Consider the following 57,671-nt stretch of genomic DNA (forward strand, 5'->3'; position numbering starts at 1 on the left):
AACGATACAAAAGTATCGGATGCTGTGTATGATTCTACAACTAGAAAAGTTTCTTATACCTTATTAGATACTTTAGAAGAAGGTGAAAGCTTAACTATCGTATTTAATGCAGTTTATAATAATAAAGATGCACAAGCTGGGGATAAAATTATCAATAAGGCGTCAATCAACTATAATGGTACGAGTATATATAGTAATGATGCTGTGACGATATTAGATGGAAGCGCGTATCTAACTAAAATAGCTTCTGAAAATAAAAATCCATTAGCTGGGGCCGTTTTCAAAGTAGTAGATAGTAAGGGGCAGACTGTACTTGAAAATCTAGTATCTGATTCAAGTGGAAAAGTTAATACAGGTTTACTTCCGCCAGGTGATTATCAGTTTATCGAAACCCAAGCGCCAGAAAATTATGCGATCGATCCAACACCTGTTTCATTTACAGTCGTCTCTGGACAAGAAGTTCCTGTAGTGTTATCTAAAACCAATTCCTTAGATACAGGAGGAGTGGTTCTCACGAAAACGGATGATCAAAGCGGAGAAGGTCTAGCTGGCGCAGTCTTCGAGTTACAAGACAAAGAAGGGAAGAAACTGCAAAGTGGATTGACGACTGATGCAAGTGGGAAACTAGCAATCGATGAGTTAGCGCCAGGTGAATATCAGTTGGTAGAAACAAAAGCGCCAACCGGTTATGACCTAGACAAGAAACCAGTCAGCTTCACGATAGAAAAAGGGCAAACCGAAGCGGTAGAAGTAACGAAAACGAACCACTTAACTCCAGGAGGAGTGGTTCTCACGAAAACGGATGATCAAAGCGGAGAAGGTCTAGCTGGCGCAGTCTTCGAGTTACAAGATAAAGAAGGGAAGAAACTGCAAAGTGGATTGACGACTGATGCAAGTGGGAAACTATCAATCGATGAGTTAGCGCCAGGTGAATATCAGTTGGTAGAAACAAAAGCGCCAACCGGTTATGACCTAGACAAGAAACCAGTCAGCTTCACGATAGAAAAAGGGCAAACCGAAGCGGTAGAAGTAACGAAAACGAATACACGTAAAGCTAACAGTATTTTGCTAGAAAAAATAGACAGCCAATCTGGTGAAAAATTGGCTAATGCCTCATTTATGATTAAAGATCAAAAAGGGAAAATAGTTCAAAAAAATTTAAAAACTGATTCATCTGGACATCTATCAATTGAAGGTTTACCTGAAGGTAGTTACGAATTGATTGAGACGAAAGCACCAGAAGGTTATATTTTAGATGATCGTCCGATAGCTTTTAATATCTCAAAAAGAAACGAATCAGTTGAACTAACAAAAGAAAATGATCCGAAAAAAGTAAATCAAAAGACGGATGAAAGCTTTCCTAAAACTGGTGAACAAAGACAACCTTTACTCGTTTTATTTGGAGTGCTTATCCTCATTTTATTCTTTGGATTCCTAACGTATATAGTTATCAATAAAAAGAAAAAACGGTGAGTAATGAGAGAGACCAGAAAAATACTCTGGTCTCTTTATTTTGTGCTCCCCTAAATCTTAGAAGAGTAAATCAATATTTGGGATTTCAAATGGTGAATATTAGGCAAATAGTTTAAAAAAAAAGAATAGACTTCTACTTATTGGCTATATATTAGTTAAAGGAGAGAAGAACTAAAAATGTCAAAAATAAAAGTAATGTCTATATTTGGTACTCGGCCTGAAGCAATCAAGATGATTCCGTTAATAAAAAAATTAGAAAAAGATGCTCGCTTTACATCAATAGTCGTCATAACAGCACAACACCGTGAAATGTTAGATCAAGTATTGCAATATTTTAATATTGTACCGGATTATGACTTGGATGTCATGGAAAGTAATCAAACTTTGACAAGTATCACTACAAAAATATTAGAAAAGTTGACACCTATTTTGGTAACAGAAAAACCAGATATCGTCTTGGTACATGGGGATACTACGACAACTTATGCGAGTGCATTAGCTGCTTTTTATCAACAAATCAAAATTGGGCACGTAGAAGCTGGTCTTCGAACATGGAATAAACGTTCACCATATCCGGAGGAAGCAAATCGACAATTGACTGATATTCTAAGCGATCTTTACTTTGCGCCGACAGAAAGAAGTAAGGAAAATTTGGAAAAGGAAAACCACTCTCTTGATAGAATCTATATCACTGGAAATACAGCAATTGATACGATGAAATATACAATCAAGGAAAAATATAGTCATCCCTATCTACCAGAACTGAAAGAGAATAGAAAAATGATTGTAGTGACTATGCATCGAAGAGAAAACCTCGGAGAGCCAATGGAGAATGTGTGTCGGGCAATTCATAGGGTTGCTTCTTCCTATCCGAATATTGAATTTGTTTTTCCGATGCATCGCAATCCTAAGGTTAGAGAAAAAGTAGTAAAGATACTAGGTGATTTGCCTAACATTCATTTGATTGAACCGTTAGATGTCGTGGATTTTCATAATTTTATTGCCCGTAGTTATATGATCTTGACAGACTCGGGTGGGGTGCAAGAAGAAGCCCCATCATTGGGGGTACCAGTTCTAGTTTTACGTGACACGACAGAAAGACCAGAAGGCGTAGCTGCGAATACTCTTAAACTTGTCGGCACGAATGAAGAAAACGTGTATCGTGAAATAAAAAACTTGATCGAAAATGAAATTGATCATAAAAAAATGGCACAGGCGTCTAATCCTTATGGAGATGGAAGAGCAAGTGAACGAATCATAGAAGCAATTGCAAATGAGTTTCATCATTTAAATCAAGGCATCAGTGGAGATTTTTAAATTTAATAAAAAAAGGAGCAAAAATAATGTCAATGGTTAAACGAATCTTTCTTTCTATTTTAGCGGTCATGTTGATTGTCGTTATTGGGATTATTGGCTATGTCGGAAAAATCTATTTTGATGTGAAAGCAACAGCAAATGAATCCTATGAAGCAATCGAACGAACAGACGGTTCAAAAAATGACAGCTTAGATTATGAGTCTGGCGAACCTTTTTCTGTCTTATTGTTAGGAACGGATAGCGGTGATTTAGGTAGAACAGAGCAAGGGCGATCAGATACGATGATTGTTGCTACAGTCAATCCTAAAAAAGAAACAACCACATTAGTCAGCATTCCAAGAGATACTTATACAGAAATCGTAGGGCATGGTACAACGGATAAAATCAATCACGCCTATGCTTATGGGGGCGTTCCTATGTCACTATCAACTGTAGAAAATTTATTAAATGTTCCGATTGATTATTATGTTCAAATCGATTTAAAAGGCATGCAAGAATTAGTTGATGCTGTGGGCGGTGTTGACGTAAATAATGCCTTCAGTTTTAATTATGAAGGAACCGATTTCCCAATCGGAAAATTACACTTGGATGGCGAAAAGGCGCTCAAATATTCTCGGATGCGTTACGATGATCCTGATGGCGATTATGGTCGGCAAAAGAGACAACGACAAATTGTTACTGGTATTATAGACCAATTGAAATCAATAAAAACCTTGACGAATTATAAAGATTTCCTAGAAATAATTGGTGGAAATATGAAAACTGACGTACCGTGGAACATGATGCAAAGTATGGTTAAACAATACCGACCAGCACTGAAAAAAATAAAATCAGATCAACTAATGGGTACAGGTTTTACTGGAGATGGAGTGACAGGTGAACAAGGTATCTCTTACCAAAAAGTAGAAGAAAAAGAATTAACACGGATACAGAATGAATTAAAAGAACAATTAAAATAATGAGATGCACCTATTAAAAATAAGAAAAACAATGAAAGAAATCCAAAATTTGGATTTCTTTCATTGTTTTTTTGAACGTATAAAAAATAATAATTTGGTAAAATCTAACTTATAGACGTCCATTATATATTGTTTTTATAGGTACTGCCCGTTAGTGAAGTTTCAGGCAGTACCTGATTTTTGTTTATAGAGAGTAGCATATTGAGGTAGAGAGCAGACATTTTGAGGGTGAATAAAAATATCAGGATTTTCAAGGTTGTGTTTGTTATGAAAATATTAATATGCTGGAATTTTTAGAAATCAACTGAGTAAGACAACAAGATATTAAATTGGATTTTATTCTTGTATTGAGAATAATTATTTTGATATGCTTGAGTAAGAAGTTTACTTGAAAAGAGGCTATTGCTATTGAAGTGTAGAGCCACAAAATTAGGGAATCATTCATAAAAGTGACTCATCAAATTTTTATGGATTTTTCCGCTTATTTACAAAAAAATCACACGGATTCCGGTGTGAGCCTGACTTTAAGTTAATAAAAGTATTAGTTGTTTATTCTAGACTCAGCACTATCTGTTTAGGATAAGGGAATATAATGATCATGATATGAAATAGAAATATCTTCGTGAAGGTTGATAAAATCCGATGTTTTTTACTTGTTGTGACAATACTTATCCTTATTGAGTAGAAAAAAGACAAAGGAGTAAAAGTAAGCTCACGGTCACTATATTTGCTGAAACGAATTTATTTTTGACAACTCATAATGGATAAAAACACGAAGAAAAATATATTCAACTATGACTTTCATGCTTGATCTAGGTTTAGGTTTACGAGTGTAATCATGGTTGTCATATAGTGACCGAAGCTTATCAACTATCATATCAAGTTATTTCCAACAAAAATACTCATAAAATGGTTTTTAAAAAGTTACTATTAGTTATTAAAGACAGCAATACACAGAAAGAAAATACACTGGTTAAAAAGGGAATATTTACAATATAAAAGGACATGAGGTTATTTGGTGGAGGAAGCATAATAAAAGCCCTCAACACACAAAAAATAATTCGATCATTGATAACCAAATGATGTATCATTCCTTAGATGTAACATGACACATCGTTTAAATTGACTGATGATCATCCTATTTTATTTGTTGTCAGAAAGGAGAACCTACCTATGGACCTAACACAAAAACTCATCGATTTCACAGCTACCTTAAAAGACGTCCAAATCGATCATCCTTTTGCAAAATTTCCTGAGTATATCGTGTTGCGGCATCGATCGTCAGGTAAATGGTTTGGCTTGGTCGTTTCTATTGAAAAAGACAAATTGGGATTGGATGGGAAGGAAAAGTACCACTCCTCAATGTGAAAGCTGATCAAGAAATCATTTCGATTCTGAAAAAGAGTGAGGGGTATTATCCTGCCTATCATATGAATAAGAACCATTGGATCAGTGTGGCGCTGAATGGTGCAGTTGAAGAAAAACAAGTTGTCTACTTGCTGAAAGATAGTTATGAGTTGACGAAATAAATGAATTGAATCCCTCGCTTCATTACGAAAAACAATCCAACGATCACTTGGGTTGTTTTTTTGTTTACATAAAAATAGAGCGCTATCTTTTTGTTCTAAAAATATTAATAAAAAAATTACACAAAAAACAGATTAGCTTTAGAAAGAGAATAGGTCTGTTATGTATGATAGTAAACATAACAAGCGAAACATAACTAAAACAAATAGAAGAGGATGGTTTTTTATGATGAAAAAAGGAACAAAGTATAAAGGGTATCTTGTATTAGCTTTTTCAATCGGCCTTTTAGCAGGCTGTGGTTCAGGGACAAAAGAGTCGAATGAGGCTGAAATACCAAATGTGAAAAGCGAGAGAAAAGTGACTGTTGATGGAAAAGAAGGAACGGAACTAGTTATGGATGATGGAACGGTTGTTCAAATGTTTGATGAAGAAGTGTCGGAAAAAGAAGAGGAATGAGCTTTGGATAGAATTATATAAGCGCTTTTTTAATGACTGATCTTAATGAAGGAGTAGGTACATGAAGCAAAAAAAAAGAACAAAGTTCAACCGAAAATGGTATTTGCCAATAGCTGTCATCGTCGTTTTACTAGGGATTGGTGCGATCAGTCTGGTTGCAACCAGTGGCGGCACGAAAGAAAATAGTTCAGCAACAACGATTGAAGCACGCTCTGTTAAATCTCTCATCGATGAAGTAAAATCTGGAAACTTGATCTTAGCTGGGAAAGTCATGCCAAATAATAGTAATAAAATCAAAATCGATCCGGAACGTGGGTCAGTAAAAGAAATTTTGGTAAATGAAGGAGATGTCATTGAAAAAGGGCAACCTTTATTTACGTACCAAACAGATCAGCAGACAAAAGTGGCTGAAGCTGAAATGGATGTAGAAATCAAAGTGAGAGCGGTAGAACAAGCACGAGCGACTGCAAGTCAAAAATGGACGGCACATAATCAAAAAGTAGCAGAGCTCGGAAAAGCAAGACAGGATTATGCAAAAGAAAAATCGGAAGAGTTGCAAAGTACGATCAAAGCGTTAGAAGGAGAAGTCACAGGTTTACATGCAGAAGCTATTGCTGGCGACAATGAAGTGAAGAATGCAGAAACAGAATTAAGAAGGGCGCAATTACTTCTGGAAAACGAAAAAGGACGTTTGAATGAAGACACAGTGACAGCTGATCACTCAGGAAGAATCAAATCATTGAATCGCGACTTAGTCAATCAATCCAAAGAACGTCAAAAAGAAGAAAACTTTATGGAGATCCTTGATGATTCCAACTTGTATGTGGATGGTCAAGTCACTGAATTTGATCGTGAAAAGGTCGCTGTCGATCAGCGAGTAGAAATCATGGATCGTAAAAACCAAGAGAATACTTGGCAAGGAAGCATTGTGCAGGTGGCAAACTTAACGAATGAGGCAAAACAAGACGATCAAAAAGAAGAGAACCCTAATTTATCTAAGTTTCCTTATAAAGTTAAGATTGATCCAAAAGAAGAGATGCCATTGATTGGTTCGAATGTGTATGTCAATGTTTTACCGAAAGATTTTGTGGCTGGAAAAGTGATCATCAATCAAAGATACCTCATGGAAAAAGATGAAAAGTATTATGTCTGGAAAGTAGAAAATGATCGGATCAAAGAGCATGAAGTAAAGGTAAATCTGATGGAGGATGAACTCGCAGAAATAGTCGAAGGATTGACAGTTGAAGATCAGCTTGCTTTGCCACAAACAGGAATGGTCGAAGGAATGGAGGTTGGTGCGAGTGTTGACGCTTAACAACATCCATAAGTCTTATTGGCAAGGCGGAAAAGAGCTGCAAGTTCTTAAAGATATCTCTTTGCAGATCAATGAAGGCGAATTAGTTGCGATCATGGGGCCTTCAGGATCAGGAAAATCAACATTGATGAATATCATCGGTTGTTTGGACACGGCGACCTCAGGAGATTATATCGTTGAAGGAACTGACGTCAAAACGCTAGCTGACAATTCATTGGCTGATTTTCGCAATGCAAAAATCGGTTTTGTTTTCCAGAATTTCAATCTTATGCCAAAATTGTCCGTTTCGCAGAATGTGGAAATGCCTTTAACATATAAGAAAGTCAATAAAAAAGAGCGACGTAAGCGTGCGTTGGATATGTTGCAGCTCGTCGGTTTAGAGGATCGAAGTGAATTCAAACCGATGGAATTATCTGGAGGACAAAAACAGCGAGTGGCGATTGCGAGAGCTTTAGTCACCAATCCTAGTTTTGTTTTAGGCGATGAGCCGACAGGGGCACTTGATACAAAAACAAGTAGTCAAATCATGGAGCTATTCAAGCAATTCCATCAAGCGGGAAAGACGATTATTCTCATTACTCATGAGCCAGAAATCGCAGCGTTATGTCAACGAACGATTACTTTACGAGATGGTCAAATAATCAGCGACGAACAAAATGAAGTGAGGTGATCGGAAATGGAAGAAATCAGATTTGCCTTACAATCGATCTTTGCTCATAAAATGCGTTCGATATTGACCATGCTAGGTGTTATCATTGGGATTGCTGCCATTATTTCGATTTTCAGTATCATCGGAGGTAACACCGAAAAAATGAAACGAGAAATGATTGGTGGCAACAATAATACGATGAATATCCAATATGACAGAAAAAGTGCTTTCCAACAGAACCTTATGTCTGGTGGAATCCTGTCTGACAAGGAAGAGAAAAAACCGTTATATTTTCCATTTTTGGGTGAGGAGGTACTGAAGCAAATCAATGAAATACCAGAAGTCTTAGCGAGTGGTTTGTCCTATCAAAAAGATGGGAAAATCTATAGGAAAGCAAAAGGAACCGACGCCAAAGTTTCTGCTGTCACTTCATCTGTTGAGGAGTTAGAGCAATTAAACTTCATCAAAGGAGAAGGATTTGGTTCTCAAGCATTTAAAGAGAATCAACAAGTGATTTTTTTAGAAAATGAGCTATATGATGAACTGTTTCCGAATGAAGAAGGTATAGGACAGTTTGTCGAAGTGAATGGTGTTCCCTTTAAAGTTCAAGGTGTATTTAAATTAGATCCAAATAGTAGCAATATATTTAGTTTTGAAAAACGAGCTTATGTTCCTTTGCAGCAAGCACATAAACTATCTGATGAGTTGGATATTGTACCACTTGTCACGATCCAAACAAATCATACCGATCAATTACAAACTGCTTCGGAAAAAGCAGCAGAGATCCTTAACCAACAGATCCCACCATCCGATTATGAGTATGGGATAATGAATCTTAGCGAATTTGCCAGGGAATTGGAACGAATGAATCAATCAAGTTTTATTCTTTTAACTGGTATAGCAAGTATCTCTTTATTGGTCGGAGGGATCGGTGTGATGAATATCATGTTGGTTTCAGTTACAGAAAGAACGAAAGAAATTGGGATAAAGAAAGCCCTCGGTGCAAGAAGAAAAACTATTTTAAAACAGTTTTTAGTCGAAGCGGTCGTCCTGACTTTGATTGGTGGTGTGCTGGGTGTGCTGATTGGATTACTCAGTGGCTATGCCATTACTCAGTCGCTTGATTATCCTTATATCGTATCCGCACTTTCAATTGTCGGCAGTTTGATTTTCAGTTCAATGATGGGAATCATATTCGGTCTATTGCCGGCAATGAAAGCATCAAAATTAAACCCTATCGAGGCGCTTCGCTTTGAATAAGGAGAGGTACACATGGAGAAAATTCTAGTAGTTGAAGATGAATATATGATCAATCAAATCGTAACGGAATTTTTAAAAGAGCGAAAATATGAGGTCTGTTCAGTCAGGAGTGGCGAACAGGCATTGGAAGTTTTTGCTGAGGAAACATTTGACTTGATCCTATTGGACATTATGTTGCCTGGGATAAGGGGGACGGATGTTTTAAAGAAAATAAGAGAAACTTCGGATGTGCCCATCATCATGTTAACTGCGTTAGATGATGAATATACGCAATTACTCAGTTTCTCTCATTTGATCAGTGACTATGTGGTTAAACCTTTTTCACCGCTTATTTTGATCAAACGTATCGAAAATGTTTTTCGGTTGAATAAAGGAAATCCACATATAACTATCGGAGAGTATGCCATTGATTTAGATGGTGGTCTTGTAAAACATCAGACAGAAGAAATCCACTTAACCAGAAAAGAGTATGATATTTTAGTGGTTCTGATAAGGAATAAAGGGAAAATCGTCACGCGAGAACAATTGGTTTATCAAGTTTGGTCGTATGAATATCATTTGGAGAATCGCATATTAGATAATCATATTAAAAACATTCGAAAGAAAATGCCTCTATTATCGATAAAAACAATTAAAAATAGAGGTTATCAATTAGAGGTTTCACCATGAACATCATGCTGAAAAATTTTCTGTTTTCTGGGGTCATCATTTTTTTAGTCTCGATCATCTCATTGGTTGCTTTATATTTTACAATGCCTGTCTATTATGAGCGAATGAAGCTAAATGAAATAAACAAGGAATTCAATCAAGTGGCAAAGAGTATCGAGAACAAAGATTTATCTACCATACAAAAGGAGGTTGATCAATACTGGTTTGGAAGAGAACAAAATCTTGATCTCATGTTGATGGATAAGAATGGCAGAGTCATTGGTCCATTTTTTGATGTGAATCTTGATTATTCAGGAATAAACTATTTTTCTGATGAAATGAGTCTTTATCAAGAAATTACGGACAAAGAAGGTAATACTTATTATTTACTCGGTATGTATTCGTTGCAACCAGTCGCAGAAGCAAGTCAAGTTTTACTTCATTTATATCCATTTATCATCATCATCTCACTGATCATCGGTGGAATAGGTGCCTACTATTATAGTATTTATTCAACAAAAAAAATCAAAGAAATCTCCAAAGTGACAGAAAAGATGATCGATTTAGATGCGGATATTCGTTGTGATGTCAAAGGTACGGATGAAATCTCACTTTTAGCGCAAGATATCAATCAATTATATGCGTCTTTGATCCAAACGATTGATGTTTTAGAGCTTGAAGTAGCAAAAACGAAAGAATTAGAAAAAGCAAAATCAGAGTTCATGCAAGTTGCTTCGCATGAATTAAAAACACCCGTGGCGTCATTGATGGGGCTGATTGATGGCATGATCTATAATGTCGGTAAGTTCAAAGATAGAGAACGCTATTTAGAAGTTTGCAAAAATATTTTGCAAGAACAAACAGAAATGATCAATAATATTCTCTTTGCTTCGAGAAATCATTTGCCGTCAGATGATGTGGTCTATGAAGAAGTATCTATCAAAGAAATGATTGAACATAAATTAACTTCTTTTCGGATACTAGCTGAAGCAGAACAGAAAAAGCTAGTCGTTCACCTAAAAGAGCAGTCGATCATCGGGAATAAAAATGATCTTGATAAGATTTTAGATAATCTACTGAGTAATGCTTTCAAATACACAAAGCATGAAGGGGAAATCAGTCTGTTTTTCGATGGGAAACAATTATTGATTGAAAATGAGGTCAACCAGATACTGGATGCGGAGGAATTAAGTAAGATTTTCCAGCCGTTTTATCGACCAGATTATAGTCGAAGTCGTGATACTGGCGGTACTGGTCTCGGACTGTTTATCGTACAACAACTATTAGACAAGTATGGCTGGGAGTATTCATTTAAGCCATCAACTAATTCTAGCATGTGTTTTTCTGTCACTTTTGTGGAGAACAAAAGAAAGTAATAAGGTCATCCATACGTTTGGGACTATCAGTAGAGAAAAAAATCAGACTGCACAACTGCTATTTGCCAGGGACTTTATTTCTATATTTATACACACTCAATTGGAATTCACTAAACCACACCATACCATACTAGAACAAAGTAAAGAACAGAACGATTATTGAAATCACATGTTAATACACTCTTGTAGAAAGTTTAGTCCCTGGTGAGTAGCAGTTGTGCAATCTGGTTATTATAGAGAATAAAAGAAGTCAGGACTACCATTGTGTAGTCTTGACTTCTTTTACTATTGCTTGATTTTTCTTTCACGTACAAAATAGTAGAGCGCCATATACACTAAGAAAACGAAACCGATCATCAATGAAACCCTTGTTTCAGGATTGATGAACATAAAGATCAAAACGACTGCCAAAAAGCCTAATGACAGATAATTGGTATATGGAGAAAAAGGCATTTTGAACGGATGTGACGCCATTTCCAACTGATGACTCTTTCTAAATTTGATTTGACTGATCAAAATAACGATCCAAGGGACCATTCCTGGTAAGATACTGGAACTATAGACAAAAACAAATAGATCCTGTGTTTGAGAATAGACTAATGGCAACAAATAATTCAAAATCAACCCAATCAAAATACCAAATGAGATGGCTACTACTGGATAAAATGGAACGCCATGTCGGGTAAGTTTCAAGAATTTTTTAGACATTTTGCCGTTGATTGCTAAGGTATAAACCATTCGACTGGCACTGAAAATACCAGAATTACAACCAGATAAAGCTGCGGTGATCACAACAAAATTGATCAAACCAGCCGCAAATGTGATTCCAATTTTAGAAAATGTTTGAACAAACGGTGATCCTAGTTCGCTTAATTGGTTCCAAGGATAGATACTGACAATGATGAAGATTGCGCCAATGTAAAATATCAAAATACGCCCAATCGTTGACTGCACCGCTTCGACGATCGTTTTTTGCGGATCTTTCGCTTCACCTGCGGTCATTCCGATCAATTCGATTCCTTGATAAGAGGCAACGACGATCGATAGAGCAAAAAAGAAACCTTTTACGCCGCCTGTAAAGAAACCACCATTTTTCCATAAGTTTGAAATCCCGATTGCTTCGCCATGATTACCGAATCCGAAAAAAATAATTCCTAAACCAGCGATGATCATCAAAATGATCGTGACTACTTTAATAGTAGAAAACCAAAATTCTAATTCACCAAATGCTTTGACTGATACAAGATTTGCGAACATCAAAAAGAGGACGACAATGATCCCTGGTATGATTTGAGGCAAGTCTGGCCACCAGTAGTTCATATATTCCCCTACAGCGATCACTTCGCTGATACCGACCACGATAAACTGAAAAATGTTGCTCCAAGCGGTCAAATAGCCTGCGACGGGATGGATATATTCACTTGCATAATTAGCAAATGAACCAGTAGAGGGATCAAGATACAGCATTTCACCTAAGGCACGCATGATCAGATACAAAAAGAAGCCTGCTACAGCATAAGCAACCATTACAGAAGGCCCTGTCCAACGGATGGTGGATGAAGCACCCATGAACAGACCGACACCGATCGTCCCTCCTAGCGCGATCATTTGAATATGACGGGCGCTGAGACTCCGAGTTAATTTTTCTTCTTCCATACAAAAACCCCTTTTTTAAGTTGAGTGATAAAGTAAAAAATAAGTTCATTTTATAACTGAGAAAATAAATAACGAATATTACTTTAAGGCTCTTGTTTGTGATTTTACATAAAAATTTTTAAAATTGCGAGAAAAATCAAAAAAATCTTTCACAACACTTGTAAATCATTTTGATATTAGTTAAACTAAGATTAAATAAAAAGTTAGGTATGCCGAAAAAAAGGAGTGGCGAAAGGTGTCTAAAAATGAAATCTCCGTTAAAGATTTAACGGTTGCGTACCAAGGAAAGACAGTATTAAATAATGTATCAACAGTTATCCAAGCACAAAAATTTACCGGGATCATAGGACCGAATGGTGCCGGGAAATCTACTTTTATGAAGGCTTTATTGGAGCTAGTTCCTAAAGTTTCTGGTGAAATCACTTTTGACGATCGATCCATAAAAACGATCCGCAAAAAAATTGCCTATGTGGAACAACGAAGTGAGTTGGATCTTTCTTTTCCAATCGATGTGTTAGGAGTCGTTCTATTAGGAACCTATCCATCCTTGCGTTTGGGTCAACGACCTGGGAAAAAAGAAAAGGAACGAGCGAAGCAAGCTTTACGAAAAGTTGATATGGCGGACTATGAAGATCGTCAAATCAGTGAATTATCTGGTGGTCAATTACAGCGGATCTTTATCGCCCGAGCATTGGCTCAGGGCGCAGAATGGATCTTTTTAGATGAACCGTTTGTAGGGATCGATGCGGTCAGTGAAAGAAAAATCTTTGCTATTTTGAATGAACTGAAAAATGAAGGAAAAACTATTGTGATCGTCCATCATGATCTGCACAAAGTCGAAGCTTATTTTGATGAAGTGATTTTATTGAATCAAGCGCTGATCGCAGCTGGACCAGTTGGCGAAGTATTTACTTCAGAAAATCTACAGTTGGCTTATGGGGAGATCATTGGACAATTAGCTAAAGGGGTAATGGAAAAATGATTCAATCGTTTATTGAGGGGTTAATGGATTATCAGTTTCTACAATACGCATTGATCACATCGATGCTCGTAGGACTAGCTTCAGGTGTGATTGGCTCTTTTATTATTTTAAGAGGCATGTCGTTGATGGGGGATGCAATCTCTCATGCAGTACTACCTGGAGTGGCGATTTCTTATATGTTTGGTTTTAGTTATATTTTAGGAGCTACCGCATTTGGGATGTTGACAGCTGGAATCATTGGATTTGTCACACAACGGAGTCGCTTGAAAAATGATACAGCAATCGGGATCGTTTTTAGTTCTTTCTTTGCATTAGGGGTCATCTTGATTTCTTTTGCTCAAAGTGCGACGAATCTTTACCATATCTTATTTGGGAATGTCTTAGCAGTCAGAGAAAGTGATATGTTGATGACTGCGATCGTCAGTGGAATCGTGTTGCTGTTCGTGTTGATTTTCTATAAAGAATTGAAAATCACTTCGTTTGATCCGATGATGGCAAAAGCTTATGGCTTGAATACGACGCTTATCCACTATTTATTGATGTTCTTCTTAACACTGGTTGCCGTTGTGAGTTTACAGACAGTTGGGACGATTTTAGTCATCTCCATGTTGATCACACCAGCAGCAACCGCGTATCTATTGACCGATCGATTGGCAAAAATGATTTTTATCTCGGCGACAGTCGGTGTATTGAGTGCCATCATCGGTGTGTTTTACAGTTATAGTTACAATTGGCCATCAGGAGCAACAATCGTGTTGACCAGTGCAGTATTCTTTACGTTGGCCTTTTTATTTTCACCGACTAAAGGAATTGTTTTTTCAAGAAATAAACGAAAAAAGAATGCCGAGTCGTAAAAAAACTAACGATAGAAATGGAGTATATACATGAAAAACAAAATGAACATCTTATGGTTGATCGGAGCTGCTTTATTTATTTTTGCAGGTTGCGGCAGTTCGGCAGCAGAAGAGAACGAGGAAAAACTGACAGTTGTAGCAACGAATTCGATCATTGCCGATATGGCAAAAGAAGTCGGAAAAGATTTAACTACTGTCCATAGTATCGTCCCAGTTGGAACAGACCCCCATGAATATGAAGTATTGCCAGAAGATATCAAAAATGCAAGTGATGCCGATGTGATCTTATACAACGGGTTAAACTTAGAAACTGGTAATGGCTGGTTTGACAACTTGATGGATACAGCAAATAAAACAGAAAATGAAGATTATTTTGCAGTAAGTAAAGAAGTCGAACCTCTGTATTTATCAGGAGGAGAGTCAGAGACAGAAGCAGATCCACATGCTTGGTTAGATCTTTCAAACGGCATCAAATATGTGGAAGAAATCGCACGTATCTTTGCTGAAAAAGATCCGGATCATGCGGCACAATATGAAGAAAATGCCAATGCGTATATTGAAAAATTAAAAGAATTAGATCAACAAGCAAAAGAAAGCTTTAATTCGATCCCAGAAAATCAAAAGTTGTTAGTGACAAGTGAAGGTGCGTTTAAATACTTCTCACAAGCGTACGATCTACCAGCGGGCTATATTTGGGAAATCAACACGGAAAGCCAAGGAACACCTGAACAAATGCAATCGATCGTCAGTCAAGTTCGTGCATCAGATGTCCCAGTCTTATTTGTAGAAACAAGTGTTGACCCAAGAAGCATGGAGCGTGTGGCAAATGAAACAGGTCTTGAGATCTTTGACGAGCTATTCACTGATTCGATCGCTAAAGAAGGCGAAGATGGTGACTCTTATTATGACATGATGAAGTGGAATATCGAAAGAATCCACGAAGGTCTGTCGCAAGAAAAGAACTAAGTAATCATCAAAAGTCTTAATAAAAAAGTTAAAAAACAGAGAAAAGACGGTCCCTTGTCTTTTCTCTGTTTTTCTATCAAGAGAAATTCGTTCGTTTATTGTTTTATAGATACCAATTTTAGTGAAATTCCGTTATAGTTAAAAGAGAGGAAAGGAAGGTGAAGCTATGAATTTTACTAGCAAAGATAAACTTTTGATTGCAGAAGAAATAACAAAAAAGATCAAGCAACTAGAAAATAAGGAGAAAGACCAAGATCTCCAATTTCTTGAAGCAGAAATGGCTAAAGCGTTCATAGCAAGCCCAGAAGAATTGGAAGAGGAGACATATCCTGGAAAATGGTTGTTTGACGATTTTCAGCCATTAGATGAAGAAACTGGTATCGGCTATTTTGTTTTTCTTTCATCTGTCGGTTTTACGCCTGGCGTATTAGTCAAACAAAAGAATGAACTCAAGGTCCAAGCATGGCCTGCGCTGTTTTCTCTGATAGGAACAGAAGGGGTCATTCCCAAAATCCAATCCGCATTTTTCAAGAGTGCATTTATCGCAAATAGCAAACTAATGAATACGTATTATAATCGTTTAGTAGAAATCGCTCGTCCTGGAGAGATTCCGCAAACGTTCACTTACGGGCAACAAAAGAATCTATACGAAGACGTTGTTTATTCAAGGGATCTATCTGAGTTTTCGCCAAGAGAACAACTCCGTTTACATGAATTACTTCATACCAAACCAGTTTCATTGAACTTTTTCAATGCGTTAGATCAACGCCGGAAATGGGTGTCCGTGAATTTCTGGGAAGTGTTTGCGGCTAGAAATCGTTGGATGGAGGAAAGAAAAATCCCAGATCAACAAATCCAATTCGTTCAATTGAAAAGAGAACGATTATATTATGGTTTATATAGTCGTGTCTGATCGAGGGTGGAAAGAATGGCATTAACATTAAAAGAAGAAATCATTCAAGAAAGCAAGCGTATTGGGATCGATAAAATCGGGTTTACCACCGCAGAGCCTTTTGATCACTTGAAAGAATCGTTGGAGGAACAAAAAGCTGCTGGGCATACATCAGGATTTGAACATCCAAATATTGATGAGCGTTTATATCCAGAAATGACGTTTGATCGGCCAAAATCGATCATTGCAATTGCTTTAGCGTATCCTACAAAGATCCATGAAAAAATGCCTAGAGATGAGAAGCGTGGACAATTTGCCCGAGCCTCCTGGGGAATCGATTACCATGATATCTTACGTGACCGTTTGCAACAATTGATTTCATTTATCGAGTCACGAGCAACTCACTGGCAAAAAGAAGAAGAATGGCGCTTGGCTCCGCAAGTGGATACAGGAGAGTTGATCGATGTCGCTGTTGCGCAACGTGCCGGATTAGGGTTTATTGGTCGAAACGGGCTATTGATCACAGAGGAGTTTGGTTCGTTCGTCTATCTAGGAGAGATCGTGACAAACATCGACTTAGAGCCAGATACTCCTGGTGTCTTCGGGTGTGGTGAATGTACGCGTTGTGTCACTGCTTGTCCAACAGGGGCGCTTTTAGGTGATGGCAGGATGAACGCACAACGTTGTCTGTCTTATCAGACACAAACAAAAGGCATGATGCCAGAAGAGTATCGGAAAAAGATGAGTAACGTCATTTATGGTTGTGACATCTGTCAGTTAGTTTGTCCATATAATAGAGGAAAAGATTTTCATTTCCATCCAGAAATGGAACCGCAAGTGGAAGAAGTCTATCCAAAACTCACGCCTATGCTAACGATCTCCAATAAAGAATTCAAGCAACAATACGGGCATCTGGCTGGCTCATGGCGTGGTAGAAAACCACTTCAACGAAATGCGCTGATTGCTTTAGCCAATTTAGGCGAACGTGCTGCTTTGCCTCATATTGAAGAATGTCTCAGTGATGTCCGTCCGGTGATCCGCGGGACGGCAGCGTGGGCAATCGGTAAATTAGGAATCAAAGACCCTGAAAAATGGCAAGAAGTGTTGACGAATGCGTTGGAAAAAGAAACAGAAGAAGAAGCAATCCATGAAATGGATCAAGCAATCCAATTGTTACAAAAGAAAAAAAACGCTAAAAAATGACTTTTTTATTTCAAATGAATCATTTTCTCCAGTAATTGTTGTAACAATTACTGGTTTTTTTGTGTTAATTGCATCTATTTTTCGAAAAATGAGAAGAATTTCGCAAAAAAATCCAATAAATTAAAAAAAATATTTTCTGAATATTACAGAACACGTGTTTTATCAAAAATTCTAACAAAGTGACGAAAAACGATTACAACATTGATTTATAAGCTTTCTACGACTTTAGTCCTAGTTTTTCCAAAAAACAAATATTACAAATATTAAAAATATGACGATTTTGTCATGAATTGTCATAATTCTTTCACCTATGAAATATTTCTAAATGATAAAGTTAGTGACGTTGAAACAAATCAAAGAGAAAAAAGGAGCTTACTATGAATTCAATTAAAAAGATCGTTTTGGGGACAACTGTTGCCGCTGGAGCAACTGCAATGTTTGTAGGAACTACTGCTCATGCAGATGAAGTTTATACAGTGAAAGCTGGAGACTCATTATCTAAAATCTCACAAAAATTTGCAGGTGACAATTCACTGATCAAAGCAATTGCTGAACAAAATTCGATTGACGATATCAACCGTATTTTTGTTGGGGAAGAATTAACAATTCCAGCTGACGCTTCATCAGTAAAAACAACAGAAGTAGCACCAACAACAGAAAAAGTAGAAACTCCTGTAGTTACAGAAACACCAGCGCAAGAATATACATACGTTGCGCCTGTTGAAACAGTTGAAGTAGCACCTGCTACAGCTACTGTAACAACAAACAGCAACTCTGCGAAAGAATGGATTGCACAAAAAGAATCAGGTGGTTCATACACTGCAACAAACGGCCGCTACATCGGACGTTACCAATTAGATTCAGCATATTTGAACGGTGACTACTCACCAGCGAACCAAGAACGTGTTGTAGAAGAATACGTTGCTGGACGCTACGGTTCATGGGATGCTGCAAAAGCATTCTGGTTAGCAAACGGTTGGTACTAAGATAAAACCAAGTATGAAATCAAAAAGAGGACTACGCAAGTAGGTCTCTTTTTTTTGCTTTTCTTTTATATTCGTGAAAGATACGTGCCAATCGGTTTTTGATAATGCTCGCCTCGCCAAGTTCCTGTATTGAGATAGTCTGCGATCAAATAGCCGATATAAGGTCCGGTAGTCAAACCAGAAGAGCCTAAGCCGCTTGCAGCAATCAACGTTGGTTCTTCAGGCACAGGCGCAAAGAATGGCGCAAAATCAGAAGTGTACGCACGTGTGCCGACACGCATCGTGTGTGTCCATGTAGCAAGCTGATCAGAATCAGTCAAAAATGGTGCGGTATTTTGGATCAGTTGTTGATAAGCCGCTTCAGTTGGCGCGAGGTCCCATCTTGCATCATTTTCATGGGTGGCACCAACTAGTATTGTCCCATTATTGAATGGGATAAAATCGGCTTCACCTTCTAACATAGCGACAGGCCATTCTTGACTGTGTAAATAAGGCGTTTGAAAAACGATCAGTTGCCCTTTTTGGGGGCGAATATCTGCACAGATTCCGATCTCTTCAAGCAACGGTTTCAATGAAGGTCCAGGGGCTAAGATCACTCGGTCAAATGACTTGTGCCCAAAAGTACCAGACACGAGCCATTGGGTGGCTTTTTTGCGTAATTGGACACGTTCAGAGACAACTTGGACCCTTTTCTGTTCTAACCGTGCGGCAAGGTGAGACAGATAAGCGTGACCATCTAAACGGCCTCCGCCACTGACAAACAAGGAAGGAGTTGGTTTTAGCAAGGGAAGAGCCTTCGCTGTTTCCTCAGCACTCAATAGTGAAATATCACCAATTTCTGGTGCTTCCTTCTTTCGTTCTTCCGCAAGTGCGGCAAGGTCCTCCAAAGCTTCTTTTGTGCGAAAGATCAATGTACCTGATTGTTTATAGATAGAATCATCAAGTGCTAGATCTTGGATGAGCTTTGGGAAGAAAGCAGCGCCATCTTTTGCTAACTGATACCACTGTTTATTTCGTCTTTTGGAAAGCCAAGGCGAGATGATCCCAGCACTTGCCCGAGTTGCTTGTCCTTCTTTTGCATCGAACAAGGTAACCTCAAATTTAGAGGTATCTAAATAATTTGCTAATGTCATACCGATGATACCACCACCGATAACAGCGATTTTTTCCATAAAAAAACCTCCTTTACGTATCTACCATCTCATAGAATGTTAGAAGATACAATATTTTATCCGAGGATTTTATTCGCTTGAATACAAAATTTTGTGTTGAAAGCTAATCGTTGAAAAAAATGAGAGTGAGACAAAAATAAAATTCATTTTTGTTTCTAACATTAAAACCGAATAAACGGTGTTCCAGAAGCAACTCCTTCGGAAATAAGCCGAGAAACCCAAAAATTTGAAGAACGATTTTCGGGTTTCTCGGCTTATTTCTCGGAGCTGAACACTTCTGTCACAACCTCATTCGGAGTATCGTTCTAATTTTGTTCTTGCTTAGGCTTTTGCATCATGTAACGGATAAATAGGAGCAAGCTGATGATCAATAAGCAAAGTAGGACACCTAAAGCCACTTTTGAACCGAGTGTAGTTGCGGCTTCATAACTATTCGAACGATGGTCTTGGAAAAAGTTGATGATCACAGCAACTAGCGTAGTAGCGACAGCTCCGGAAAATTGTTGTAACGTATTGAATACAGCATTACCGTCTGATTGTAATTCCATTGATAAAGCATTCATCCCAGTTGTCATCATATTACTATAAGAAAGGCCGATACCGATCATATAGAAGAAGTGACAAGCAATCAAGAAGCCTAGTGATGCGTGGCCTAGTATCACGACAAGGACACTCCAACCCACCAATGAAAACAAGAGACCAATAAAAATCGGTTTTTTAGGTCCGTGTTGGTCGAGTAATTTCCCTGAGAAAGGAGATAAGAGAGCACCAATCGCTGCCCCTGGAAGCATCGCTAAACCTGCGACAAACGCATTGTTTCCTTGAACGATTTGGACAAAGTTCGGTAGGACAAAGGAAACACCAAGCAGTAAAAATTGATAAACTAAAAAACTAAATAAAAATAAGCGGAACGTGCGATTTTTAAAAATCTCTAGTCGGATCAAAGGGTGTGTGGCTTTTTTTGTTCGTTGATAGAAAAGCAAGAAGCCTAAAATAGCGATGACCAAGGACACCCAGCCAATCCAGTCTTTAAACATACTTAAAAACGTAAGGCTTCCACTAAACATCAGACAAACACCGAAGACACTAAGTAAATCTAGGCGACCAGTTTTCTCAACCGCAAATTTTGGAATCGCATATAAGCCGATCCCAAGTGAAAGGAGCAATACTGGCAATAGAAAGAGGAAAATATGACTCCATGAGAAGTTAGCAGTCAAAATCCCACCATATGTTGGACCGATCGCTGGAGCAATCGCAGTTGTCAAAGTACCGAGTCCCATCATCGTGCCTCTTTTTCCCATAGGGGCAAAAGTCAAAATGATATGAAACATCAAAGGCAAGGCGATCCCTGTCGCAGCCCCTTGGAGCACACGACCTAAGAGCAATAACAAGAAGGTAGGAGAAAAGTAATCGACCAACAAACCAGCAATAAATAGTAAATTAGAACTCAAGAAAAGTGTTCGGATACTAAAGTTTTTTGTCAGATAGGTCGAAAGGGGTACGATGATCGCAATCATCAACAAATAGATGGTCGTAACCCATTGTACCTGAGACGTACTGATTTGAAATTCTTGGATAAGTGTAGGGAAAGTCACGTTCATTGCGGTTTCAATCAAAACCCCAGAAAATGACATGATCCCTGTGGCAAGTACTGCCGGAACTAACTGTAGTTGTTTTTCTTTTTGCATGATTTTCACCTCTAATTTTCTCGTAAAAAAAGAGACAGATTTCTATTCTAAAATAGAAACCGCCTCTCTCTCGACACGCTAGGCGTGTTATCTGTACGATTTATCATTCGGCTTATTCTAGCATAAGTCTAAAAATAGTGTCAACCAGATTAGCCAAGCGAATGTAAAAGAGTTATGATAGTAGTGAAGAACAAAACAAGGAGGGCTTATGGAAAAAATCGAATGGCGAAAAAACGACCCTAGTTATCGTATGTCAAAGAAACCACAGCTACTGAAACTCCGTGCTAAAAACTTTTTTTGTATCAATGGAGTAGGTGATCCAAACGGGGAAGAATTCAAGCGTCGTATAGGCTGTTTATATGCTGTAAGTTATACGATCCGAATGGCACAAAAAAGTGGCTGGTTGATTCCTGATTATGCACCTTACACCGTTTATCCTTTAGAAGGTCATTGGGGGCTACAAGAAAAATTTTTGAATGAACCAGTGATGTTAAAGGAACATTTTTCTTATCAGTTGATGATCCAGCAACCGGATTTTGTTACCTCTCAAGTGGCTTCAGAGGCGTTAACGCGAGCCGCAAGTAAAATCCCAGAAGATTTAGTGAGTCAACTTTTCTTCACGTCGATCGAAGAAGGCATGGTTGCGCAAATCTTACACGTTGGTCCATACGATGATGAACCAGAAACATTTGAAAAGCTGGATGTATTTCTTAAAGAAAAAGGCTATCACCGAACATCAAAAGAGCATAAAGAAATCTATATGAGTGATCCAAGAAGGGTTGCACCAGAAAAATTAAAAACGATTTTACGAGTGACCGTAGAACAAGACAAACCAGACGAAGTGTCAGAAATCAAATAAATGCAACCGATAGATTACTTGTTTTTTGCTATAATTAGATACGAAGAGGTGTTTTTTGTATGAAAAAAAATCAACGACAATCATTGATTCGCCAATTGATCACGGAACATGCGATCGGTACGCAAGAGGAATTATTGAATCATTTACAGATGAATGGTGTCAATGCAACTCAAGCAACGATCTCACGAGATATCCGCGAATTGAAGCTCGTTAAGGTCCAAGATGAGAATAAACAGATAAGGTATGCGTTATTCAATCAACAAGCCGATTCTTTAATGGAAGATCGCTTACGAAATGCGGTCAAACGTGAAGTCTTACGTATCCAACCCATCCAATTCATGATCGTGGTCTTGACTGAAAAAGATGGTGCGGACGTCGTGACGAATTGGTTAGATGAAGTAAATTATCCAGAAGTCGCTGCAACGATTGCTGGGGTCGATACGTTCATTATTATTTGTCGAACAGAAGAAGAAGCTCAGTCTTTTGCCGAAAAATTAGAGCAAATGAGGGAATAGGTTCGCTTTTTTATCTAGTCATCAATGGAAGCGCTAAACAAACAGGTAGTTGTTTAGATACTACGAAACGGTAGGAGTGCTGGACTTAATGGTAGGTAATTTGATCGAACGATCTCGGAATAAGTCGTAGCATCCCAAAGTGCCAATCAATTTGAACAACTAGACAGTGAAAGAGAGGCGAACGAGCCAGTGATGACAAACATGATCATTTTCTTGACCATTTTAGTTTACGGCGTCAATTTCTTGGCGTTTATGTATATTAAAATAAAAGAAATCAAAAATTATTTAGAAAAAATAGCCATCTATTTTGGTGTGAATATGACGTTGTTATTCACAAGTAGTATTTTCTTATTTTTCGGGAAGATCGTCGAAGACGGAATCCTGTTGATCGAGTGATCCACAAAAAAACTGATGCCCACTACGTTGGAGGCATCAGTTTTTGCTTTTCGTTTATTTTTTTGGAGGTGTACCGTACATTTTAGGCGTTACTGGTTTTAATTTAGGTGCTTCGCCTTCAATTTTAGGTTCTTTCAACCATTGATATTCTCCTTCACCATCTAGCGCTTTGCCTTTTGCCCAAGAGCCTTCGCTACTTTCGTCACCTTCTGAAAGGTTATAGAAATCATAGGCAATGTCTTTACGTTCTTCTTCTCTTGGGAAGGTTGTAGGAACAAGGATACCGCCTTCAGTTTCTTCTAATTCTTTTACAGCAGCTGCCCAAAGATTTTGGTGATAGCTGTCTCTAGCTAATAAAACTGAAAGTAAGTCTTTTACGCCACGATCATCGATCATTTCGTAAATACGAGCGACTTGTAGTCTTCCTTGAGATTCAGCATTCAAGTTGGCACGGAAATCAGCAAGTAAGTTCCCACTAGCAATAATATAGCCACCACTCCAAGGATTACCTACACTATCCGCAGGACGTGGTCCTAAGCCAGCTACGATAGCATGTTGAGGATTCATACCGGAAATGATCGCACCGATCGTTGGGTCTTTTTTCATTGCTTCTTCTTGATCTTCAACAGGTGCATCTTCGAGTAAGCGAGCAACCATCGTCGCTAACATTTCAACGTGTCCAAGTTCTTCTGTCGCAATGTCCATTAACATATCTTTATATTTTTCTTCCCCACGACAACTCCAACCTTGGAAAAGGTATTGCATCGCTACACTCATTTCACCATATTGTCCGCCAATCAATTCTTGTAAATATTTTGCGATTAATGGATTCGGACGATCTGGTTTTGCCTCAAACTGTAATTCTTTTTGGTGTCTAAACATCAAATCTCCTCCTAATCATTTTTTAATACATTACTATTGTTATATGGAATAGAAAAAAATTCAAAGGAAACGCTCTGATTATCAAAAATAATTTATAAACGTTGATTTAACAATGTTTTATTCTGTGAGCTTGAGTCGGTCAAAAGAAAAAGAATGAAGCAAATCGACGAAATAGCTTTTGTCCAAAAATGAAAAAGAATGTTTGTTTCCAATTGTATTCTCATTTTATTGACGGAAAGTAAGTAAGGGGATTTTCGTCACGAGGTACTACTTTCTGTTTTTATAATCTTACTGCTCAGGTCAGAACGCTTTTCTCACGACCTATTGTTACTTGTAGAATGTTTGCTTCTTTGATATGGTTAGTACAAGAAAAACATCGGAGGTATATCATGGCTAAAATTATGGTAGTAGAAGATGAAGAGATCATTCGTCAGCTGATTATGGAAGAGTTGGAGAAATGGCAATTTGAAACGTATGGAACATCAGATTTCAATCAGGTTTTTGCTGATTTTGAAAAAGAAGAACCGCAGCTTGTTCTGTTAGATATCAATCTACCCGTTTTTGATGGTTATTATTGGTGTCAAAAAATTCGTGAGATCTCTAAAGTACCGATCATTTTTATTTCAAGTCGTAATACCAATATGGATATGATCATGGCAATGAATATGGGGGCGGATGATTTTGTGACGAAGCCGTTCCAAATCGATGTCTTGATTGCTAAAATCAATGCTTTGTTACGTCGTTCATACAATTATGGTGAGTTGTCGAGTGAGATGATGACACATAATGGCATCACATTGAATGTTGATAACGGCAGTATGGAGATCAATGGCGAAATGATCGATTTGAGTAAAAATGAGTATCGCCTGTTATTCATTCTAATGAAGCAACACGGCAAGATTTTGACTCGCGAAAAATTATTGCGTGCATTATGGGATGATGAACGGTTTGTTGATGACAATACATTGACGGTCAACATCAATCGTTTGCGTCGTAAGATCGAACAAGCAGGTATCACCGGCTATATCGAAACAAAAGTCGGCCAGGGGTATATCGTTCCCTGAAAGGATGAAAGATAACTATGAATTTTTTTAAGTATTTGAAAGATCAATGGTCGCTGATCGTTGGCTGGGTATTTTTCATTTTGTTGACGATTTTTGTCATGTGGTTAGCCCCTAATATCACAGTAGACTGGGCTACGATTGCATACCTAGCTTTGATCGAAGGTGTCTTTTTACTCTTTTTCTTGCTTGTCAGTTATTTAAGTAAACGTAGATGGTGGGCGAAATTGTCGAATCTGCAAAAAATTTCCCCTTTACAAAATTATTTGGATGGTGGACATACGGAAGAAGAAAAATTGGTGGAGGCTTATATCAATCAGCTGATACGTGAACATCAGGAAGTGATGCAAGAAGCCATCACGAATCAACAAGATCAAAAAGATTATATCGACTCATGGGTCCACGAAATCAAAGTTCCCGTAGCAGCTTCAGAATTACTGTTACGCTCGATTGAGTTTGATATTGACGATCAAAAGTATACGCTGTTAGAAAACGAGTTGTCTAAAATCGATGAGTATGTCGAACAAGTATTGTATTATGCTCGCTTGGATAGTTTTTCAAGGGACTATTTGATTCAAGAATACAGTATCAAGAGCATCATCCAACCGGTCATTCGTAGCCAAGCAAATTATTTTATCCAAAAGAAGATACGCTATGAAGTAATCGGTGAAGACCAAACGATTTTAACGGATTCGAAATGGGTAGCGTTTATTTTTAAACAAATTCTTAGCAATGCTATCAAGTATACGCCAGATGAAGGTGAGATCAAATTGTTGATCGAGAAAACCCCAAAAGGCGTAAACTTTTCTGTCAAAGATTCAGGGATCGGTATCCCAAAAGAAGATGTTGGACGGATTTTCGACAAAGGATTTACGGGGGCGAATGGTCGTCTGAGCAAAACACATTCTACTGGCTTAGGCTTGTACCTTGCTAAAAATCTGGCTGAAAAACTCGGGATCACGCTCACTGTTGATTCGATCGAGGGAGAAGGAACGACGATGACTTTATTTTTCCCTATCTTGAGTTTTTACCAAGAAGAGCGTTAAAATCAAGGAGATTTTCATACTTGTTTCTGAAGTCAGTCTATGAAACATTTTTAGCGACGAAAGATAGACTTCTTTTGCCCATGGAGATCATAGCGACTCTACTTACAATAAGCGAATGATTTAAAAAATTTTAATGTCGAATGTATTTGCCATTGCTCGAAAATCGGCTGATTTTCGGAGCAGTGGCTGATTTTTGCTTATTGGTTTCTTAGTGTCTGCTCACACTTCAGAGAACTGTTGATGAAGTTAAGTTAGAAAAAAGTGAGAAATAAAAAATAACTCTTGTGTTGTTAACGTTTTCGTTGATATGTTCTATAACATGTGACATTGAAAAGAAGGAGAATGGTTATGGAATTATTAATCGCATTAGTCCCAATGGTAGCATGGGGGAGTATTGGTTTAGTCAGTGGAAAGATCGGTGGCGATGCCAATCAACAAACATTAGGGATGACGATCGGCGCATTTCTTTTTTCACTCGTTGCCTTTTTCATCGTTAGTCCAACAATCACACCGTGGATCGCATTGATTGGTTTTCTATCTGGTCTAGCATGGAGCGTTGGTCAAAACGGTCAGTTCCATGGGATGAAATTCATGGGTGTATCTGTAGGGTTACCGTTATCGACTGGTTTTCAATTGATTTTGAATACGATTGCGGGTGCTGTGTTTTTCCATGAATGGACGCAAACAAAAGATTATGTTTACGGTATTTTAGCATTGATTCTTCTTGTAAGCGGTGCGTATTTGACGGCTAGACAAGATGATGAAGGAAAAGTTGATACAGAGAATACAATGCTTGATTTTGGTAAGGGATTCAGAGCATTGATCTATTCTACGTTAGGTTATGGTGTGTATACGATCATCGTTAACTGGGCAAACTTAGATGCGATGTCGATTATTTTACCGCAAAGTATCGGGATGATTTTAGGAGCAAGCTTTTTTGCATTCCGAAAAGTTAAAGTCGATCAATATGTTTGGAAAAACATGGCAAGCGGATTGTTATGGGGAATCGGTAACGTATGTATGCTATTGACTGTGAAGTCATTAGGACTAGCAGTAGGTTTCTCTCTTTCACAAATGGGAATCATCATTTCAACTCTAGGTGGTATTTTTATCTTAGGTGAGAAAAAGACAAAAAAAGAGCTTATATTTGTAATTGTAGGTTGCCTTTTAGTTATTTTTGGTGGTATTCTTTTAGGGTATATGAAAACAGCGTAAAGCTGTTTTTTTATATACTCAAAATCAGGGGGAGGAAATTAAATGGATTTGTTTCGTAAGAAAGAAATCAATCTCAATCATACGAGTGAGATGAAGAAAGAACTAAAAACATCCGATCTGATCATGCTTGGTATTGGCGCGATCATCGGTACAGGAATATTTGTCGTAACAGGAGTGGCAGCAAACCAAAATGCAGGCCCAGCACTATCATTATCGTTTGTCTTAGCAGCGATCGTTGTGATTTTATCTGGTCTAAGCTTTGCAGAATTTGCGTCACGCGTACCAGTGATCGGTGGACCTTATGCGTATCTCTATGTCGTATTTGGAGAATTTGCTGCATGGTTGACTGGATGGCTATTGATCGGTGAGTTTTTATTAGCCGTTTCATCTGTCGCGTCTGGTTGGTCCGGTTATGTACAAGGGTTTATTGAAAGTCTTGGCTTTGGCTTGCCAACTGCTCTAACAGGTGGATATAACCCAGCCAATGGTACATACATCGACTTAATTGCGGTGCTTGTTGTGATTTTCGTCACATACGTTGTTTCTTTGGAGGCAAAGAAAGCGTTACGATTGAACAACATGATGGTTTATGTGAAATTTGGAATCATTGCATTATTTATTATTGTAGGAATCTTTTTTGTTAAGCCAGAGAATTGGCAACCATTTACACCGTTCGGCTTCGAAGGAGTACTGGATGGCGCAGCATTAGTTTTCTTCGCATTCTTAGGATTTGATGCGGTAGCGATGGCGGCAGAGGAAGTAAAAAATCCGCAAAAAGATGTACCTCGTGGAATCATCGGTTCGATCTTGATCGCAACAGTTTTATATATCATTGTGACATTGATTTTAACAGGAATCGTTCCTTATACAGAATTAGGGGTAAATGATCCTGTGGCATTCGCAATGCGTTATGTCGGTCATGGTACAGTAGGTGCAATCATCGCTGTTGGGGCGATTTTGACCTTATTGACGGTTACGATCTCAATGATGTATTCATTAGCTCGTTTATTGTTTGCAGTAAGTAAAGATGGCTTGTTGCCACAATTCATGACAGAAATCGATAAGAAACACCGTACGCCAAAGAAAGCGACTTATGCAGCAGGAATCGCCGCATTATTCTTCGCCGGATTCTTCCCGTTGAATATTTTGGCAGAGTTGACGAACATCATGGCATTAGCTTATCTGATGTTAGTAAGTCTAGGATTATTGAAATTGCGTAAAATGTTTGGTAAACCAAAAGCTGGCGAGTTCAAAGTGCCGTTGGTGCCGATTTTACCAATCATTTCGATTTTATCTTGTCTCGTTTTGATGTCACGTCTACAAGCGGTGACTTGGTTAGTCTTTGCGATTACGATGGTCATCGGACTAGTGATTTATTTTGGTTATGGTTATAAACACAGTAAGATGAATACCGAAAAATAGGAAACAAAAAACCTTGTATCAAGCAGATTGCTTCGTACAAGGTTTTTTTATTTATTGTGTTAAATCTAGTAATTTTTGTTTCAAATCTTCTTCCATATGGCCAAGCTCGACTTCTGCATGGCGACGTTTTTCTTTTCCTTCTTGTTGGATACGGAGTGTTTCTTGGATCGTTTCGATCAAATCATTTTGTGTCGTTTGTAATGTTTCAATATCCACGATACCACGTTCGTTTTCTTTCGCTGTTTCGATCGCAGAGATTTTCAACATTTCTGAGTTTTTCTTCAACAGATCGTTGGTTGTTTCAGAAACTTGACGTTGTGCAGTAACAGCATCTTTTTGACGAAGTAAAGTCAACGCGATAACCACTTGGTTTTTCCACAATGGGATCGCTGTAGCAATCGATGCTTGGATCTTTTCTGCTAACGCTTGGTTTGTGTTTTGGATCAAACGGATCTGTGGTGCTTGTTGGATCGTGATCTGTCTTGCTAAACGTAGATCGTGGGTACGTTTGTCTAAGCGATCAAGAAACTGTGTATAATCATTGGCGATCTGTACATCCATTTGATCGCCTGTTTGTTCTGCTTTTCGCATCGCTTCTGGGATGATCGTTGTTTGTAGTTCTTCCATTTTTAACTCGCCAGCAGCGATATAAATATTCAACGCATCAAAATAATCTTTATTCTTTTGATAAAGTTGTTCTAACATCAAATTGTCTTTTAATAGACCATCTTTTTCTTTGTCTAATTTGACTGAGATCTTATCGATTTGCGCACCGATTTTTTGATATTTTGCAGTCACTTCATAAATCGATTGTTTGACTTTGCCGAATACGCGTTGGAAAATATTTCCTTCGCCGGCACGTAATTCATCAGGATTCGCTTCTTGCAAGCGATACATCAGTTCAGTCAATGAATCGCCGACTGGTCCGATATCTTGCGCTTGTACGTGATTCAACATTGACTGTGAGAATTCACCTAATTTTGTTTGGGCAGCGGAACCATAGCTGATGACAGACTGAGAATCAGTCACATCGATTTTTTCTGCTAATTGTTTTGCTTGTTCTTGTCTTTCGGCAGGTAACTTATCAATCAAACGGGCAGCTGTTTGTTGCTCTTGCAAAGCATTGATTTCGTTTTGCTGTGTTTGGGTCAATTTATCGACAGGTGTCGAAAATGGATTATTCAGTAAGTCTTCTAAAGTATCATTAACTGGGGTTACTTCTTGTTTTGGTAAATTTGGCTTATTTTCCATATAATTTCCTCCTTATCGAATGAAGCTAGAAAAAGTACCCGAAACAGGCAGACGATGTCTAACTGTTCCGAGTCTTAGAGACGAGTTGCTTATTCTTCTTGTTCTTCTTTATTATCACGCTTTAAGCTTTGTTTCGCAACAGATATCTCTACATCGATATCTTCCAGATCTTCGGATACGAAATCTTGATAGTCTTTAGCAACTAATAAAGCGAGTTGATCAATGATCTGATTGCTTTCTTCCAATTTCTGGTAAGTCTGTTTATTCTTGATCTCGTGTGCATTGATCTCGATGTATTTATTTGTCAAATCCACTAAATTTGGCAAGTGGGTGTAAAGAAATTGACTCGCATCGTGCAGGCGAGTAGGTTCTTTTACAAGTTCTTTGAACAACCCTTTTGCTGCTTTTACAGGTTCGTGACGAAGATCGATTGCTTTTAACTTCGCTGTTTCGTGCATATTTTTTTCTAGCTGTTCAATTTCATTTTTTGTTTGATTCATCGTTTCTCTAAAATAAGAGATTTCGCTAGGTGTCATACCATTTTCGCTATAATGGGATGCTAATTTGTCTGAAAGATCGGGTAATGCGGTTTTATCTTTAGGTTTGCTACGAAAACCGAAAAGTCCCCAAATCACCAAAACAGCGCCAATCAGCAAGATCATTGATGTGATCGATACATCATTATAACTAAAGAACAGTATCACTAAGAGTAAACCTAAGATCCATTTCCAATTTTTTTTGATCATTATAAAAACCTCCAAGTATATTCGTTGACCATTCGATTCATCTACTCCTTCATTTTAGCACACCCTACTTAATAATTAGTATCGGACTAAAGGTGGATTTTACGAGTTTATAGAATTTCTAAGGTTTGGATATGTTAAACTAAGTAAGAAATCAAAAAGAAAATTGAAAAAATCAAAAAAAGTAGTTATTATAGGACAAAAGAAAGCAGGGGAAATGATGCTTGAATACGAACAGTTTGAAGAAAAAACGATCCAACGAAAAGAAATCTATCATGGCGCGATCATTGATGTAGCTGTCGATGATGTTCGTTTACCAGATGGCAATGTCGGAAAACGTGAGCTGGTCTTTCACCCGGGTGGTGTGGGGATCATTGCTTTTGATGAACAGGAACGTCTATTATTAGTCAAACAATTCCGTAAACCTTTAGAAAAAGTGATTCTGGAAATACCCGCAGGTAAAATCGATCCAGGAGAGAAACAAGCGCCTGAGATCACTGCGGCCAGAGAACTAGAAGAAGAAACGGGCTACCGCGCAGAGCGATTGGAACATTTGACTTCCATGTATTTGTCACCAGGATTTGCAAATGAACTTTTGCATATCTATCATGCATTAAATATCAAAAAAGTAGAACAGCCTCTAGCACAAGACGAGGACGAGGTATTGGAGCTTTATGCGCTGACTTTACCAGAAGCAAAACAAGCGATGGCAGATCAAGTCATTTGCGATGCCAAAACGATTTATGCGATTCAATACTGGGAATCAATGAACAAAGGAAAGTAGAGGGATCGATGGATGGTCAAAGGACCGCTAGTCACACGTAGTGAAATCCGCAAGCGACAGCAAGAACAAGCACAAGAATCATTGAAAAAACAAAGAAAAGCGGAAGCCACGTACAAACAAGAAGAAAAAAAGATCGCGAGCTTTTATCGCAAAGAACAAAAGAAAAACAAGCCGATCACAAAAACAAGAGCCGGCGAACGAGAAAAAACACGCAAATGGAATGCTATTTTAATGAAAGGCTTGGTTATCGTCATTTTATTGTTAGCCATCGTTTTTCTAGCAGTCGCATTTTTATAGAAAGAAGGAACTAGTAGATGAAAATTGGAATCATTGGCGCTATGGAAGAAGAAGTAAAAATTTTAAGAGAGCAATTAGGCGAACCGTTATCATGGGAAAGAGCGGGGGCTTTGTTTATTTCAGGCTCTTTAGGAAATCATGAAGTCATCGTTGTACGTTCAGGCATCGGAAAAGTCTTGGCATCGATCACAACAAGCTTGCTGATCCAACAATATGGTGTCAACATGGTCATCAATACAGGATCAGCTGGCGGTATTGGTGAAGGGCTACGTGTAGGGGATGTCGTGATTTCTGACAAAGTTGCCTATTTTGACGCAGACGTGACAGGTTTTGGCTATAAACCAGGACAATTACCAGGGATGCCTCTTTACTATGAAGCAAGTACGTATTTACGTTCAGAAATGAAAAGAGCCGCAGAAGCAACCAACTTAAATGCCAAAGAAGGCTTGATCGTTACAGGGGATACATTTGTTGATTCTCCAACAAAAGTCCAAGAGATCTTAGGGAATTTCCCTGAAGCACTTGCTTGTGAAATGGAAGGAGCTGCGGTTGGTCAAACAGCGCAACAATTCAACATTCCTTTCTTGATCGTGCGAGCAATGAGTGATACAGCAGACCATTCAGCAACACAAAGCTTTGACGAATTCATTGAAGAAGCAGGAAAACGTTCAGCTGAAATGGTGATTGAGTTTGTCAAACATCTTGTATAAGGAGTGAACCGTATGAAAGCATTGATTTCGATTGATTACACCTATGATTTTGTTGCAGATGACGGGAAATTGACTACTGGAGAAGCCGGGCAAGCGATTGAAACAGCATTGACAGACCACACAAAATCTTTCATTGAAGCAAATGACTATGTCGTCTTTGCTATTGATGCCCATGACCCAACGGATGACTTTCATCCAGAAAACAACTTGTTTCCGCCACATAATGTGATCGGAACGAATGGTCGTGATCTATATGGTTCCTTGCAAGAGATTTATAAGGAACACCAAACGCAAGCCAACGTGTATTGGATCGATAAGCGCCACTATTCAGCATTCAGCGGTACAGATCTCGATATTCGTTTGCGTGAACGTGGGATTACTGAGCTATATTTAACAGGCGTTTGTACAGACATTTGTGTCTTGCATACAGCGGTCGATGCGTATAACTTAGGCTATCAATTATTTATTTATGAAGATGCAGTTGCTAGTTTTGATCCAATCGGACATGACTGGGCGTTGAAGCATTTTCAAACAGCGCTTGGTGCTGAGATTATTAAGGGATAAAAAAGCGACTCCAAAGATTAGATCATTCATCTAACTTTTGGGGTCGCTTTATTTTGGTTATTACTAGTTACTATTCCATGATTTTCGTAGCTAGATCACAAAAATTACCAAATATGCACACGTTTTTCAGGTGCTAGATACATCGGATCTTCTTCAGTGATCTCGAATGCCTCATAAAACTCTTCTAAGTTCTGAGGTTGGATATTTGCACGTAGTTTTGCAGGTGCATGAACATCGATTTGTAAAAGTAATTGTTGGTATTCTTTTTTCGCTTTTGTGCGCCAGATCGTTGCCCAATTCATGAAGAAATCGGCTGCTGAGTAATCGTCTTCTGTCCTTGCGGCTTCTAGTGCGCAACTTAGCCCACCAGCATCGGCAATGTTCTCAGAAACAGTCAGTTTGCCATTGACTGTGCCATCTGCAAAAGGTACACCATCAAACTGTTCGATCATAGCTTGTGCTTTTTCTTGGAAATGAGAAAAGTCTTCTTCTGTCCACCAGTTATTCAAATTACCGAATTCATCAAATTTTGCGCCGTTGTTGTCAAAAGCATGAGAGATCTCATGCGCAATAACTGCACCGATTCCGCCGAAGTTTGCTGAACTAGATTGTTCCAAACTATAAAATGGCGCTTGTAAAATCGCAGCTGGGAAAACGATGACGTTGCGGAATGGGTGATAGTACGCATTGACTGTGTCTGCACTCATTTCCCACTCACTACGATCGACAGGTTTGTTCCATTTACTGAAACGATCCTTTAACGTCAGATGACTAAAGTTCAATGCATTTGAAAGAAGGGTTCCACCTTCATCTGCGGGAACTGTTTGGAATGCATCGAACAAAGCAGGGATTTTGTCAGGATAACCGACTTGGATGCCTAATTTGTTCAATTTGACGATTGCTTTTTCTCGTGTCGCATCACTTAACCATTCATTTGTTTCAAGTCGTTTTTGATAAACGTTGATCATTTTTTTGACCATTTGCTCGACATCTTTTTTCGCCGCTTCACCAAAGTATTTGTTGCCATAGTAATCTCCAAGTACATGATCAAATTGCCCTGAAGCAAGGTAATATGCTGCTTTCTTTTGCGGCATTGCTTCATCAGTTCCCGATAAAGTTCGAGAGAAGATCCCACTGACTTGACGGAACTCTTCAGACAAGTAACTGCTTAATGAACGCACAGTTTTTACGATCATCCAGCTTTTAAGTAGTCGAAAATGAGGCGTTGTCAACAGTTCAGCTAAATGTTCAAAGTAGACAGGATCTGTAACGATCACTTGATCTGGGTGTGTGCCAATCAAGCCAGTACTCAAGGCAGTTAAGTCAAGTGCATCTGTATATGCCGTAAATTCAGTAAAGGCTCTTGGATTATACATTTGGCTGTAGTCCGCATTTTCTTCTGCGCTTTTGACATGAGGCGCAATCAATTTATCAAATTGGATCGCTTGTTCAACGATTGCTTCAGCCTGACTTCTTTCTTTGCCTGTCATTTCTAGAAGTTGGACCATCATATCAAAAAAGACGGACAATAACTGAGCACCATTTGGATGTTCTGCTTCGTAATAAGTTTTATCTGGTAAAAATAAAGACGGTGGTGAGGCGAAAAAGGCATTGACTTGTGCATTTTTCATATCTGCATCCACATCTAAAACAACAGGTAGCGGTAAGCTATCCAATGTCCAGTCTGGAAATTGCTGATTTAGTTCATCAAAAGAAGTAAGTTTTTCGATCCGTTCAAGGATTGGTTGTAAAGGTGTCGCACCTAATTGATCTCTATAGGCATAATCATTTGCCAATTGGTAATACGCAAGGAATTGACGCATCTTGTCAGACGTAACAGATGACGGATCAGCTAACATCTTATCTGTCTCTTGCATCATTAGTTGATCAATGCCATCAACTAAATCCTGAAACCCGCCAGTCGCTGGTTTATCGGCAGGAATTGTTGCTGTTTTTAACCATTCTTCATTTACTGCTTCAAAAAAATCTTGTTTCAAACGTTCTTGGTTCATTGAATCATCGCTCCTTTTTAGTTCCGTGTGCCCATTATCTAACAAAAAAGCAGAATAAACAAATGGAACGTAAAATCTACTCCAAAGAAGCACAAGTGATTGGAGGCATAATCAGCTTCTTTGACGGATAAGAAGTTCAATTTCTGTCCATACAAATCAAGAAAAATGTTAAAAACAACCAATCATCTATTAGTCACTCTGATTTATTTTTTTAGGTCTATCCCTTATAATGTAGGTGGAGGTCAAGGGCAGTAGGATAGAATTTAGAAATAGTAAAAAAATCGTTTGAATGGCTAGATAGGGCGTATCTTACTATTGAGGTGAGAACAAATATGAACTATCCAGCCGGAAAATGGGCAAAACATTACGAAGGAAGTCTACAAACTTTTAAGAAACAGGAGACAAAAAAGGGATCAAAACTAGTACAAAAAGTCATACGAGCCAAGAAGATAAGACTACGGCCGACGAAAGAACAAGAAGAACAACTTTGGCAATCAGCTGGAACGGCTCGCTGGGTGTTTAACTGGGTATTGCACATGTGGGAAATGAATCATCGATTTGGTGGGAAATTTATCACCAACAATGAGTTGCGAAAGCATATTACTCAAATAAAAAAACGTCCAAAGTATGCTTGGTTGAACCGAGTGTCAAATAATGTTGCAAAGCAGGCAGTTAAAGATGCTTGTGATGCATATAAAAAATGGTTTGATGGCTGTAGCGGAAAAAGTCGAGTGAAAGCAGAGAAGCCACGTTTTAAGTCCAGAAAGAAGACAAAACCTGCTTTTTATAATGACAATGTCAAATTAAAAGTAAAAGCGAAATCCGTTCTACTTGAAAAAATTGGTTGGATAAAAACTAGTGAACAAGTGCCAATGAAGACGAAATATCTCAATCCACGAATCTCTTTCGATGGCAAGTATTGGTATCTTTCTGTTGGCATTGAAAAAGAATGTCACAAACAAGAATTAACCACTGAAGTGTTGGGTATTGATTTAGGTATCAAAAATTTAGCCGTTGTTTCAAATGGCAAAGTTTATAAAAATATCAACCAGACAAACAAAGTAAGAAAAATCGAGAAACGATTACGTCGGTTACAACGTAACGTCTCTCGAAAATACGAGATGAACAAGGAGGGAAACCGATTTGTCAAAACATGTAACATCTATAAATTAGAAAAGAACATTCGGCACATACATCGAAAATTAGCAAATATTCGTCAGAACCACATCCATCAAACAACGACTGAGATCGTGAAAACCAAACCATCGAAAATCGTTGTTGAAACATTGAATGTAAAGGGCATGATGAAGAACAAGCACTTAGCTAAATCAGTCGCACAACAAAAATTTTATGAGTTCAAACGTCAACTTCAATACAAATGTGAAGAGTACGGCATTGAATTCGTCGAAGCAGATCGATTCTATCCAAGTTCTAAATTGTGTTACGAATGCGGGCATAGGAAAGTGAACTTAAAACTGAGTGAACGTATTTACCATTGTGAGAAATGCGGTTATACAACAGATAGGGATCATAATGCCAGTCTGAATTTAGCTAATTACAGTGCTTGATCTACGAGTTTCTAATCAAAAGAAAAACGTAGATATATAGGATTCGTTGTATCCGAATTGACGCCTGTGGAGTGTTAGAACAAACGACAGTAGCGAGCAAGTGGCAAAATCGGGCACGGTGAAACAGGAAATAAACATTAATCTGACAACTTTTATAGTTGGTTAGAACTATTTATAGATTTTTGGCAACGGTGATCGTTCTGAAAAATGCAAGTGGGAAATGGCAAGAAGTCACGCTCGACGGAAAAACAGAGCGAATCAGAGAGTTTCGTCTGCTAAAAAGAAGACGGGAGAACGAACACTATTTAGCAGTGATTTTTGAAAATGAAAGCTATTTGATCGTTGATCGTCAAGGTCAGTCTATCGAAGTTATTACGGCGGTGGATGGCTATTCAAAAAGTATCGCAACATCCATTACTTGGCAAGAAACAAGTATAGATGCAGCAACTAGTGACGATGAAATGATCGACACGTTTCTAACAAAGTGGGCGCAACAACAGTCAACCACACATTTAGTGGATTGTTGGGTAGGCTTGCCTGAGCAACGTTTCTTGACTTATAAAAAGTGGCGAACGCCATCTGGTTATCTTTGTGGTACTTATGCGGCAGCAGTGCTGCTTGCCTACTATCAAGATTATTGTGTGTCGGATCTGATTCCATCAGATATTCGCCAAAAAGATTCTCGCGATGCAAAAGAATTGATCCAAAAGCTACGTCACACGATCCAACCTTTAGGCTTTCCCACCATACCGATTCAAGTAAGCTCAGGGATATCCGCCTTTTTTAAAACACAACAAGAACCCATTTACGCCAGAAGTACAGTAGTGGGGTCTTGGCAACGAGCAACAAAGAGAATTCGCCAAGGAAAACCGGTAATGATCGGCATTTTAAAACTACTAGGCAGTACTTACGGTAATCATTGGGTCACAGCTTATGCTTACTATGAATCAGCTTCTGGTGAACGTTATTATAAAGTCCATGATAATTGGGGAAACACGAATAAAGTCATTCCTGCTAAGTGGGCGAATGGCACAGTCTCACTTCCTTGATTATTTTCAGAAAACACCAGAAATACTCGTAGAAATATGTTAAACTATCCAAGAATAGAGAAGTTTGGGAGGATGTCATGAGTAAAAAGTATCAGGACGACACGTTGAAAATCTTTAGTTTGAATGGGAATCAACCGTTAGCAGAAAAAATCGCCAAAGTATTTGGAACAGAGTTAGGGAAATGTGTAGTCAAACAATTCAGCGATGGAGAAATTTCGATCAACATCGAAGAAAGTATCCGTGGCGACCATGTCTACATCGTTCAGTCCACGAATGAGCCAGTCAATGATTACTACATGGAATTATTGATCATGATCGATGCGATGAAACGTGCAAGTGCCAAAACGATCAATGTGGTGTTGCCGTATTATGGCTATGCGAGACAAGACCGTACAGCGAAACCTCATGAACCAATTACAGCAAAACTGATTGCGAATATGCTTGAAGAAGCAGGAGCGACACGTGTATTGACGTTAGATCTGCATACAGTTCAAGTGCAAGGATTCTTTGATATTCCTGTAGATAACTTATTTACAATGCCATTGTTTGCTCATTATTATCGTGAGCTTGGATTAGTTGGCGATGACATTGTCGTTGTGTCACCAAAGAATAGCGGTGTCCAACGTGCACGCAGCTTGTCAGAGTACCTAAATAGTACGTTAGCGATCGTTGATCATGCAGACGAAGAAGTTGAAGGAACAGCAGAAAGCTATGTCATCGGGAATGTTCAAGGGAAAACGTGCATACTGGTTGATGATATTTTAAATACTGGTTTGACGTTCGCTCGAGCAGCCAAAGTCCTGAAAGAAAATGGCGCAAAAGATATCTACGTTTGTGCTTCACACGGCTTGTTGTCAGATCCTGCGAAACAAATCTTGGACGAAGCACCGATCAAAGACATTTGTATTACTGATTCTGTCTATACAACAGAAGAACGTCATCCTGAAAACTTGACGATCGTGACTTGTTCAAACTTGATGGGAGAAGCGGTGAAACGTATCCACGAAAATACACCGATGAGCCCATTGTTCCGTTTGGAAGAGAAGAGCTTTAGATAAAGAAGGTCGAAACACCATAAAATGGCGGAACACGGTTCATTTTTATGGTGTTTTTTTCATCTACTGTGTCCGAGCGACTAAAAAAACGCCTTTAGCACAGTTTATTTTTGGTAACTTGCTATTTCTATGCTAGAATGTGCCTAGTTCTATTTGAAAGGGATGAATACATTGGGCAATATTTATTTAGATCATGCAGCGACGACGCCGATGCATCCGTTAGTAATCAAAGAAATGATGGATATCATGGAAGGGACATTTGGCAATCCTTCGAGCATTCATGGATTTGGTCGGATGGCTCATGAAAAATTAGAAAATGCCAGACAAATTGTGGCAGATAGTTTACAAGTCCGCCCGCATGAGATCATTTTTAACAGTGGCGGAACTGAAGGCGATAATACCGCAATTCTTGAAACAGCATTTTCACGCCAAAATGAAGGGAAACATCTGATTACTACAGTTATAGAGCATCCAGCTGTCTTGAATACGATGAAGTATCTAGAAAAAAAGGGGTTTGAGGTTACATATCTACCAGTTGACCAAAAAGGGAATATCTCCATCGATGATTTTCGTTCTGCATTAAAAGAAGAAACCATTTTAGTATCGATCATGTACGGAAATAATGAAATCGGCAATTTATTACCAATCAAAGAAATCGGTGAAATCTTGCGAGAACATCCAGCCTATTTTCATACGGATGCTGTTCAGGCTTATGGCAATCAAACCATTCATCCTCAAGAATTAGGGGTCGATCTTTTGAGCATATCAGGGCATAAGATCAATGGGCCTAAAGGAATCGGCTTTTTATATAAAAGAGATGGCGTAAACATCCCACCTTTGCTTTTAGGTGGCGAACAAGAAGAAAAACGTCGTGCTGGTACAGAAAACTTGGCAGGTATCTGCGGACTAGCCAAAGCTGTCGAGATATTGACCCTTGAAGAAAGAGAAGCACGTAATAAAAAGTACGTTGGCTTCCAGCAATTGATTTTAGATAAATTAGCAGAAAATGGCATTGAATATGCAATCAATGGTGATTTATCGAATAAATTACCGCATGTCCTGAATTTACGTATTCCGGGCATTGTCAATGACCTCTTATTGATGAGATTAGATTTGCAAGGCTTTGCGATCTCGATCGGTTCGGCATGTACTGCTGGAAATATCGAGCCTTCTCATGTGCTAGAAGCGATGTATGGAAAAGGAACACCTTTCTTGAAAGAATCGATCCGTATCAGTTTTGGTTATGGCAACATAGAAGAAGAAGTCCAACGATTTGCGGATAGCCTAGTAAAGGCGATCTAAGCATGAAAAAGCCTAGTAAAACGAGTCAGAAACTTTTATAATAAAGAGGAAACTAAATTTACTGAGGTGAAAAATATGGCATTTGAACAAACAGCGTCCGTACTCGGTTCTCCGGTCACTTACCGTTTACATCCTGATGCAAAAAGATACACATTACGTGATAATGGTTTTACAGAAACGAACGGCGGCAACTATCAATTGATTCGTCCGCTTGATGCAACCCCACAAAGCAAAGAAGGCTTTAAATTAAAAATCACAGTTGCTAAAGACATCAAGTCATTGAAGATGTCGATCACGACAGCCAATGGGTTGCGTGCAGTCGATATTTTTAAAGATCCAAAGCAAAAAATGAGTCAAGATAAGTTTTATTTCTTGATGGATAGCATGATCAGTCGTGGACTATTTGAAAAAGTTGAAGGCTAATCAATCGTGTGAGATAGCAAAGAAAAACTAAAAATACCTAAGCGCTAGGGAATCAGGCACGTCTATCGTCTTTATATGACGATAAGTAGGCCAAGCTGTTCTTTCTAGCGCTCAGGTATTTTTTTAGTAGTCAACGATCATTCGACTTTTGACCATTCATCTAATGTTTTTCCTTGGGGATCTTTTAATTCTAACCAACTATTTGTTCCACCATAATACAATAGTAAACTAGCTTCATTCACACTTTTGACGATAACATCCTCCACGATCTTGTTATCTTTGATCTGCGCTTGATAGTCGTCGCGCATTTTATCACCGTATTTAGCTGCATAACTGACTGAACCGTCTTTATTCAATGGAGCATCAGGTAATAAAGTAGCACCTGCTTTGATCAACATCTCGTTGCGACTGATCCAATAAAGCGTTGCTTTACTGCCGCGAAATTCCACTGTAAAAGGAATCTCACTGATTTGTTTCGTCCAGCGATGACGTGCTTTGGCAGGTTTCTTTTTCGTCTCAGGAAGCGGAGCGAAGCCATAGCCGAAAGTCGTCAACACAGTCGTTACCTTTTCGATGCTTGGTGCTAATTTTTTGGCGGCTTCTGCTGGGATCTTTTCTTTGAAATCTTGGTCTTTTTCTAAGGTTAATCCGGCCTCAGCTGCTTGATCATTCAAAAGGTACATAAAATAATCTGCTTCAAGATCCCAAGGTAATTTGACGAGAATCACTTTGTCAAAACTTTTAGGCTGATCGTCTTTTCCAATAGCAATGCATTTGTTTTTTTCATAATAAAGAAAAAAGGAATTCTCCAACAGCTTAGTTTTTTTATTAAGTATACTGAAATGGATTTGTTCTTCTTCAAAATCAATGTTTATTTCTGAACGGCTGATCGTCGTGTGAAAACTGACTGTTTCCATGGTGGTACCTCCTAAAAACGTTTTATTCAGTTTACCATTTTTTCAATCAGGAAGAAATAATGTGGACTTTGTTTTGTAGCAATCGCTGGATTAATAATGGTAGAATAAAACGATACAAAAAACAGGAGGGATTTATGGAAAAACATTGGAAAAAGAATATCAACCTATTTCTTATAGGTCAATTTTTATCAGGGATCACAAGTATGGTCGTGCAGTATGCCATCATTTGGTATTTAACACAAGAAACAGGATCGGCGACTATTTTAAGTTTTGCCACATTATTAGGGATGCTTCCGATGGTTCTTTTAAGTCCGTTTGTTGGACCGCTGATTGATCGTTGGGATAAGAAAAAGTTATTGATTTACACGGATATCATTGTTGCAATCTTTGCTCTTATTTTATCCATTGTAGGAACAGTGATGTCGACCTTTCCGTTATGGTTAGTCTTTGTCTCTCTATTTATTCGTTCAGTCGCACAGACCTTTCAAATGCCAACGATCCAATCGATCTTACCAACGATGGTTCCTGAAACGGAATTGACAAGGATCAATGGACGGTTGGGAATGGTCCAATCAGCGAATTATATCATTGCTCCTGGATTAGGTGCTTTTTTATTTGCTGCGGTGCCAATGAATGGTTTGATCCTTTTAGATGTGTTAGGAGCCATTCTTGGTGTCGGTCTGTTGATATTTGTTATGATCCCTAAGATTGACAGACAAGGGGAAAAGGTTCATCTATTAGCGGATACTAAATTTGGAGTTAAAAAGCTGTACGAGAAACGGGGATTATGGCATATCATGATCAATGGCGCAGTTTTCATGCTGTTATTCATGCCAGCTGCAAGCTTATACCCTTTAATGACTATGGGCTATTTCAATGGCACCGTCGGACAAGCTGGTTTGATCGAAGTGATATACGCTGTTGGAATGTTAGTAGGGGGAGCGATCATTGGGTTTTCTGGACACTTTAAGAATCGCATGTTATTAGTGATCATCTCTTACATCGTCTTAGGTGTATCAGTTGGAGCGAGTGGTTTATTGCCAGCGACCTCACAAGGATTTATTTATTTTGTCATTCTCAATGCGATTGCCGGTTTGGCCACACCTTACTACAATACATTAGTGATGGCGATGATCCAGCAAAGTTTTGAGCCAAGTATTTTAGGAAGAGTATTGGGCGTGTTCAATTCTCTGATGTCTCTACCCGGTCCAGTTGGTTTGATCTTTGCCGGCCCATTAGCAGATGCCCTTGGCGTAGAAAAACTATTTGTGATTGCTGGAATCGGTACATTACTATGTGCGGTTGCGCTGTACATGGTTCCTTCAGCAAGAAACTACGATATAGAATTACAAAGTAAACATAGCTAAGAAAAACTTTCTTTTTGAAGATAGGCATTGATTGCCTATTTTTTTGTTTTCACATACGATATTTATAAAGGACGGTGAGCTTGGATGAATTATTTTATCAGTGATATCCATTTTTTTCATGAACGGTTGCTCAGGAATAGTGATTTTTCACCACGACCATTTAAAAATGTTGCCCGCATGAATTATCAGTTGATTACTAGTTGGAATGCAGTAGTAAAGGAATCTGACCATGTCTATCATCTAGGTGACCTTGCGATGCATCCCAAATATGAAAAAGGCAGCGAAGAAATTCTTTCCTTAGTCAAACAATTGAATGGCACGATCCACTTTATTAAAGGAAATCATGACAGTCGAGCCTTTTTCAAATACTTGGAACAACATGATCCATGGAAAAGTGAAGGAAAACAAAAATTTTACTTTTACGATGTGGGCGTCATCATAAAATTCAATCATCAACAATACTATCTGACACATTATCCGTTATTGATAGGAAACAATGATAAAATCCGCAACCTTCACGGACATATCCATCACTACAGCGTACCGATCGGCAACGACGTCAATGTAGGTGTAGATGCACCAGAACGAGAACTATTGGAAAAAAAATTACCCTTTGGCACACCTTTATCAGAAAACAATATAGAGGAAATCTATCAGAAAAAACAAGCAGAACTGGAACGACTGAAAAAAAGGTAAAGAAGAGGCTCAATCGGGACGGAAGTACTTAGTTGAAAGATAGTTGAAAAGCATCCAAGTGCTACTATTACGAGTAGTACTTGGATGCTTTTTGTTGTTGGTAGAATATTTCTGGTTATGCCTGTTTACTCGAAAATTGAAGTGTAACAATAAATAAAAAAATAACGAAAAAAAGTTTGAGGATTAATCTATTATAAGTTTTTATATGGTAAAATAATAACTAATAATTATATTTTTTTGTACATATAATATATATTAATTAGTTTTTTGACGTTAGCTATTTCCCCCTTTTTATATAAATAAGAAATTTATATTAGACCAATCATTTAAATTGTTATTCGTTATTTTATTTTACAATTAAAATAACGAATTAAAATTAATTGTAGTGGGGTTTTATGTTTAGCGGTCAATATAGAAAAATAGCTTCGATTATTTTTAAAAGAAGCGAAGAAAGGAGATACTTATGAACGGTTATAAAATCGGTTTAGTTGTTTCTATGATTTTATCGATCTTGTGTTTATTGGGAGCAATCATAGATTATGGAGGATATATCGGCTTCATCTTGGTGTTTGTGATCATTATCCCAGGACTTGCGGGAATCCATTTTACCACAAAAATCACTATGAGAAGGTACTTGAAATGGTCTCTGTTAGTCGTGAATTATTTATTTGCGACTACGCTCACCATATGGGATTTGGTCTATGTTTTCTTACAATTTTTTTATAAATAAAAAGGAACAGGCGTATCAAGAAAGATATTGAAAGAAGGAGAAAAAAATGATTCAAAATAAAAAATATTGGATTTTGTCGTTTGTATTATTGATACTTTCATGTCTACTTGCTAGACATTATTTTTTATCCTATAGACTATATCCACTTGTATATCAAAGGATTATTGTCTACGGTTGTTGGATACTAAGCGGATTTAGTTTATTTTTTTGTCGGGCGATCAGTAATAAATTTCTGAAACGTATTGTCATTAGCATCAACATTTTCTGTATTTATGGTTGGTGGTTTATATATGATTTTTGAAAATACAGATATTCATAAATTAAAAAGGAGAATAAGATGACGAATAACCAATTCATATTATCTATAGCAATGTTTTTTCGATGAGTTGCTTTGTTGGAGGAATCATTTCCGGAGAGAGTGCTCTACGGATTATTTTGTTTTTCATGATGACTTTTCCAAGTCTGCTAGGACTTTATTTTTCCACTAAAGCGGAACTTCGACATTATAAATGGTTGCTTATTTCTTTGAATTACTTTTTTGCTACGTATATTGTTATTGGGCAATTCATTGAATGGTTTATTAGAAAGTTTATCCAAATGAGTTAAGACTATTACGAGGAGGAATAGGAATGTTAACCAAGAAAAATTATTTAGAATTTATTCTTTCAATTGTTTTATTGGCAATCTCTATTCTTTTATTTTTATTCTATGCCTATCCGTATTCTAAATTGCAATATGAAATCAGAATATTCATCATGACGGTTTGTTGGTTATGTAGCACTGCAAGTTTGTTTTTTTCAACAAAAATCACTTATCCATATTTGAAAAGAGGAATTATATTAGTGAATTTTTGTTGTATCTATGGTTGGTTAGTCTATGTGTGCTTGTAAAATAGAAAATTAAAAATAGTAAAAAGGAGCGTATAAATGTCTTTTCTAAAAAATAAGTCTCGTACAAAAAAATCAGTAGTTCTATTGATATTGTCAATTTTTCTTGTATTCATTACGTGTGTCTTTGCTAGTCCCATATTGTTTGAATCATTTAAATATCAATCGCATCTATTTATAGTCACAATTTCGATTTGTTGGGTCATCAATGGAGGGAGTATCGTTTTTGCGTTAGGAATCGCAGACAGATACCTGAAAAAGACATTGATTACGTTGAATTTTGTATTTGGCTATGTCTTTTTATTTACGATTTTCCAATTTTCTTTAAATTTTTGAAGCTATTTCTGTTTTTAGTGAGAAATATTGATGTTGATAAGGAGGAGAAAGAAGAATGAAACGTGCATTGAATGTATTCGTTTTATGTTTGTCAATGCTTGCATGTGTAAGTGGTCTGTTTTATATACATATTTATTTAAGTGGAGAAATTGAAGGTATTCTTTTTGCATTAGGTTTGGGTTTTCCGGGTTTGATTGGTTTTTATTGTTCGACAAAAATAAAAAAGACGAAGTTAAAATGGCTACTGCTAGGGCTGAATTACCTTTTCGCTACTTACAGTACTGTCTTGATTATCGTAATTTATTGGTTACAAGTCTTCGGGATAGAGTTTTTCAAAAGTTAGTACATTTTATTTTATGTATCAATTGAACAATTTAAAAATTAATAGAAATTTTATCTGATTGTGAGTGGATTTAAGAAAGAAGGAGTGAGTGGAATGATTGTAAAAAAAAGTATGCCGAATAAATACATTTCGTTCTATCTATTGGCGCTTTGTTTTCTATTAGGAAGTTTAGTTTTTGTTTTTAAATTTTATTGGTTATTTGCAACAGTCCAATATTCTTGGTGGATCATCAGTGGAATCAGTTTGTTTTACTCAACTAGAATCCCCTCAGCATTCTTAAAAAGGGGGCTCATTGGGATTCATCTTGTTTTGATGTATGGTATTGTACTAGGTACTTTATTAGGTTTTGCCAGTTTTGGTAATGTGGAGTATTTATTGTTTCCTATTGCGTACGTATTGATTGTGGGGGCACTTCATGAGTTAGAGAAGAAGAAAGTATTCTTTATCATGGGCTTGATCATCCCGATGTCTATTTCTACACTCGCATTTATTTATGCTCATTATTTGATTATTTTTCGAAGTCATTCCTTCGAGAGTTATTATTTGATTCCTTTACTTCTGTTGATGGTGATCTCTGGGTTGATTGGACTATACGCTGCAACAAAACTGGAAACTAGCCGGCGAAAGTTTTACTTATTGTTTATCAACTATTTGTTCTCTACATATTTCAATGTTGTGTTACTGCTTTTGTTTTTGGTGAATGTAGTAAGAAACTGAATCATGAATAAAACTCATCTCATAGCAAAGTTTTGGTATCTGAAAAGCATGGAATGGACCAACTAAAAAACGTCGCTTTTTTAAATTGATTATTTAGGGGTGAAATTTTCAGAAAGATGACGTATAATGTAAAATACTGAAAAGTTGCGACCTTCAACTCGTAGATGTTTCAGAATCTAATTGAAATGATGGTGATACCATGACAGACAACAGCAAAACACGCGTTGTCGTTGGGATGAGTGGCGGTGTTGACTCATCTGTAACAGCACTTTTGTTAAAGGAACAAGGCTATGATGTAATCGGGATCTTTATGAAAAACTGGGATGATACCGATGAAAATGGCGTCTGTACGGCGACGGAAGATTATAAGGATGTAGCGAAAGTCGCTGCCCAAATCGGGATTCCTTATTACTCAGTTAATTTTGAAAAGGAATATTGGGACCGTGTGTTTGAATATTTCTTAGCAGAATATCGTGCGGGACGTACCCCGAACCCAGATGTAATGTGCAATAAGGAAATCAAATTCAAAGCATTCTTAGACTATGCAATGGACTTGGGAGCAGAATATGTTGCTACTGGCCATTATGCACAAGTTACACGTGATGAAAATGGCGTGTCACATATGTTGCGTGGCGTCGATAACAACAAAGATCAAACGTATTTCCTTAGCCAATTGTCACAAGAACAATTAGCAAAAACGATTTTTCCGTTAGGTGGCATGGAAAAATCAGAAGTACGTGCGATCGCAGAACGTGCTGGTCTAGCAACGGCGAAGAAAAAAGATTCAACAGGCATCTGTTTTATCGGCGAAAAGAATTTCAAGCAATTTTTAAGTAACTATTTACCAGCTAAAAAAGGCAACATGGTGACCCTTGACGGTGAAGTCAAAGGCGAACACGCTGGTTTGATGTACTACACGATCGGACAACGCCAAGGCTTAGGGATCGGCGGCGGTGGCGATTCACAAGAACCTTGGTTCGTGGTGGGTAAAGATCTTGCGACGAACACATTATATGTTGGACAAGGATTCCATCATCCTGCATTGTATGCGACAAGTTTAGATGCAAGTGAAATCCATTTTACAACGAATGAACCAATGCCAAAAGAATTCAAATGTACAGCGAAATTTCGTTACCGTCAACAAGATGTACCGGTAACCGTGCGCTTATTAGAAAATAATCGCGCAGAAGTCATCTTTGACGAACCCGTACGCGCAATCACACCAGGACAAGCCGTTGTTTTTTATGACGGAATGGAATGCCTAGGTGGCGGATTGATCGACCATGCGTATCAAGAAACGAAAGTCTTGCAATACGTTTAAAATAAAAGTCTGAGGTATTTGTTTTCTCACGCCTTATAAAATTGAATAAACGGTGTTCCAGAAGTAGCTCCTTCGGAAATAAGCCAGCCAGTCCAAAAATTTGAAGAACAATTTTCGGACTGGCTGGCTTATTTCTCGGAGCTGGACACTTCTGTCACAACCTCTATTTATGTGTAGTCAATTGTGCCACTGATGAATCCTCTTCCCGCTCATGAATCTCCTTCGTATTATGGCGAACAAGCACAAAGTTTGCAAGAACAAGTAAGGATGTGGATAAGAAGACACCACGATAGCCGAACATGCTTGAAACACTTGAACCAATCAACGGACCAACGACATTTCCTGTTGCTTGGAAGGATTGATTGTAACTAAAGATTCTTCCGGCAGCTTGTGCGGGAGAGTATTTAGTGATCAAGGCTTGCACCGCTGGAAGGAGGCAAGCGTCGGAGATTCCGATCAAAAATCGTAGTCCTGCAAGTTGCCATACATTCGTTACGAAAGCCATTGGGATGTAAACGATCAAGGCAAAGCCTAAACCGATCGCTAAGATTCGTTCACTACCGATCTTATCACCTAAACGTCCGAAGCGAGGAGCGGCAATCAGTGTGGCAATCCCGGGAATAGAAGCAATGATCCCGCTGATCAACGTGACGTTGCCGTGTCCATGTAACAATTGACGGATATATAAACTAATGATCGGACTGATCGAATTGTTTGATGCTTGGATGATCATTGTCGTAATAAACATACCGATGACGACATGTGGATATTTCAGGTCACGGAAAATTTGTTTAGCAGAAACCAATTCACTTTTTTCTACGGGGACAAATTTTTCATGGACGAAAAATAAGCTGAGCAAGAAAACGAAGAACAAGATCGTCCCAGTGATAAAGAAGGTTGGACGATACCCAAAGGCAGAAGCAGAAAGTCCACCGAGTAGAGGACCAAGTAATGTTCCGGTCACAGAGCCAGTAGCCAAAGTGCCAAGTACTTGTCCACTTTTTTCTCTTGGGGTACCAGTGGCGACTAAAGCTGTTGCATTACTGATATAACCGGAAAAAATGCCTTGTAATAGTCGTAAAGCGACTAATTGATACACGCTTGTTACTAAACCCATCAAGGAAATCACTACCGCCATTCCTAAAGAGGCACGCAACAACATCAACTTCCGCCCTTTTTGATCGGCAAGGCGTCCCCACCATGGAGAAATCAAGGTAGTAACAAGGAAAGTGGAGGAGAAGGTCAATCCACTCCAGAAATTCAATTGTGCTGTACTGTAATTACCTAACGTATCTATGTAAAGTGACATAAAAGGCATCACTAGACTGAAACCTATTCCGGCCATAAATGTACCAAACCACAAAACCACTAGATTTTTTTCCCAAGGTTCTCTTTTTCTAAATACAGAATCCTTTAATCTTGAAACCACAGTAAAGCCTTCTTTCTGAAAATTTTCATCTACAATCATTTATTATAAACTACAATGTGTAGTTTATCAAGAAGAAGTCTTTTTTCTCTTCGTCTTTCGTGGTAAACTGAATAAGATTGAGTTTATTCCATAAGAGGGGAAATTAGATGAAAAAACGAACGCTGTCACAAGAAAAAATCATCGACTGCTTTCGAGAATTAGCAGAAGAGATGGCTGTACAGCAAATCACTTTTCAACATTTAGCTAAAGCATTGAATATCAAATCACCTTCGCTTTATAATCACTTCAAAAATATTCGGGAAGTAAAGACGGCGTTGACTGCGAAACTTTTAACGGAGCTGAATGATCAATTGCGCCGAGTGTTGGTAGGGAAAAGTAAGGGAGAAGCAATACAAGCGTATGCGCAAACCTATCAGTCTTTTGCATTTGAAAATCAGGCAGTCTATGAACTTCTGATCAGTGTGCCACATACCAATGAAGAAATTTTATTAGAAGGAATACATGAAACGAACCAAATCATTTTACAAATATTTGACGCTTTTTCCTTGTCAAAAGAAGAAAAAGTCCACCGTAGTCGAGAATTACGAAGCATGATCCATGGTTATCTTTCGTTGCGTTTCTTAGGATACTTTACCAATGAACCAAATGTTTCTCCAGAAGCAAGTTATGTCTGGATGATCGACGACTTTATAGCAACTTTACCAATAAAATAAAAGGCATCATTTAAATTAATTTTCTGAACATTCATAAAATGCCCCTTTTAAGCAAAATTTCTTGCAACTTTCTTGGAAAGTGACTAATATGTTTTTAAGATGACCTGAGAAAAGGAGCGCACGTATGTATCAAGTAATTACAATGTTCGGTGATAATGAGCCTTGGTGGTTCTTTGAAAATTGGCAAGAAGATATTCAAGTGGAGGAATCTTTTGCCTCTTTTGAAGAAGCACAACAAAGTTATGAAGAAAAATGGCTAGCCATTAAAAACAATTATGAGTATATCCATGCCAAAACCAATTTTCTAAGTGCTTTTTGGAATGATGGGGATGAGCGCTGGTGTGAGGAATGTGATGATGACTTGCAGCAATATAAAGGACTTGCTCTGCTGAAGGATTATCAGCCGATCACCATGGAAAGCAGAAAGGATTTTTATGAAACAACTAATTCTAGCGGAAAAGCCAAGCGTTGCGAAAGACCTAAGCAAGGTGCTGGGTGCTAATCAAAAACACAAAAATTATTACGAAGGACCCAAGGTGATCGTGACTTGGGCCCTTGGTCATTTATTAGGTCTAAAGATGCCAGAGGATCTAAACAAAGAATGGCAAAGCTGGCAAATGGAAACTTTGCCGATGATTCCTAAAAAGTTAGGTATCAAGCCATTACCAAAAACAGGGCATCAATTGAAAGCAATCAAACAGTTAGCTAGTCGTAAGGATGTCTCAGAGGCCGTGATCGCTACAGATGCCGGACGTGAGGGCGAACTTGTTGCTCGCTGGATCTTAGAATATGTTCACTTCAATAAGCCAGTGAAACGTTTATGGATCTCTTCTCAAACGGACAAAGCGATCAAGACAGGATTCAACCAATTGAAACCAGCTAAAAGTTATGACGCACTCTATGAGTCTGCTTTAGCTAGAGCGAAAGCGGACTGGTTAGTCGGCTTGAATGTGACACGTGCGCTAACTGTGAAATACCAAGACAATTTATCAGCGGGTCGGGTGCAAACCCCAACCTTAGCTTTAGTGCGTAATCAGGAAAAGAAAATCGAATCGTTCCGACCACAAACGTATTTTACGATTTCATTGACAGTCGGCAAGGAACAAGCAAAAATGGTCCAAAAAAATCAGTTTGCTTTGAAATCCCACGAAGAAGCCCAAGCATTTGTTAAAACACTGAGTCAAAGTAAGGGAACAGTGGTGAGTATTGAAGAAAAAACTAAGACAGAAAAAGCACCGTTGCCGTATGATTTGACGGAGATCCAACGAGAAGCGAATCAGCGCTATGGCTATTCAGCAAAGAAAACGTTAGGTCTCGTTCAAAGTTTATATGAAACGCATAAGATCGTGACGTATCCACGAACTGATAGTAAATATTTGACGAATGACATGAAAAGCACGATGAAAGAACGCCTTCAAGCTATCAGTGATTTTGCGCCAGAAGTCAAAACTTATTTAAAAAATGGGGCAGTCGTTCGCCAAACAAGCGTGTTCCAAGACAATAAAGTAACGGATCACCATGCTTTGTTACCGACGGAAAATCGTCCACGCTATGAAAAATTAAGCAATGAAGAACAAAAGATTTATCAAATGATCGTGACACGATTCTTAGGCTTGTTTGCAGAGCCACATAAAATCAGCCAAACGAAAATCACCGTTGTATTTGGGAACGAACAATTTGTTTTCCGCCAAAATCGTGTGTTGGAAGCAGGCTGGAAAAACACGGAGGAAAGTCATGTAGATTCTTTCGATTGGAAGAAAGACATGCGCATCCAACCTGACTTTACGATCAAGAAAGAATTGTCGGCACCGCCGAAACCTTTGACGGAAGCCAGTCTGTTAGGGTTGATGGAAAAACACAGTTTAGGAACACCGGCGACTCGTGCGGAGATCATTGAAAAGCTGATCAAATCCGAACTGATGGAACGCACACCGCAAGGCTTGCAAGTCTCACCAAAAGGCAAGCAATTGTTAGAGTTGGTCAATCCATCGCTTGTGACACCTGATTTAACGGAAAGCTGGGAAAAAGATTTAGAAGCGATCGCTCTTGGGAAAAAACAAGCGAATGTCTTTTTGCAATCGATCGAGAAGGAAACGAAGCGACTTGTTCAAGAAATCAAAACAAGCAAGCAACAGTATCAAGATTTTTCGATTACGCAAAAGAAATGTCCAGATTGTGGCTCGAATCTGCGTGAGAAGAACACAAAAGATGGAAAAATCTATGTTTGTACGAATCAAGATTGTAACTATCGCCGTCGCAAAGATCCGAAAGTCTCCAATCATCGTTGCCCGCAATGTCATCGCAAAATGGAAATCATTGAAGGCAAGAATGGGGCTTACTTCCGTTGTAAATTTGATGGGACGACAGAGAAAATGCTAGGGAAAAAAGAGCAGAAGAAAAAAATGACGAAACATGAAGAACGTCGCTTGATGAAGAAATATTCTCAAGCAGAAGAACCGGAAGAAAGCCCATTAGCTGCTGCCTTGAAAGCTGCAATGAAAGAGAATTAAGCTACAAGACTTCATACCATGGCAGATGATTCAGATGAGCGAGTAATCGTTCAAAATCTGCAAAGGGAAAAATGACAGTACTCGTATTGCTGTTTGGATGAAAGCCGACGGTATCTTTGCGGTCGATTGAGGAATCAATGACGACTTGGACCTCGTTTTCTAAATCGTTGACTAAGGCAAACGGATTGACGGTACCTGGTGGAACATGTAATAGACGTTTCACTTGTTCTTCTGAAACAAATGATAATCGTTTTTCTTTCAACTGTTCTGCCAACAACTTTAAATCGGCTTGTTTTTCATCAGGCAAGACGACGAAATAAATTTGTTTGCCTTTCTTTGACTTGATTAAGAGATTTTTGACTTGTGGTCCTGGCAAAGAGAACGTGAGATTTTTGACGGAAGTGATTGCCGGATGGCTCACTTCTTGGTAATTGATTGCTAATCGATCAAGTAGATCATAAGCTTCTTGTTTCGTGGCATCAGACATAAAAAACAAACCTCCATTCATTTTTTATTTATTTTAGCACAAAAAAGATTGACAAATAAAAATGAATCAGGTAAATTACTCATTAAGTTAAATAAAAGACATCGAAAAGAAGAGTAGCGATTAAGTGTTTGAAGAGAGTCTCTGGTTGGTGAGAAGAGACAATAACTGATTGTGAAACACATCTTGGAGTCGATTTTCTGAACAACCAGTAAGGAAATCCGGGAAGCCCGTTATAGCTGCGGTCGTTGTTAGACGACCAGATAAGGTTAGTTTTGCGAAAAACTAATAAAAAAAGGTGGAACCACGTATTTTACGTCCTTTGATCTTCGGATCAAAGGACTTTTTTTGTTTTTCATGTGGTTGGAAGGGACAGCTAACAATGTACCCCTTTAAAGAAAAGAGGAGGAAGAAAAATGAATGATTTATTAGAAGTGATGCCACAGTTGTTAGTAGGGGCGCTGACAACCTTAAAATTATTTGCCTTTACCTTGATTGGTTCTTTGCCGTTAGGAATTATTTTAGCTTTAGGATTGTCGTTGCATTTTAAACCGATACGTTATTTCTTACAGACGTATGTCTGGATCATGCGAGGAACACCGCTATTATTACAATTGATTTTCGTATTTTATGGCTTACCAACGATTGGGATCGTATTTGACCGCTTCGAAGCTGCCTTGATCGCATTCATTTTAAATTATGCTGCATACTTTGCAGAGATTTTCCGTGGCGGTATCCAGTCAATTCCTAAAGGGCAATATGAAGCAGCGCAAGTGTTACAGTTGAGTCCTTTCCAAACAGTGACAAGAATCATTATTCCGCAAGTAACAAAAATCGTTTTACCTTCTGTAGGGAATGAAGTCATCAATCTAGTGAAAGATTCTTCTTTGATTTATATCTTAGGTCTAGGAGATGTGATGCGCGCAGGGAAGATTGCGATGGAACGAGATGCTAGCTTGCTTCCACTACTTGGTGTTGCGTTGATCTACCTAGCATTGACAGGGATTTTGACGATCGTGTTGAAACAAATTGAAGAAAAATTAAATTATTACCGCTAAGAATCGAGGAGGGAACAGCGATGATTGAATTAAAAAATATTAGTAAATCATTTGGTGACAAACAAGTGATCAAAGATTTTAACTTAGTAATCCCAGAAGGACAAACATTGGCGATCGGCGGACCGTCTGGTGGCGGAAAAACAACGATGCTACGTATTTTAGCTGGATTGGAAAAAGCAGACAGTGGCGAGTTTTTCCTTGATGGCTCAAAATTCGACCCATTTGAATTGAAAACAGAAGAACAAGTTATAGGAGTCGTGTTTCAAGATTTTCAGCTTTTCCCACACTTGAGTATTTTTGACAATATTACTTTGGCGCCTAAAATGGTGTTGAAACAAAGCAAAGAAGAATACACGAAAAAAGCAGAAGAGTTAGCTGATTCCTTAGGTATTCGTGATTTATTGGGAAATTATCCTTATCAGTTATCTGGGGGACAAAAACAACGGGTGGCAATTGCCCGTGCGTTGGCAATGAACCCGCGAGTATTAGCGTATGATGAACCAACGAGTGCGTTAGATCCAGAGTTACGTCAACAAGTAGAAAAATTGATTCTTACATTAAAAGAAGAAGGTGTGACACAAATCATCGTGACCCATGATTTAGTATTTGCTGAAAATGTTGGGGATCAATTGATCAAAGTTGTACCAAGTAAGTAAGAAAGCGGTGGGGAGAAAATGAAAAAATTCAGCTTTTTGATCCTATCTTTGATTGGTTTTTTCTTTTTAACTGGCTGCACGAACGAGCGGACAGCGACAGAAAGTTGGACAAGGATCAATCAAGAAAAAAAGATCATCGTGGGACTAGACGACAGTTTTGTACCAATGGGTTTTCGTGATAAAGATGGCAAACTGACAGGTTTTGATATTGATTTGGCAAAAGCTGTCTTTGATGAATATGGCATCACGGTTGAATTCCAGCCCATCGATTGGTCGATGAAAGAATTCGAATTGAATAATGGGACGATCGATTTGATCTGGAATGGTTATTCAAAAACACCGGAACGTGAAGAAAAAGTGTTGTTCACAAAACCATATATGAAAAATGATCAAGTACTGATCACACCTAAAGATTCTGGCATCACTAGCTTTGAACAAATGAAAGACAAAGTATTAGGCGCACAAAATGGCTCTTCTGGCTATGATATGTTTGTCAGACACCCAGAGATCTTGAAAGATTATGTAAAAAATCAAGATGCGGTCTTATACGCAAGTTTCAATGAAGCATTGATCGATTTGAAGAGTGGTCGTACAGATGGCGTCTTGATCGATAAAGTCTACGCAGAATACTTTTTGACCGTACGCGACGAATTAGATGATTTCAACGTGATCAAAGGGGAGTTTGACGGAGAAGATTTTGCTGTCGGTGCGCGAAAAAATGATGAACTACTCGTGAAGAAAATCAATGATGGCATCGCTGAATTGGTTGAAAACGGAGAGTTTAAAAAGATTTCAGAGAAATGGTTTGGCGAGGATGTCACACCAGAATAGGTGACAGGATGGCATGAGGCGCAAAATCATGGTGAAATCCGAAAAAGGGGGGACAGCATCTGCTGTGCTCTCTTTTTTTGCTATATGTCAGACTTTTTTTTAAAATGACTAGACTTTTGTGATGAAAAGTCGAAAATCTACTTGGTAATGAAAAGGGTTTCGTGTTATTCTAAAGAGGTAAAGATTGAACTAGGAAAGGAAGATGTTCATGGGACACCAAAAGTTAACGGCATTTCCTGATGATTTTCTTTGGGGATCTGCTTCAGCAGCCTATCAAGTAGAAGGCGCATGGCAAGAAGGCGGAAAAGGTGAGTCAGTTTGGGATCGCTTTGTCCGTATTCCAGGTAAGACATTTAAAGGAACGAATGGTGACCTAGCAGTAGATCACTACCATCGTTATAAAGAAGACATTGCCTTGATGAAAGAACAAGGTTTGAAAACGTATCGCTTCTCTGTGGCTTGGACACGTATTTTTCCAAATGGCCGCGGGGAGATCAATCAAGAAGGTTTGGCTTTCTATATGGACTTGATTGATGAATTGATCAAAAACGACATTGAACCAATGTTGACATTGTATCATTGGGATTTACCACAAGCATTACAAGATGAATACCAAGGATGGGAATCTCGTCAGATCATCGAAGATTTTACGAACTATGCAAAAACGTTATTCGAAGCGTTTCGTGGCAAAGTCCATTATTGGGTGAGTTTGAACGAGCAAAATATTTTCACTTCACTAGGTTATTTATTAGCTGTACATCCTCCTGGAGTAACTGATCCAAAACGGATGTATCAGGTGAACCACATTGCAAACTTGGCAAATGCAGCTGTCATCAATGCCTTTCATGAAATGGACATGCCTGGGAAGATCGGACCAAGTTTTGCGTATACGCCAAATTATCCAATCGACAGCGATCCAAAAAACATTTTGGCGGCTGAAAATGCCGAAGATTTGATGGCTCATTATTGGATGGATGTGTACATGTGGGGCAAATATCCGATTGCTGCGATGAAATTCTTAGAAGAGCAAGGATGGGCACCAACGATCGAAGCGGGCGATGAGGAACTATTAGCTTCAGCCAAACCTGACTTTTTAGGGATCAACTACTATCAAACAGCAACGAATGCCTTTAATCCATTGGATGGCGTGGGTGCTGGTAAGATGAATACGACAGGTAAAAAAGGCTCATCAGAGGAGACAGGCGTACCTGGCATGTATAAAAAGATCGAAAATCCATTTGTCGAACGTACGAATTGGGATTGGGAGATTGATCCGGAAGGGTTACGTGTTGCGTTGCGTCGGATCACAAGCCGTTACCGTATTCCTGTTTTGATTACTGAGAATGGTTTAGGTGAATACGATAAATTGACCGAAGATAAAAAAATCCACGATGATTATCGTATCAACTACTTGGAAAGCCATGTAAAAGCAATCAAAGAAGCAATTTCAGATGGCGCAGAAGTCTTGGGCTATTGCACTTGGTCTTATACAGATCTGCTTAGCTGGTTGAATGGTTACCAAAAACGTTATGGTTTTGTATACGTGGATCAAGATGAAACACAAGAAGGTTCACTTGATCGCTACAAAAAAGATAGCTACTATTGGTACCAACAAGTGATTCGTGAAAATGGAGCGAATATTGGCGAGTAGCTGGTCATTTGAACCATTTCTTCATAAAAAATGAATATGAAAAAAAGGAAGAGAGGACGTAGGTCCGGCTCTTCTTTTTTTGATAAAGAAAGAAAATCAGCAATCGGACAAACAAAACTTTTGTTCGCTTGCTTTTTTTTGTATAATGGAACTTGATGAAAAGAGGGATAAATCATGGCAAAGAAAAAACGTCCTGCTAAGAAGAAGAGAAAAACAAAAAAACAAAAACAGCAGCAGGAGCAAATGATTGCGATCGGTGTTGGCTTTGCTTTTATACTATTTGCCGTCTTTGGCTTTTTAAAACTTGGCTTTTTAGGCATTTTAGTGGCGAACGGCTTTCGCATAGTCGCTGGAAATACGTATCAGATCCTCTGTGTAGTATTAGCAGTTTTAGGATTTTGGATCATGGTCAAAAATAGAGAATTTACGATGGGCAAGAGTCGTCGTTGGTTGGGAGTAGGACTGTTTTATTTAGGTATCTTGCTCTTTTTA

57 protein-coding genes, 1 pseudogene and 1 other annotated feature (2 of these 59 only partly in view) are annotated in these 57,671 nt (G+C 38.3%); of the genes and pseudogenes, 48 read left to right on the forward strand and 10 right to left on the reverse strand.

What is annotated here, in order from left to right:
- The 11 genes from IGL24_RS03180 to IGL24_RS03230 form a co-directional block, all read left to right on the forward strand.
- On the forward strand, nt 1-1,473 hold the 3' portion of the coding sequence (locus IGL24_RS03180; protein WP_429968391.1) for a SpaA isopeptide-forming pilin-related protein. It extends 1,251 nt beyond the left edge of the window; only the last 1,473 of its 2,724 coding nucleotides appear in the window; its start codon lies beyond the left edge, outside the window; the stop codon is at nt 1,471-1,473.
- Between the two features lie 177 nt (nt 1,474-1,650).
- Nucleotides 1,651-2,790 (forward strand): non-hydrolyzing UDP-N-acetylglucosamine 2-epimerase, encoded by a 1,140-nt coding sequence (gene wecB / locus IGL24_RS03185; RefSeq protein ID WP_206859649.1) that lies wholly within the window; start codon nt 1,651-1,653, stop codon nt 2,788-2,790.
- A 26-nt stretch (nt 2,791-2,816) separates the two neighbouring features.
- Nucleotides 2,817-3,749 (forward strand): LCP family protein, encoded by a 933-nt coding sequence (locus tag IGL24_RS03190; protein ID WP_206859648.1) that lies wholly within the window; start codon nt 2,817-2,819, stop codon nt 3,747-3,749.
- Between the two features lie 1,173 nt (nt 3,750-4,922).
- Nucleotides 4,923-5,117: a hypothetical protein gene (locus IGL24_RS03195; protein WP_242543301.1), complete on the forward strand. Its 195-nt coding sequence runs from the start codon at nt 4,923-4,925 to the stop codon at nt 5,115-5,117.
- Nucleotides 5,114-5,278, forward strand: a complete 165-nt coding sequence (locus IGL24_RS03200; protein ID WP_339091831.1) for an MmcQ/YjbR family DNA-binding protein — start codon at nt 5,114-5,116, stop codon at nt 5,276-5,278. The genes IGL24_RS03195 and IGL24_RS03200 overlap by 4 nt, the downstream gene beginning before the upstream one ends.
- 226 nt (nt 5,279-5,504) lie before the next feature.
- Nucleotides 5,505-5,732: a hypothetical protein gene (locus IGL24_RS03205; protein ID WP_242699771.1), complete on the forward strand. Its 228-nt coding sequence runs from the start codon at nt 5,505-5,507 to the stop codon at nt 5,730-5,732.
- 61 nt (nt 5,733-5,793) lie between these two features.
- Nucleotides 5,794-7,047 (forward strand): efflux RND transporter periplasmic adaptor subunit, encoded by a 1,254-nt coding sequence (locus IGL24_RS03210; protein WP_206856961.1) that lies wholly within the window; start codon nt 5,794-5,796, stop codon nt 7,045-7,047.
- Nucleotides 7,034-7,717 carry an ATP-binding cassette domain-containing protein gene (locus tag IGL24_RS03215; RefSeq protein ID WP_206856963.1) on the forward strand — a complete coding sequence of 228 codons (684 nt, stop codon included), beginning with the start codon at nt 7,034-7,036 and terminating at the stop codon, nt 7,715-7,717. The genes IGL24_RS03210 and IGL24_RS03215 overlap by 14 nt, the downstream gene beginning before the upstream one ends.
- 6 nt (nt 7,718-7,723) lie before the next feature.
- Nucleotides 7,724-8,956: an ABC transporter permease gene (locus tag IGL24_RS03220; protein WP_206856965.1), complete on the forward strand. Its 1,233-nt coding sequence runs from the start codon at nt 7,724-7,726 to the stop codon at nt 8,954-8,956.
- Nucleotides 8,957-8,968: 12 nt separating this feature from the next.
- Entirely contained in the window at nt 8,969-9,625 is a 657-nt protein-coding gene (locus IGL24_RS03225; protein ID WP_206856968.1) for a response regulator transcription factor, read from the forward strand.
- Nucleotides 9,622-10,980, forward strand: a complete 1,359-nt coding sequence (locus IGL24_RS03230; protein WP_207700021.1) for a HAMP domain-containing sensor histidine kinase — start codon at nt 9,622-9,624, stop codon at nt 10,978-10,980. The genes IGL24_RS03225 and IGL24_RS03230 overlap by 4 nt, the downstream gene beginning before the upstream one ends.
- A 285-nt stretch (nt 10,981-11,265) precedes the next feature.
- On the opposite strand, the gene IGL24_RS03235 is transcribed toward IGL24_RS03230, so the two are convergent.
- Nucleotides 11,266-12,636 (reverse strand): amino acid permease, encoded by a 1,371-nt coding sequence (locus IGL24_RS03235; protein WP_206856972.1) that lies wholly within the window; start codon nt 12,634-12,636, stop codon nt 11,266-11,268.
- A 235-nt stretch (nt 12,637-12,871) separates the two neighbouring features.
- Between IGL24_RS03235 and IGL24_RS03240 the strand changes: the two genes are divergently transcribed.
- The 6 genes from IGL24_RS03240 to IGL24_RS03265 all read left to right on the forward strand — a co-directional run bounded on the left by IGL24_RS03240 (nt 12,872) and on the right by IGL24_RS03265 (nt 18,519).
- On the forward strand, nt 12,872-13,618 hold the full coding sequence (locus tag IGL24_RS03240; RefSeq protein ID WP_206856973.1) for an ATP-binding cassette domain-containing protein: 747 nt from the start codon (nt 12,872-12,874) through the stop codon (nt 13,616-13,618).
- A complete protein-coding gene (locus IGL24_RS03245; protein WP_206856974.1) occupies nt 13,615-14,472 on the forward strand; it encodes a metal ABC transporter permease in 858 nt (285 codons plus the stop codon). The genes IGL24_RS03240 and IGL24_RS03245 overlap by 4 nt, the downstream gene beginning before the upstream one ends.
- 30 nt (nt 14,473-14,502) lie before the next feature.
- Nucleotides 14,503-15,438: a metal ABC transporter substrate-binding protein gene (locus tag IGL24_RS03250; protein ID WP_206856975.1), complete on the forward strand. Its 936-nt coding sequence runs from the start codon at nt 14,503-14,505 to the stop codon at nt 15,436-15,438.
- 166 nt (nt 15,439-15,604) lie between these two features.
- Complete coding sequence (locus IGL24_RS03255) at nt 15,605-16,351, forward strand: hypothetical protein (RefSeq protein ID WP_206856976.1); 747 nt, start codon at nt 15,605-15,607, stop codon at nt 16,349-16,351.
- A gap of 15 nt (nt 16,352-16,366) precedes the next feature.
- The gene (queG, locus tag IGL24_RS03260; RefSeq protein WP_206856980.1) at nt 16,367-17,533 is read left to right on the forward strand and encodes a tRNA epoxyqueuosine(34) reductase QueG; all 1,167 of its coding nucleotides are present in this window, start codon (nt 16,367-16,369) and stop codon (nt 17,531-17,533) included.
- 377 nt (nt 17,534-17,910) lie between these two features.
- Nucleotides 17,911-18,519, forward strand: a complete 609-nt coding sequence (locus IGL24_RS03265; RefSeq protein ID WP_206856982.1) for a LysM peptidoglycan-binding domain-containing protein — start codon at nt 17,911-17,913, stop codon at nt 18,517-18,519.
- A 65-nt stretch (nt 18,520-18,584) separates the two neighbouring features.
- Here IGL24_RS03265 and IGL24_RS03270 read toward each other — a convergent pair whose 3' ends face one another.
- Nucleotides 18,585-19,691 carry an NAD(P)/FAD-dependent oxidoreductase gene (locus IGL24_RS03270; protein WP_206856984.1) on the reverse strand — a complete coding sequence of 369 codons (1,107 nt, stop codon included), beginning with the start codon at nt 19,689-19,691 and terminating at the stop codon, nt 18,585-18,587.
- A gap of 305 nt (nt 19,692-19,996) precedes the next feature.
- The gene (locus IGL24_RS03275; RefSeq protein ID WP_206856986.1) at nt 19,997-21,379 is read right to left on the reverse strand and encodes an MFS transporter; all 1,383 of its coding nucleotides are present in this window, start codon (nt 21,377-21,379) and stop codon (nt 19,997-19,999) included.
- A gap of 208 nt (nt 21,380-21,587) precedes the next feature.
- Between IGL24_RS03275 and IGL24_RS03280 the strand changes: the two genes are divergently transcribed.
- The 3 genes from IGL24_RS03280 to IGL24_RS03290 all read left to right on the forward strand — a co-directional run bounded on the left by IGL24_RS03280 (nt 21,588) and on the right by IGL24_RS03290 (nt 23,149).
- Nucleotides 21,588-22,238, forward strand: coding sequence for a GyrI-like domain-containing protein (locus tag IGL24_RS03280; protein WP_206856991.1), 651 nt, complete (start codon nt 21,588-21,590; stop codon nt 22,236-22,238).
- A 59-nt stretch (nt 22,239-22,297) separates the two neighbouring features.
- Nucleotides 22,298-22,753, forward strand: a complete 456-nt coding sequence (locus IGL24_RS03285; RefSeq protein WP_206856992.1) for an arginine repressor — start codon at nt 22,298-22,300, stop codon at nt 22,751-22,753.
- Between the two features lie 189 nt (nt 22,754-22,942).
- Nucleotides 22,943-23,149: a hypothetical protein gene (locus tag IGL24_RS03290; RefSeq protein WP_023519183.1), complete on the forward strand. Its 207-nt coding sequence runs from the start codon at nt 22,943-22,945 to the stop codon at nt 23,147-23,149.
- Between the two features lie 54 nt (nt 23,150-23,203).
- On the opposite strand, the gene IGL24_RS03295 is transcribed toward IGL24_RS03290, so the two are convergent.
- Nucleotides 23,204-24,031, reverse strand: a complete 828-nt coding sequence (locus IGL24_RS03295; protein WP_206856993.1) for a manganese catalase family protein — start codon at nt 24,029-24,031, stop codon at nt 23,204-23,206.
- A 389-nt stretch (nt 24,032-24,420) separates the two neighbouring features.
- On the opposite strand from IGL24_RS03295, the gene sapR reads away from it, so the two are divergent.
- The 4 genes from sapR (at nt 24,421) to IGL24_RS03315 (ending at nt 28,775) form a co-directional block, all read left to right on the forward strand.
- Nucleotides 24,421-25,095, forward strand: coding sequence for a two-component system response regulator SapR (sapR, locus tag IGL24_RS03300; protein ID WP_206856994.1), 675 nt, complete (start codon nt 24,421-24,423; stop codon nt 25,093-25,095).
- A gap of 17 nt (nt 25,096-25,112) precedes the next feature.
- Nucleotides 25,113-26,138 carry a two-component system sensor histidine kinase SapS gene (gene sapS, locus IGL24_RS03305; RefSeq protein ID WP_206856995.1) on the forward strand — a complete coding sequence of 342 codons (1,026 nt, stop codon included), beginning with the start codon at nt 25,113-25,115 and terminating at the stop codon, nt 26,136-26,138.
- A 348-nt stretch (nt 26,139-26,486) separates the two neighbouring features.
- Nucleotides 26,487-27,353, forward strand: a complete 867-nt coding sequence (locus tag IGL24_RS03310) for a GRP family sugar transporter (protein WP_206856997.1) — start codon at nt 26,487-26,489, stop codon at nt 27,351-27,353.
- A 42-nt stretch (nt 27,354-27,395) separates the two neighbouring features.
- Nucleotides 27,396-28,775 (forward strand): APC family permease, encoded by a 1,380-nt coding sequence (locus IGL24_RS03315; protein WP_206856999.1) that lies wholly within the window; start codon nt 27,396-27,398, stop codon nt 28,773-28,775.
- A gap of 51 nt (nt 28,776-28,826) precedes the next feature.
- Here IGL24_RS03315 and IGL24_RS03320 read toward each other — a convergent pair whose 3' ends face one another.
- Together IGL24_RS03320 and IGL24_RS03325 are read right to left on the reverse strand one after the other, a co-directional pair.
- Nucleotides 28,827-30,026: a toxic anion resistance protein gene (locus tag IGL24_RS03320; RefSeq protein ID WP_206857001.1), complete on the reverse strand. Its 1,200-nt coding sequence runs from the start codon at nt 30,024-30,026 to the stop codon at nt 28,827-28,829.
- Between the two features lie 89 nt (nt 30,027-30,115).
- Nucleotides 30,116-30,772 carry a 5-bromo-4-chloroindolyl phosphate hydrolysis family protein gene (locus IGL24_RS03325; protein WP_206857002.1) on the reverse strand — a complete coding sequence of 219 codons (657 nt, stop codon included), beginning with the start codon at nt 30,770-30,772 and terminating at the stop codon, nt 30,116-30,118.
- 217 nt (nt 30,773-30,989) lie between these two features.
- Here IGL24_RS03325 and IGL24_RS03330 point away from each other — a divergent pair, with 217 nt between their 5' ends.
- The 4 genes from IGL24_RS03330 to IGL24_RS03345 are packed head-to-tail and all read left to right on the forward strand — an operon-like array spanning nt 30,990 to nt 33,124.
- Nucleotides 30,990-31,553 carry an NUDIX hydrolase gene (locus IGL24_RS03330; protein WP_206857003.1) on the forward strand — a complete coding sequence of 188 codons (564 nt, stop codon included), beginning with the start codon at nt 30,990-30,992 and terminating at the stop codon, nt 31,551-31,553.
- Between the two features lie 12 nt (nt 31,554-31,565).
- The gene (gene macP / locus IGL24_RS03335; protein ID WP_206857008.1) at nt 31,566-31,850 is read left to right on the forward strand and encodes a cell wall synthase accessory phosphoprotein MacP; all 285 of its coding nucleotides are present in this window, start codon (nt 31,566-31,568) and stop codon (nt 31,848-31,850) included.
- A gap of 17 nt (nt 31,851-31,867) precedes the next feature.
- Nucleotides 31,868-32,560: a 5'-methylthioadenosine/adenosylhomocysteine nucleosidase gene (locus IGL24_RS03340; RefSeq protein ID WP_206857010.1), complete on the forward strand. Its 693-nt coding sequence runs from the start codon at nt 31,868-31,870 to the stop codon at nt 32,558-32,560.
- 12 nt (nt 32,561-32,572) lie between these two features.
- The gene (locus IGL24_RS03345) at nt 32,573-33,124 is read left to right on the forward strand and encodes a cysteine hydrolase family protein (protein WP_206857012.1); all 552 of its coding nucleotides are present in this window, start codon (nt 32,573-32,575) and stop codon (nt 33,122-33,124) included.
- Between the two features lie 104 nt (nt 33,125-33,228).
- On the opposite strand, the gene IGL24_RS03350 is transcribed toward IGL24_RS03345, so the two are convergent.
- Nucleotides 33,229-35,136 (reverse strand): M13 family metallopeptidase, encoded by a 1,908-nt coding sequence (locus tag IGL24_RS03350; RefSeq protein WP_206857013.1) that lies wholly within the window; start codon nt 35,134-35,136, stop codon nt 33,229-33,231.
- 332 nt (nt 35,137-35,468) lie between these two features.
- Between IGL24_RS03350 and IGL24_RS03355 the strand changes: the two genes are divergently transcribed.
- From IGL24_RS03355 to IGL24_RS03375, 5 genes are all read left to right on the forward strand, one after another.
- A complete protein-coding gene (locus IGL24_RS03355) occupies nt 35,469-36,704 on the forward strand; it encodes an RNA-guided endonuclease InsQ/TnpB family protein (protein ID WP_242543302.1) in 1,236 nt (411 codons plus the stop codon).
- Between the two features lie 200 nt (nt 36,705-36,904).
- Nucleotides 36,905-37,753 carry a dihydrolipoamide dehydrogenase gene (locus IGL24_RS03360; protein ID WP_242699772.1) on the forward strand — a complete coding sequence of 283 codons (849 nt, stop codon included), beginning with the start codon at nt 36,905-36,907 and terminating at the stop codon, nt 37,751-37,753.
- Nucleotides 37,754-37,830: 77 nt separating this feature from the next.
- Entirely contained in the window at nt 37,831-38,811 is a 981-nt protein-coding gene (locus IGL24_RS03365) for a ribose-phosphate diphosphokinase (RefSeq protein ID WP_206857014.1), read from the forward strand.
- A 168-nt stretch (nt 38,812-38,979) separates the two neighbouring features.
- On the forward strand, nt 38,980-40,110 hold the full coding sequence (locus IGL24_RS03370; protein WP_347564935.1) for a cysteine desulfurase family protein: 1,131 nt from the start codon (nt 38,980-38,982) through the stop codon (nt 40,108-40,110).
- Nucleotides 40,111-40,185: 75 nt separating this feature from the next.
- Nucleotides 40,186-40,533 carry a DUF1831 domain-containing protein gene (locus IGL24_RS03375; RefSeq protein ID WP_206857016.1) on the forward strand — a complete coding sequence of 116 codons (348 nt, stop codon included), beginning with the start codon at nt 40,186-40,188 and terminating at the stop codon, nt 40,531-40,533.
- A gap of 137 nt (nt 40,534-40,670) precedes the next feature.
- On the opposite strand, the gene IGL24_RS03380 is transcribed toward IGL24_RS03375, so the two are convergent.
- The gene (locus IGL24_RS03380) at nt 40,671-41,450 is read right to left on the reverse strand and encodes a hypothetical protein (RefSeq protein ID WP_206857018.1); all 780 of its coding nucleotides are present in this window, start codon (nt 41,448-41,450) and stop codon (nt 40,671-40,673) included.
- A 134-nt stretch (nt 41,451-41,584) separates the two neighbouring features.
- Between IGL24_RS03380 and IGL24_RS03385 the strand changes: the two genes are divergently transcribed.
- The 7 genes from IGL24_RS03385 (at nt 41,585) to mnmA (ending at nt 47,847) form a co-directional block, all read left to right on the forward strand.
- Nucleotides 41,585-42,817 (forward strand): MFS transporter, encoded by a 1,233-nt coding sequence (locus IGL24_RS03385; protein ID WP_206857020.1) that lies wholly within the window; start codon nt 41,585-41,587, stop codon nt 42,815-42,817.
- Nucleotides 42,818-42,901: 84 nt separating this feature from the next.
- Nucleotides 42,902-43,513 carry a metallophosphoesterase gene (locus tag IGL24_RS03390; RefSeq protein ID WP_206857023.1) on the forward strand — a complete coding sequence of 204 codons (612 nt, stop codon included), beginning with the start codon at nt 42,902-42,904 and terminating at the stop codon, nt 43,511-43,513.
- Nucleotides 43,514-43,976: 463 nt separating this feature from the next.
- Entirely contained in the window at nt 43,977-44,243 is a 267-nt protein-coding gene (locus tag IGL24_RS03395; RefSeq protein WP_206857025.1) for a hypothetical protein, read from the forward strand.
- A gap of 629 nt (nt 44,244-44,872) precedes the next feature.
- A complete protein-coding gene (locus IGL24_RS03400) occupies nt 44,873-45,133 on the forward strand; it encodes a hypothetical protein (protein WP_207115177.1) in 261 nt (86 codons plus the stop codon).
- A gap of 388 nt (nt 45,134-45,521) precedes the next feature.
- On the forward strand, nt 45,522-45,809 hold the full coding sequence (locus IGL24_RS03405) for a hypothetical protein (RefSeq protein WP_206857026.1): 288 nt from the start codon (nt 45,522-45,524) through the stop codon (nt 45,807-45,809).
- Between the two features lie 93 nt (nt 45,810-45,902).
- A complete protein-coding gene (locus IGL24_RS03410; RefSeq protein WP_206857027.1) occupies nt 45,903-46,526 on the forward strand; it encodes a hypothetical protein in 624 nt (207 codons plus the stop codon).
- A gap of 199 nt (nt 46,527-46,725) precedes the next feature.
- On the forward strand, nt 46,726-47,847 hold the full coding sequence (gene mnmA / locus IGL24_RS03415; RefSeq protein WP_207700074.1) for a tRNA 2-thiouridine(34) synthase MnmA: 1,122 nt from the start codon (nt 46,726-46,728) through the stop codon (nt 47,845-47,847).
- A 163-nt stretch (nt 47,848-48,010) separates the two neighbouring features.
- Here mnmA and IGL24_RS03420 read toward each other — a convergent pair whose 3' ends face one another.
- Nucleotides 48,011-49,315, reverse strand: coding sequence for a multidrug efflux MFS transporter (locus IGL24_RS03420; RefSeq protein WP_242542447.1), 1,305 nt, complete (start codon nt 49,313-49,315; stop codon nt 48,011-48,013).
- A 107-nt stretch (nt 49,316-49,422) separates the two neighbouring features.
- Between IGL24_RS03420 and IGL24_RS03425 the strand changes: the two genes are divergently transcribed.
- The 3 genes from IGL24_RS03425 (at nt 49,423) to IGL24_RS03435 (ending at nt 52,499) form a co-directional block, all read left to right on the forward strand.
- Entirely contained in the window at nt 49,423-49,989 is a 567-nt protein-coding gene (locus IGL24_RS03425) for a TetR/AcrR family transcriptional regulator (protein ID WP_206857031.1), read from the forward strand.
- A gap of 124 nt (nt 49,990-50,113) precedes the next feature.
- A complete protein-coding gene (locus tag IGL24_RS03430; RefSeq protein WP_206857032.1) occupies nt 50,114-50,491 on the forward strand; it encodes a DUF1033 family protein in 378 nt (125 codons plus the stop codon).
- Nucleotides 50,424-52,499, forward strand: coding sequence for a DNA topoisomerase III (locus tag IGL24_RS03435; protein WP_207700075.1), 2,076 nt, complete (start codon nt 50,424-50,426; stop codon nt 52,497-52,499). Before IGL24_RS03430 ends, IGL24_RS03435 begins: the two co-directional genes overlap by 68 nt.
- 1 nt (nt 52,500) lies before the next feature.
- Here IGL24_RS03435 and IGL24_RS03440 read toward each other — a convergent pair whose 3' ends face one another.
- Nucleotides 52,501-52,986 (reverse strand): prolyl-tRNA synthetase associated domain-containing protein, encoded by a 486-nt coding sequence (locus IGL24_RS03440; protein WP_206857034.1) that lies wholly within the window; start codon nt 52,984-52,986, stop codon nt 52,501-52,503.
- A gap of 92 nt (nt 52,987-53,078) precedes the next feature.
- Nucleotides 53,079-53,309, forward strand: a binding site (T-box leader).
- Between the two features lie 90 nt (nt 53,310-53,399).
- On the opposite strand from IGL24_RS03440, the gene IGL24_RS03445 reads away from it, so the two are divergent.
- The 5 genes and pseudogenes from IGL24_RS03445 to IGL24_RS03465 all read left to right on the forward strand — a co-directional run.
- Complete coding sequence (locus IGL24_RS03445; protein WP_206857035.1) at nt 53,400-54,041, forward strand: amino acid ABC transporter permease; 642 nt, start codon at nt 53,400-53,402, stop codon at nt 54,039-54,041.
- A gap of 20 nt (nt 54,042-54,061) precedes the next feature.
- The gene (locus IGL24_RS03450) at nt 54,062-54,697 is read left to right on the forward strand and encodes an amino acid ABC transporter ATP-binding protein (RefSeq protein WP_206857036.1); all 636 of its coding nucleotides are present in this window, start codon (nt 54,062-54,064) and stop codon (nt 54,695-54,697) included.
- Nucleotides 54,698-54,715: 18 nt separating this feature from the next.
- Nucleotides 54,716-55,528, forward strand: a complete 813-nt coding sequence (locus IGL24_RS03455) for an amino acid ABC transporter substrate-binding protein (RefSeq protein ID WP_206857037.1) — start codon at nt 54,716-54,718, stop codon at nt 55,526-55,528.
- A 208-nt stretch (nt 55,529-55,736) separates the two neighbouring features.
- Nucleotides 55,737-57,179: a glycoside hydrolase family 1 protein gene (locus IGL24_RS03460; RefSeq protein WP_207700076.1), complete on the forward strand. Its 1,443-nt coding sequence runs from the start codon at nt 55,737-55,739 to the stop codon at nt 57,177-57,179.
- A gap of 174 nt (nt 57,180-57,353) precedes the next feature.
- Nucleotides 57,354-57,671: pseudogene (locus IGL24_RS03465) on the forward strand (cell division protein FtsK); its annotated part runs 532 nt beyond the window's last position; the annotation flags it as partial.

It is taken from the genome of Enterococcus sp. DIV2371 (assembly GCF_050498525.1).
In the GTDB taxonomy this organism is placed as follows: Bacteria; Bacillota; Bacilli; order Lactobacillales; family Enterococcaceae; genus Enterococcus_B; species Enterococcus_B mangumiae.

Bases quoted from the DNA above. Each gene is read 5' to 3' on its own strand.
- IGL24_RS03450 (WP_206857036.1), top strand. From the start codon at position 54,062: ATGATTGAATTAAAAAATATTAGTAAATCATTTGGTGACAAACAAGTG.
- mnmA (WP_207700074.1), top strand. From the start codon at position 46,726: ATGACAGACAACAGCAAAACACGCGTTGTCGTTGGGATGAGTGGCGGT.
- IGL24_RS03275 (WP_206856986.1), bottom strand. From the start codon at position 21,379: ATGCAAAAAGAAAAACAACTACAGTTAGTTCCGGCAGTACTTGCCACA.
- sapR (WP_206856994.1), top strand. From the start codon at position 24,421: ATGGCTAAAATTATGGTAGTAGAAGATGAAGAGATCATTCGTCAGCTG.
- IGL24_RS03205 (WP_242699771.1), top strand. From the start codon at position 5,505: ATGAAAAAAGGAACAAAGTATAAAGGGTATCTTGTATTAGCTTTTTCA.
- IGL24_RS03350 (WP_206857013.1), bottom strand. From the start codon at position 35,136: ATGAACCAAGAACGTTTGAAACAAGATTTTTTTGAAGCAGTAAATGAA.
- IGL24_RS03195 (WP_242543301.1), top strand. From the start codon at position 4,923: ATGGACCTAACACAAAAACTCATCGATTTCACAGCTACCTTAAAAGAC.
- IGL24_RS03430 (WP_206857032.1), top strand. From the start codon at position 50,114: ATGTATCAAGTAATTACAATGTTCGGTGATAATGAGCCTTGGTGGTTC.
- IGL24_RS03380 (WP_206857018.1), bottom strand. From the start codon at position 41,450: ATGGAAACAGTCAGTTTTCACACGACGATCAGCCGTTCAGAAATAAAC.
- IGL24_RS03395 (WP_206857025.1), top strand. From the start codon at position 43,977: ATGAACGGTTATAAAATCGGTTTAGTTGTTTCTATGATTTTATCGATC.
- IGL24_RS03460 (WP_207700076.1), top strand. From the start codon at position 55,737: ATGGGACACCAAAAGTTAACGGCATTTCCTGATGATTTTCTTTGGGGA.
- IGL24_RS03405 (WP_206857026.1), top strand. From the start codon at position 45,522: ATGAAACGTGCATTGAATGTATTCGTTTTATGTTTGTCAATGCTTGCA.
- IGL24_RS03385 (WP_206857020.1), top strand. From the start codon at position 41,585: ATGGAAAAACATTGGAAAAAGAATATCAACCTATTTCTTATAGGTCAA.
- IGL24_RS03455 (WP_206857037.1), top strand. From the start codon at position 54,716: ATGAAAAAATTCAGCTTTTTGATCCTATCTTTGATTGGTTTTTTCTTT.
- IGL24_RS03265 (WP_206856982.1), top strand. From the start codon at position 17,911: ATGAATTCAATTAAAAAGATCGTTTTGGGGACAACTGTTGCCGCTGGA.
- IGL24_RS03355 (WP_242543302.1), top strand. From the start codon at position 35,469: ATGAACTATCCAGCCGGAAAATGGGCAAAACATTACGAAGGAAGTCTA.
- IGL24_RS03375 (WP_206857016.1), top strand. From the start codon at position 40,186: ATGGCATTTGAACAAACAGCGTCCGTACTCGGTTCTCCGGTCACTTAC.
- IGL24_RS03250 (WP_206856975.1), top strand. From the start codon at position 14,503: ATGAAAAACAAAATGAACATCTTATGGTTGATCGGAGCTGCTTTATTT.
- sapS (WP_206856995.1), top strand. From the start codon at position 25,113: ATGAATTTTTTTAAGTATTTGAAAGATCAATGGTCGCTGATCGTTGGC.
- IGL24_RS03210 (WP_206856961.1), top strand. From the start codon at position 5,794: ATGAAGCAAAAAAAAAGAACAAAGTTCAACCGAAAATGGTATTTGCCA.
- IGL24_RS03410 (WP_206857027.1), top strand. From the start codon at position 45,903: ATGATTGTAAAAAAAAGTATGCCGAATAAATACATTTCGTTCTATCTA.
- IGL24_RS03230 (WP_207700021.1), top strand. From the start codon at position 9,622: ATGAACATCATGCTGAAAAATTTTCTGTTTTCTGGGGTCATCATTTTT.
- IGL24_RS03445 (WP_206857035.1), top strand. From the start codon at position 53,400: ATGAATGATTTATTAGAAGTGATGCCACAGTTGTTAGTAGGGGCGCTG.
- IGL24_RS03320 (WP_206857001.1), bottom strand. From the start codon at position 30,026: ATGGAAAATAAGCCAAATTTACCAAAACAAGAAGTAACCCCAGTTAAT.
- IGL24_RS03325 (WP_206857002.1), bottom strand. From the start codon at position 30,772: ATGATCAAAAAAAATTGGAAATGGATCTTAGGTTTACTCTTAGTGATA.
- IGL24_RS03435 (WP_207700075.1), top strand. From the start codon at position 50,424: ATGAAACAACTAATTCTAGCGGAAAAGCCAAGCGTTGCGAAAGACCTA.
- IGL24_RS03220 (WP_206856965.1), top strand. From the start codon at position 7,724: ATGGAAGAAATCAGATTTGCCTTACAATCGATCTTTGCTCATAAAATG.
- IGL24_RS03285 (WP_206856992.1), top strand. From the start codon at position 22,298: ATGAAAAAAAATCAACGACAATCATTGATTCGCCAATTGATCACGGAA.
- IGL24_RS03345 (WP_206857012.1), top strand. From the start codon at position 32,573: ATGAAAGCATTGATTTCGATTGATTACACCTATGATTTTGTTGCAGAT.
- IGL24_RS03315 (WP_206856999.1), top strand. From the start codon at position 27,396: ATGGATTTGTTTCGTAAGAAAGAAATCAATCTCAATCATACGAGTGAG.
- queG (WP_206856980.1), top strand. From the start codon at position 16,367: ATGGCATTAACATTAAAAGAAGAAATCATTCAAGAAAGCAAGCGTATT.
- IGL24_RS03235 (WP_206856972.1), bottom strand. From the start codon at position 12,636: ATGGAAGAAGAAAAATTAACTCGGAGTCTCAGCGCCCGTCATATTCAA.
- IGL24_RS03340 (WP_206857010.1), top strand. From the start codon at position 31,868: ATGAAAATTGGAATCATTGGCGCTATGGAAGAAGAAGTAAAAATTTTA.
- IGL24_RS03400 (WP_207115177.1), top strand. From the start codon at position 44,873: ATGTTAACCAAGAAAAATTATTTAGAATTTATTCTTTCAATTGTTTTA.
- IGL24_RS03440 (WP_206857034.1), bottom strand. From the start codon at position 52,986: ATGTCTGATGCCACGAAACAAGAAGCTTATGATCTACTTGATCGATTA.
- IGL24_RS03280 (WP_206856991.1), top strand. From the start codon at position 21,588: ATGGAAAAAATCGAATGGCGAAAAAACGACCCTAGTTATCGTATGTCA.
- IGL24_RS03295 (WP_206856993.1), bottom strand. From the start codon at position 24,031: ATGTTTAGACACCAAAAAGAATTACAGTTTGAGGCAAAACCAGATCGT.
- macP (WP_206857008.1), top strand. From the start codon at position 31,566: ATGGTCAAAGGACCGCTAGTCACACGTAGTGAAATCCGCAAGCGACAG.
- IGL24_RS03245 (WP_206856974.1), top strand. From the start codon at position 13,615: ATGATTCAATCGTTTATTGAGGGGTTAATGGATTATCAGTTTCTACAA.
- IGL24_RS03425 (WP_206857031.1), top strand. From the start codon at position 49,423: ATGAAAAAACGAACGCTGTCACAAGAAAAAATCATCGACTGCTTTCGA.
- IGL24_RS03270 (WP_206856984.1), bottom strand. From the start codon at position 19,691: ATGGAAAAAATCGCTGTTATCGGTGGTGGTATCATCGGTATGACATTA.
- IGL24_RS03190 (WP_206859648.1), top strand. From the start codon at position 2,817: ATGTCAATGGTTAAACGAATCTTTCTTTCTATTTTAGCGGTCATGTTG.
- IGL24_RS03330 (WP_206857003.1), top strand. From the start codon at position 30,990: ATGCTTGAATACGAACAGTTTGAAGAAAAAACGATCCAACGAAAAGAA.
- IGL24_RS03365 (WP_206857014.1), top strand. From the start codon at position 37,831: ATGAGTAAAAAGTATCAGGACGACACGTTGAAAATCTTTAGTTTGAAT.
- wecB (WP_206859649.1), top strand. From the start codon at position 1,651: ATGTCAAAAATAAAAGTAATGTCTATATTTGGTACTCGGCCTGAAGCA.
- IGL24_RS03255 (WP_206856976.1), top strand. From the start codon at position 15,605: ATGAATTTTACTAGCAAAGATAAACTTTTGATTGCAGAAGAAATAACA.
- IGL24_RS03420 (WP_242542447.1), bottom strand. From the start codon at position 49,315: ATGATTGTAGATGAAAATTTTCAGAAAGAAGGCTTTACTGTGGTTTCA.
- IGL24_RS03310 (WP_206856997.1), top strand. From the start codon at position 26,487: ATGGAATTATTAATCGCATTAGTCCCAATGGTAGCATGGGGGAGTATT.
- IGL24_RS03390 (WP_206857023.1), top strand. From the start codon at position 42,902: ATGAATTATTTTATCAGTGATATCCATTTTTTTCATGAACGGTTGCTC.
- IGL24_RS03225 (WP_206856968.1), top strand. From the start codon at position 8,969: ATGGAGAAAATTCTAGTAGTTGAAGATGAATATATGATCAATCAAATC.